The 57671-nt window shown below is 46.0% G+C and carries 53 protein-coding genes and 1 CRISPR repeat array (1 of these 54 running past the window's edge); of the genes, 30 read left to right on the top strand and 23 right to left on the bottom strand.

What is annotated here, in order from left to right; genetic code table 11:
• Both R3289_RS00900 and R3289_RS00895 read left to right on the top strand, forming a co-directional pair.
• Window positions 1-60: the final stretch of a response regulator transcription factor gene (locus tag R3289_RS00900; RefSeq protein ID WP_318923436.1), read on the top strand. 318 nt of this gene lie to the left of the window's left edge; the window shows 60 of its 378 coding nt (coding positions 319-378); the start codon falls outside the window, past its left edge; the stop codon is at window positions 58-60.
• A 222-nt stretch (window positions 61-282) separates the two neighbouring features.
• Window positions 283-588 carry a hypothetical protein gene (locus R3289_RS00895; RefSeq protein ID WP_318923435.1) on the top strand — a complete coding sequence of 102 codons (306 nt, stop codon included), beginning with the start codon at window positions 283-285 and terminating at the stop codon, window positions 586-588.
• A gap of 95 nt (window positions 589-683) precedes the next feature.
• Here R3289_RS00895 and R3289_RS00890 read toward each other — a convergent pair whose 3' ends face one another.
• From R3289_RS00890 to R3289_RS00875, 4 genes are all read right to left on the bottom strand, one after another.
• Complete coding sequence (locus R3289_RS00890; protein ID WP_318923433.1) at window positions 684-1334, bottom strand: lactate utilization protein C; 651 nt, start codon at window positions 1332-1334, stop codon at window positions 684-686.
• Complete coding sequence (locus R3289_RS00885) at window positions 1331-2776, bottom strand: LutB/LldF family L-lactate oxidation iron-sulfur protein (protein WP_318923431.1); 1446 nt, start codon at window positions 2774-2776, stop codon at window positions 1331-1333. Before R3289_RS00885 ends, R3289_RS00890 begins: the two co-directional genes overlap by 4 nt.
• A 1-nt stretch (window position 2777) precedes the next feature.
• Window positions 2778-3530 (bottom strand): (Fe-S)-binding protein, encoded by a 753-nt coding sequence (locus R3289_RS00880; RefSeq protein ID WP_318923430.1) that lies wholly within the window; start codon window positions 3528-3530, stop codon window positions 2778-2780.
• Window positions 3531-3646: 116 nt separating this feature from the next.
• Entirely contained in the window at window positions 3647-5344 is a 1698-nt protein-coding gene (locus R3289_RS00875; protein ID WP_318923429.1) for an L-lactate permease, read from the bottom strand.
• A 165-nt stretch (window positions 5345-5509) separates the two neighbouring features.
• On the opposite strand from R3289_RS00875, the gene R3289_RS00870 reads away from it, so the two are divergent.
• A complete protein-coding gene (locus R3289_RS00870) occupies window positions 5510-6412 on the top strand; it encodes a LysR family transcriptional regulator (protein WP_318923923.1) in 903 nt (300 codons plus the stop codon).
• A 17-nt stretch (window positions 6413-6429) separates the two neighbouring features.
• Here R3289_RS00870 and R3289_RS00865 read toward each other — a convergent pair whose 3' ends face one another.
• Window positions 6430-6783, bottom strand: a complete 354-nt coding sequence (locus R3289_RS00865; RefSeq protein WP_318923427.1) for a YcgJ family protein — start codon at window positions 6781-6783, stop codon at window positions 6430-6432.
• A gap of 321 nt (window positions 6784-7104) precedes the next feature.
• Between R3289_RS00865 and R3289_RS00860 the strand changes: the two genes are divergently transcribed.
• From R3289_RS00860 to R3289_RS00850, 3 genes are all read left to right on the top strand, one after another.
• Window positions 7105-7491 (top strand): DUF805 domain-containing protein, encoded by a 387-nt coding sequence (locus R3289_RS00860; RefSeq protein WP_318923425.1) that lies wholly within the window; start codon window positions 7105-7107, stop codon window positions 7489-7491.
• A gap of 199 nt (window positions 7492-7690) precedes the next feature.
• Window positions 7691-9079, top strand: a complete 1389-nt coding sequence (locus R3289_RS00855) for a HAMP domain-containing sensor histidine kinase (protein WP_318923424.1) — start codon at window positions 7691-7693, stop codon at window positions 9077-9079.
• Complete coding sequence (locus R3289_RS00850) at window positions 9079-9711, top strand: response regulator (protein ID WP_318923422.1); 633 nt, start codon at window positions 9079-9081, stop codon at window positions 9709-9711. Before R3289_RS00855 ends, R3289_RS00850 begins: the two co-directional genes overlap by 1 nt.
• 221 nt (window positions 9712-9932) lie before the next feature.
• Here R3289_RS00850 and R3289_RS00845 read toward each other — a convergent pair whose 3' ends face one another.
• The 7 genes from R3289_RS00845 to R3289_RS00815 form a co-directional block, all read right to left on the bottom strand.
• Complete coding sequence (locus R3289_RS00845; protein ID WP_318923421.1) at window positions 9933-10388, bottom strand: cytochrome c3 family protein; 456 nt, start codon at window positions 10386-10388, stop codon at window positions 9933-9935.
• A 45-nt stretch (window positions 10389-10433) separates the two neighbouring features.
• Complete coding sequence (gene nrfD / locus R3289_RS00840; RefSeq protein ID WP_318923419.1) at window positions 10434-11420, bottom strand: NrfD/PsrC family molybdoenzyme membrane anchor subunit; 987 nt, start codon at window positions 11418-11420, stop codon at window positions 10434-10436.
• Window positions 11417-12094 carry a 4Fe-4S dicluster domain-containing protein gene (locus R3289_RS00835; protein ID WP_318923417.1) on the bottom strand — a complete coding sequence of 226 codons (678 nt, stop codon included), beginning with the start codon at window positions 12092-12094 and terminating at the stop codon, window positions 11417-11419. Before R3289_RS00835 ends, nrfD begins: the two co-directional genes overlap by 4 nt.
• The gene (locus tag R3289_RS00830; RefSeq protein WP_318923415.1) at window positions 12094-12681 is read right to left on the bottom strand and encodes a cytochrome c3 family protein; all 588 of its coding nucleotides are present in this window, start codon (window positions 12679-12681) and stop codon (window positions 12094-12096) included. The genes R3289_RS00835 and R3289_RS00830 overlap by 1 nt, the downstream gene beginning before the upstream one ends.
• Window positions 12682-12779: 98 nt before the next feature.
• Entirely contained in the window at window positions 12780-13826 is a 1047-nt protein-coding gene (locus tag R3289_RS00825; protein ID WP_318923414.1) for an ethylbenzene dehydrogenase-related protein, read from the bottom strand.
• Between the two features lie 337 nt (window positions 13827-14163).
• Window positions 14164-15867: an FAD-dependent oxidoreductase gene (locus R3289_RS00820; RefSeq protein ID WP_318923412.1), complete on the bottom strand. Its 1704-nt coding sequence runs from the start codon at window positions 15865-15867 to the stop codon at window positions 14164-14166.
• Between the two features lie 43 nt (window positions 15868-15910).
• A complete protein-coding gene (locus R3289_RS00815; RefSeq protein WP_318923410.1) occupies window positions 15911-16096 on the bottom strand; it encodes a DUF2892 domain-containing protein in 186 nt (61 codons plus the stop codon).
• Window positions 16097-16249: 153 nt separating this feature from the next.
• Between R3289_RS00815 and R3289_RS00810 the strand changes: the two genes are divergently transcribed.
• From R3289_RS00810 to R3289_RS00790, 5 genes are all read left to right on the top strand, one after another.
• Entirely contained in the window at window positions 16250-16573 is a 324-nt protein-coding gene (locus R3289_RS00810) for a metalloregulator ArsR/SmtB family transcription factor (protein ID WP_318923409.1), read from the top strand.
• On the top strand, window positions 16570-16986 hold the full coding sequence (locus tag R3289_RS00805) for a YeeE/YedE family protein (RefSeq protein ID WP_318923407.1): 417 nt from the start codon (window positions 16570-16572) through the stop codon (window positions 16984-16986). The genes R3289_RS00810 and R3289_RS00805 overlap by 4 nt, the downstream gene beginning before the upstream one ends.
• Before the next feature lie 35 nt (window positions 16987-17021).
• Window positions 17022-17483 (top strand): YeeE/YedE family protein, encoded by a 462-nt coding sequence (locus tag R3289_RS00800; RefSeq protein WP_318923406.1) that lies wholly within the window; start codon window positions 17022-17024, stop codon window positions 17481-17483.
• Between the two features lie 141 nt (window positions 17484-17624).
• Window positions 17625-20996, top strand: a complete 3372-nt coding sequence (locus R3289_RS00795) for an efflux RND transporter permease subunit (protein WP_318923404.1) — start codon at window positions 17625-17627, stop codon at window positions 20994-20996.
• Complete coding sequence (locus R3289_RS00790) at window positions 20993-22045, top strand: efflux RND transporter periplasmic adaptor subunit (RefSeq protein ID WP_318923403.1); 1053 nt, start codon at window positions 20993-20995, stop codon at window positions 22043-22045. Before R3289_RS00795 ends, R3289_RS00790 begins: the two co-directional genes overlap by 4 nt.
• A 41-nt stretch (window positions 22046-22086) precedes the next feature.
• On the opposite strand, the gene R3289_RS00785 is transcribed toward R3289_RS00790, so the two are convergent.
• Window positions 22087-23700, bottom strand: a complete 1614-nt coding sequence (locus tag R3289_RS00785; protein WP_318923401.1) for an NAD(P)/FAD-dependent oxidoreductase — start codon at window positions 23698-23700, stop codon at window positions 22087-22089.
• Between the two features lie 406 nt (window positions 23701-24106).
• On the opposite strand from R3289_RS00785, the gene pnuC reads away from it, so the two are divergent.
• The 5 genes from pnuC to R3289_RS00760 all read left to right on the top strand — a co-directional run bounded on the left by pnuC (window position 24107) and on the right by R3289_RS00760 (window position 29391).
• Window positions 24107-24856 carry a nicotinamide riboside transporter PnuC gene (pnuC, locus tag R3289_RS00780; protein ID WP_318923400.1) on the top strand — a complete coding sequence of 250 codons (750 nt, stop codon included), beginning with the start codon at window positions 24107-24109 and terminating at the stop codon, window positions 24854-24856.
• A complete protein-coding gene (locus R3289_RS00775) occupies window positions 24853-25584 on the top strand; it encodes a nucleoside phosphorylase (protein WP_318923399.1) in 732 nt (243 codons plus the stop codon). Before pnuC ends, R3289_RS00775 begins: the two co-directional genes overlap by 4 nt.
• 172 nt (window positions 25585-25756) lie before the next feature.
• A complete protein-coding gene (locus R3289_RS00770; protein WP_318923398.1) occupies window positions 25757-26437 on the top strand; it encodes a Crp/Fnr family transcriptional regulator in 681 nt (226 codons plus the stop codon).
• A 476-nt stretch (window positions 26438-26913) separates the two neighbouring features.
• Window positions 26914-28092, top strand: coding sequence for an amino acid permease (locus R3289_RS00765; RefSeq protein WP_318923397.1), 1179 nt, complete (start codon window positions 26914-26916; stop codon window positions 28090-28092).
• 513 nt (window positions 28093-28605) lie between these two features.
• Window positions 28606-29391, top strand: a complete 786-nt coding sequence (locus tag R3289_RS00760) for a DUF4922 domain-containing protein (protein ID WP_318923395.1) — start codon at window positions 28606-28608, stop codon at window positions 29389-29391.
• Between the two features lie 16 nt (window positions 29392-29407).
• On the opposite strand, the gene R3289_RS00755 is transcribed toward R3289_RS00760, so the two are convergent.
• The 3 genes from R3289_RS00755 to R3289_RS00745 are packed head-to-tail and all read right to left on the bottom strand — an operon-like array spanning window position 29408 to window position 32423.
• A complete protein-coding gene (locus R3289_RS00755; protein WP_318923393.1) occupies window positions 29408-30928 on the bottom strand; it encodes an ABC transporter permease in 1521 nt (506 codons plus the stop codon).
• A complete protein-coding gene (locus tag R3289_RS00750; protein ID WP_318923392.1) occupies window positions 30925-31575 on the bottom strand; it encodes an ATP-binding cassette domain-containing protein in 651 nt (216 codons plus the stop codon). The genes R3289_RS00755 and R3289_RS00750 overlap by 4 nt, the downstream gene beginning before the upstream one ends.
• A complete protein-coding gene (locus tag R3289_RS00745) occupies window positions 31575-32423 on the bottom strand; it encodes a putative selenate ABC transporter substrate-binding protein (protein WP_318923921.1) in 849 nt (282 codons plus the stop codon). Before R3289_RS00745 ends, R3289_RS00750 begins: the two co-directional genes overlap by 1 nt.
• Before the next feature lie 458 nt (window positions 32424-32881).
• Here R3289_RS00745 and R3289_RS00740 point away from each other — a divergent pair, with 458 nt between their 5' ends.
• The 4 genes from R3289_RS00740 to R3289_RS00725 are packed head-to-tail and all read left to right on the top strand — an operon-like array spanning window position 32882 to window position 35036.
• Entirely contained in the window at window positions 32882-33325 is a 444-nt protein-coding gene (locus R3289_RS00740) for an Hsp20/alpha crystallin family protein (protein ID WP_318923391.1), read from the top strand.
• A 16-nt stretch (window positions 33326-33341) separates the two neighbouring features.
• Window positions 33342-33710 carry an Hsp20/alpha crystallin family protein gene (locus tag R3289_RS00735; RefSeq protein ID WP_318923389.1) on the top strand — a complete coding sequence of 123 codons (369 nt, stop codon included), beginning with the start codon at window positions 33342-33344 and terminating at the stop codon, window positions 33708-33710.
• Window positions 33711-33764: 54 nt separating this feature from the next.
• Window positions 33765-34715 carry a DnaJ C-terminal domain-containing protein gene (locus R3289_RS00730; RefSeq protein ID WP_318923388.1) on the top strand — a complete coding sequence of 317 codons (951 nt, stop codon included), beginning with the start codon at window positions 33765-33767 and terminating at the stop codon, window positions 34713-34715.
• A 3-nt stretch (window positions 34716-34718) separates the two neighbouring features.
• A complete protein-coding gene (locus R3289_RS00725; RefSeq protein ID WP_318923387.1) occupies window positions 34719-35036 on the top strand; it encodes a chaperone modulator CbpM in 318 nt (105 codons plus the stop codon).
• 76 nt (window positions 35037-35112) lie between these two features.
• Here R3289_RS00725 and R3289_RS00720 read toward each other — a convergent pair whose 3' ends face one another.
• The 4 genes from R3289_RS00720 to R3289_RS00705 form a co-directional block, all read right to left on the bottom strand.
• Window positions 35113-37119, bottom strand: coding sequence for a sodium:proton antiporter (locus tag R3289_RS00720; protein WP_318923386.1), 2007 nt, complete (start codon window positions 37117-37119; stop codon window positions 35113-35115).
• Between the two features lie 256 nt (window positions 37120-37375).
• Window positions 37376-37717: a phasin family protein gene (locus R3289_RS00715; protein ID WP_318923384.1), complete on the bottom strand. Its 342-nt coding sequence runs from the start codon at window positions 37715-37717 to the stop codon at window positions 37376-37378.
• A gap of 66 nt (window positions 37718-37783) precedes the next feature.
• Window positions 37784-38524, bottom strand: a complete 741-nt coding sequence (locus R3289_RS00710) for an SDR family oxidoreductase (protein WP_318923920.1) — start codon at window positions 38522-38524, stop codon at window positions 37784-37786.
• Window positions 38525-38999: 475 nt separating this feature from the next.
• Window positions 39000-39431 (bottom strand): Hsp20/alpha crystallin family protein, encoded by a 432-nt coding sequence (locus tag R3289_RS00705; RefSeq protein WP_318923383.1) that lies wholly within the window; start codon window positions 39429-39431, stop codon window positions 39000-39002.
• Window positions 39432-39658: 227 nt separating this feature from the next.
• Here R3289_RS00705 and R3289_RS00700 point away from each other — a divergent pair, with 227 nt between their 5' ends.
• On the top strand, window positions 39659-40858 hold the full coding sequence (locus tag R3289_RS00700; protein WP_318923382.1) for a patatin family protein: 1200 nt from the start codon (window positions 39659-39661) through the stop codon (window positions 40856-40858).
• A gap of 202 nt (window positions 40859-41060) precedes the next feature.
• On the opposite strand, the gene R3289_RS00695 is transcribed toward R3289_RS00700, so the two are convergent.
• A complete protein-coding gene (locus tag R3289_RS00695; protein ID WP_107282747.1) occupies window positions 41061-41525 on the bottom strand; it encodes an RNA methyltransferase in 465 nt (154 codons plus the stop codon).
• Window positions 41526-41858: 333 nt separating this feature from the next.
• Here R3289_RS00695 and cas3 point away from each other — a divergent pair, with 333 nt between their 5' ends.
• Genes cas3 through cas2e form a run of 8 tightly spaced genes read left to right on the top strand, consistent with a single transcriptional unit; the run spans window position 41859 to window position 50512 of the window.
• Window positions 41859-44543 (top strand): CRISPR-associated helicase Cas3', encoded by a 2685-nt coding sequence (cas3, locus tag R3289_RS00690; protein WP_318923379.1) that lies wholly within the window; start codon window positions 41859-41861, stop codon window positions 44541-44543.
• A 21-nt stretch (window positions 44544-44564) separates the two neighbouring features.
• Entirely contained in the window at window positions 44565-46169 is a 1605-nt protein-coding gene (gene casA, locus R3289_RS00685; protein WP_318923378.1) for a type I-E CRISPR-associated protein Cse1/CasA, read from the top strand.
• Window positions 46169-46750, top strand: coding sequence for a type I-E CRISPR-associated protein Cse2/CasB (gene casB / locus R3289_RS00680; protein ID WP_318923376.1), 582 nt, complete (start codon window positions 46169-46171; stop codon window positions 46748-46750). The genes casA and casB overlap by 1 nt, the downstream gene beginning before the upstream one ends.
• Before the next feature lie 12 nt (window positions 46751-46762).
• Complete coding sequence (gene cas7e, locus R3289_RS00675; protein WP_318923375.1) at window positions 46763-47800, top strand: type I-E CRISPR-associated protein Cas7/Cse4/CasC; 1038 nt, start codon at window positions 46763-46765, stop codon at window positions 47798-47800.
• A 14-nt stretch (window positions 47801-47814) separates the two neighbouring features.
• Entirely contained in the window at window positions 47815-48567 is a 753-nt protein-coding gene (gene cas5e, locus R3289_RS00670; RefSeq protein ID WP_318923373.1) for a type I-E CRISPR-associated protein Cas5/CasD, read from the top strand.
• Entirely contained in the window at window positions 48567-49265 is a 699-nt protein-coding gene (cas6e, locus tag R3289_RS00665; RefSeq protein WP_318923372.1) for a type I-E CRISPR-associated protein Cas6/Cse3/CasE, read from the top strand. Before cas5e ends, cas6e begins: the two co-directional genes overlap by 1 nt.
• Before the next feature lie 24 nt (window positions 49266-49289).
• Complete coding sequence (gene cas1e, locus R3289_RS00660; protein WP_318923371.1) at window positions 49290-50210, top strand: type I-E CRISPR-associated endonuclease Cas1e; 921 nt, start codon at window positions 49290-49292, stop codon at window positions 50208-50210.
• 2 nt (window positions 50211-50212) lie between these two features.
• Complete coding sequence (gene cas2e, locus R3289_RS00655; RefSeq protein WP_318923370.1) at window positions 50213-50512, top strand: type I-E CRISPR-associated endoribonuclease Cas2e; 300 nt, start codon at window positions 50213-50215, stop codon at window positions 50510-50512.
• Window positions 50513-50600: 88 nt separating this feature from the next.
• A CRISPR array of direct repeats spans window positions 50601-52948; the repeat unit is 29 nt; unit sequence GTGTTCCCTGTATCCACAGGGATGAACCG.
• A gap of 161 nt (window positions 52949-53109) precedes the next feature.
• Here the strand turns inward: cas2e and R3289_RS00650 are convergent.
• Window positions 53110-55944 carry an FAD-binding and (Fe-S)-binding domain-containing protein gene (locus R3289_RS00650; protein ID WP_318923369.1) on the bottom strand — a complete coding sequence of 945 codons (2835 nt, stop codon included), beginning with the start codon at window positions 55942-55944 and terminating at the stop codon, window positions 53110-53112.
• 283 nt (window positions 55945-56227) lie between these two features.
• Here R3289_RS00650 and R3289_RS00645 point away from each other — a divergent pair, with 283 nt between their 5' ends.
• Complete coding sequence (locus R3289_RS00645; protein ID WP_318923368.1) at window positions 56228-57130, top strand: LysR family transcriptional regulator; 903 nt, start codon at window positions 56228-56230, stop codon at window positions 57128-57130.
• Between the two features lie 137 nt (window positions 57131-57267).
• On the opposite strand, the gene R3289_RS00640 is transcribed toward R3289_RS00645, so the two are convergent.
• Window positions 57268-57489: a hypothetical protein gene (locus tag R3289_RS00640; protein ID WP_318923367.1), complete on the bottom strand. Its 222-nt coding sequence runs from the start codon at window positions 57487-57489 to the stop codon at window positions 57268-57270.
• Window positions 57490-57671: the final 182 nt, after the last annotated feature.

Here is a 57671-nt window from a genome sequence, read left to right as displayed (position 1 = left end):
ATCCTGGAAGCGCGGACTAAAGCCATGCTACGTCGTCGTAAGACGCTGTTGCAAGTTTAATCTCTGATCGTTTTAAACGATGGGTACATATAGATCTATCTGGCAGGCCGATCATTGCTATGTATACCCTATCGCCAAACAGTAAAATAACAGACTTTTACTTGTTGTTTTAAACGATGGCTAGTTAGATTGTCTGAATCAAATATTAACCGCCCTAAAAATCTCACAGTGATATCTATCATCTATACTTTAAGTGATTCTATAGTGATCAGGGTGAGAGACATGTACGCAAAATATCGATCTTATACCTTAGCCGGAAAAGAGCATCTTCATGTACATCTTGCGGTCAACCCTACCGGGTTTATTGATGTCGAGATTATGGAGAAGCACAAACAACTAAATGCTGAGTTCGAGGATTTATGCTTTGAAGATCATGGCAATACAACCGAATTAGATTGTGTTGAACACTGCAAGCGCAAGCATAAACTTTGGCATCTTTATCTTTCTTGTAAGGATGCCGAAGAACTCAACAAGTTAATTGATGAAGCCAAAGAGGAATACGAAATTCTAATGCGGGATCTTTGTTGATTGTTCACACAACCGACAATAACGTACCTTACACAAACGCCGATCCACACCACTCGTACTGATATTCATCATACATCTGTATGATGTTTTTTTTGCTACCTATCCTCAATGACAATCACTACCAGTTGGCTTGGACCATGGGCACCGTAGGCCAGGGTCTGCTGAATATCCGCTGTTTTTGACGGGCCGGAAATCAGTACGGCATTGGTCGGCATACCATTTTGCCATGCCTGCTCTGTCATCAGTGAGGTAAAATTATCTGCGATTGTCGATTGTTTAATTAACGCAATATGGCATGGCGGTACTAATGACAGAGTACGAGGCTCGTCATATCCGGGCCACAGTACCAGTGCGCCGGTATCGGCAATGCCTGCGAGGCTATGGGTTATCCCCCCATCCACATTATCAAAGAGATCTTTTTTCCAGTCACTGATATCACGATCAAATATCACGGTATCGACATGCTGGGTGGCTTTAAGGAGATCCTGATGAAATTCCCCCCCAGTTCCCAGTGCGATACGCTGAAGTGATTTGCTGGCAATCACATTTTCAACCACATCGACCAGATGACCGTTATTGGTGGAAATGATCTCAGCATGGCTGGCAGTTAAGCAGTCGATAAATCGCTGCTTCTTGACGGTGTCTGTTCCCGAGTGCCATGACTGATAGACGATTGTTTCTTGCGGTTTCGGTTGCGCCCCGGCAGCACGCAGGCGGGATAAAATCGCATTTCTGGCGTTGCTCATGATTTGCCACCTCGTTTCTGTGCTTTGATTAACTGGTGCAAGGTATTGTCTGCAGGCTTAGGTGCTGTTCGGCATTGGGTCCAGGCACCTAAGTTTTTCGGGATCAGGGCTTTCATCTTCGTTGCCGACCAGGTGCCTACGTGATAAATCGACGGATGTGATGCGGCAAAGGCAAAGCCCTTCATGGCGAGTGATTCGATAGTGCTTGCCGCCGATTGCTGTCCGATAATGGCTTCGGTTCCCGGATTGGGCGGGTTTTTGGCTTCGTGACGTAAGCGTTGCAGCAATTCAGGGATCGGAATACGCACCGGGCACACTTCACCGCAGGCACCACACAGGCTTGAAGCGGTAACTAAGTCTTTGGTTTTATCCAATCCCAGCATATGTGGCGAAATGATCTTCCCAATCGGGCCGGGGTAGACAGTACCATAGGCGTGACCGCCAATACGGGTATAAACCGGGCAATGGTTCATGCACGCACCGCAGCGAATACACTGCAAGGTTTTTCGCATTTCTTCATCGCGATAAGCTTGAGAACGGCCGTTGTCGAGCAGCACCAAGTGGACTTCTTCCGGGCCGTCTAGTTCACTTTCTCTGCGTGGCGAACTGATCATATTGAAATAGGTTGTAATCGCCTGTCCCGTTGCCGAGCGGGTCAGGGCGCTATAGAGCGGCGGAACGTCAGTAAGAAATTCCACTACTTTTTCGATCCCGGTAATGGCTATATGCACGTTAGGCACAGTGGTACACATGCGGCCATTGCCTTCATTTTCCACCAGACACAGGGTACCGGTTTCGGCGACAGCAAAGTTAACGCCGGATAAGCCGATATCGGCATCGCGAAATTTCTCTCTTAGTTTACGGCGACCGGTTTGGATCAGCTCGTCGACATCGAGGGTCGGGGTAAAGTCATCAAGGTTTTCTGCAAAGGTGTCGCAGACTTCCTGTTTGTTTTTATGGATTGCCGGCATGATGATATGGGATGGTTTGTCGCCATCAAGCTGGACAATATATTCACCCATATCACTTTCCAAACACTCGATGCCAAGCTTGGCCATTTCATGGTTGAGTTCTATTTCTTCGCTCACCATGGATTTGCCTTTAATAATTCTTTTCGCGTGGTGCTTCCGGGCAATTGCAGCAATGATGCTGTTGGCTTCAGTGTCATTTTGTGCCCAGTGCACTTGAATGCCATTGCGGGTACAGTTGGCTTCCAGTTGTTCCAGTAAGTCGGGCAGTTTGCTCAGGCACCGCTGGCGAATGGCTTCAGAGAGATCTCGAATATGCTTTTCTTCATCAGGATCGGAAAAGGCCGCCTTGCGTTTATCTTGCAGGTAATCCATCGCGCCACGAAAGTTCTGGCGCAATTGCTGATCGGCAAGTGCTGCTTTGGCTTGCGTATGGAATAATTGTGGTGTCGACTCTGGTTTATGCGCTGCCATGTTATTTTCCTCCCGTCCGTTCCAGCAAGAAACTGGCAAGGTGACGCCCGCGCATCGGTTTGCCCTGATATTCCAGCGCGCCGTTGATATTCAGCAGGCAACCCCAGTCGGCACTGACTAGCTGGCTGGCCTGGGTGTCAGAGAGATGTCGGGTTTTGTCTTCTACCATCGCTTGGCTGATGTTGGGATGGCGCACGGCAAATGTGCCGCCGAACCCGCAGCACTCACTTTCGTAGGCTTGTTCTCGCAGCTCTACGTTGTCGAGCTGATTGAGTAGTTGAGTCGCGGTAACGTGGACATTCATTTCCCGACGGGCCGCGCAGGATGTATGCATAACGACGGAAGTGGCTTTACCGTGATCGCTGAGCTTCACCCGGCAGACATTGACCAGAAATTCTGTCAGTTCAAATACGCGGTCGCAAAAAGCATCGACTTGAGCCTGGTTATCGTCAGCTTTAAACAGGCGGCGATAGTGGTGATGCATCATGCCGCCGCAAGAACCGGATAAGACAATGACGGGCCAGTTTTCTTCAAACAGGGCCATCTGGCTGATGGCCACTTGCTTCGCTTCGTGATCGTAACCTGAGCTATAGGCGGGCTGGCCGCAGCAGGTTTGTTTTTCAATAAAGATGACCTCGATCCCTTGTTGTTCCAATAGGGTGATGGCATCAAGACCGGCTTGTGGATCGAACATGTCGATCAGGCATGTGGCGTAAAAGTACACTTTTTCCGGCTTTGCAGGGTAGATACGCATTCTATTTCTCCTGATATCTTTGTTGCTGATATCTTTGCAACAGCGCGGCTCAAGACTATTTTTTCAATTGCTTGAGCCGCTCAGTAACCATTTTTTCTGAATTATTTTTTGTCTGGTTACTTGGGTAGCATCAATGCATCAGAGATATTAAAGCTGTAAATAATGGTTAAACCAATCAGTCCCGTCATTACAAGATAGTAGAATGTCGGGATCACGGTTTTACGTAATGTCGCCCCTTCGCGCCCGAGCAACCCGACAGTGGCTGATGCTGCAACAACATTGTGAATGGCGATCATGTTACCGGCTGCTGCGCCTACCGCCTGTAGTGCTACCATTGCCGCACTGGATACGCTTAAGGTTTGTGCTACTTCAAACTGAAACTGACTGAACATCATATTTGATACAGTATTGGAGCCGGCGATAAATGCACCCAATGCACCAATGGTGGGGCTTATCGCAGGGAAGAAACTACCCACCAGATCAGAGGCGAAGTCTGCTGTAGTAACCGGCATACTGGCCAGATCCGCGGCATTGATCCCGGAGTTAATGAAAATACGCACCATGGGGATGGTAAAAATCAGTACAAACCCCGCCCCGACCAGGGTCTTGCTCGATTCATGAAAGGCTTTGATCAAAGGTGAGGCTTTACGTGATTGGAGAAGTACTGCGAGAAGGGCAACAAATACTAAAATACCGCCAGGTAAATACAACGGCTGAATAGCCGCGCTGATCCCGGTTTCGCCCAGAATATTCTTGAATGATAAGCTGATGCCGACCAAGAAGGCTTTAAAGTCTGCATTGACACGGCTGGCAACCAGTACAACGGCTAACAGAACATACGGTGCCCAGGCCAGTACGATATTCATTGGCTTTTTTTCGCTCTCAGTCAGATCCATTTTCAGAGAACCAAGCCATTCTTGTGGCCACTTATCTTCGCTTTCGAAATCCCAGTGCTTTTTGGGAACCAGAAATTCTTTTTTGGCCGCCGTTACCACGATAGCCAGACCGACCAGGCCACCGATCAGGGACGGGAATTCAGGCCCGAGAAATACACCGGTCAATGCATAAGGAATGGTGAACGCCAGGCCGGCAAAAAGAGCAAAGGGCAGAATTTCCAGCCCTTCTTTCCAGCTCTTATTTTTACCAAAAAAGCGGGTCAGCATCATTGCCATGAGTACCGGAATTAGTGTTCCTACGGTTGCGTGAATCAGGGCAACATTGGTGGTGATTTGTTGGAGGTAAACATCCCAGCTGGAACCATTTTCGATCAGGGATTGTGTGATGTTATGGGTATCGAGTCCTTTGTTTACACCGACAATAATAGGTGTACCTACCGCGCCGAAAGAAACCGGGGTCGATTGAATCATCATACCCATTACAACTGCAGCCAGAGCCGGGAAACCGATAGCAACCAAAAGAGGAGCGGCAATAGCAGCAGGCGTACCGAAGCCAGAAGCACCTTCGATAAATGAACCAAAACACCATGCAATGATAATCGCTTGTACCCGGCGATCGGTTGAAATATCGGTAAAGCCGCTGCGGATCGTGGCAATCGCCCCGGTGTGTTTCAGCGTGTTAAGCAAGAATATGGCCCCGAAGACTATCCATAACACGGCGACGGTAATGAAGAGCCCCTGAATTGATGAGGCGATGACTCGCGTTGGAGACATATCCCATACAAAAAGGGCGATGACCGCCGTGAGTATAAAAGCCACAGGCATGGCTCGCTTGGCGGGCCAGTTTAATCCCACCAGGAGTATGGCGGCGACCAAAATGGGGGAAAATGCGATTAACGCAAGTAGGGTATCGTTCATGCGATTACTTCCTTTTATTCATACAGCGTTTTCGGCGTGAAATATCGGTCTAGTATTCGTTGTTACTAGTTTAAGTTAAATGTTGCTGAAATGTGACCTTACGCCTTTCATTTTTTTTAATATATGGAAATAATGAAAAAGATTAGTTCCAAAAGTTGATGAATGATGGCTAGAGCAGATGATTTAATTCTTTTTGTCCAGGTGGTAGAGAGCGGCTCTTTCAGTAAAGTGGCCGAGTTAAATTCACTTACAAATTCGGTGGTTAGTAAGCGTATCGCCCGGTTGGAGGAAGATTTAGGGGTGCAGCTCTTGTTCCGGACAACCCGGAAACTCACGCTTAGCGAGGCAGGGAAAGTGCTTTATCAGGGTGCAAAAAATGTGAAGCAGGCAACGATTGAAGCGATTGATGCCGTGTCTGGCTACGGTGAAAGCGTAACTGGCCATGTCAAAATGTCGGTACCAACAATTTCTGGTGATCTACTACTGGCTGATGCTGTGGCTGAGTTTTGTTCCCTGCACCCGGGCATGACCGTAGATATGTCGCTTGAAAATAGTTTTGTCGACTTGGTTGAAGAAGGCTATGACCTGGTTATTCGCACCGGTTACCTGGAAGACTCCAGCCTGATAGCACGCCATATTCTTGATTCGCAATGGGTAATTTGTGCAGCTCCGGCTTATATCCGACGTTTTGGACAACCTGTGGTGCCGGAAGAATTGGTGGGTCATAATTGTTTACAATACGCCTATCAGACGACAGGTGCCAGTGAATGGGAATTTAAAAAAGCTAATGGTACCTACATTGTGAAGGTATCCGGCAATTTCTCGACTGATAATGCCACCGCCTTAAGAAAAGCGGCTCTTGGCGGTTATGGTCTTGCTTATGTACCAAGATGCCTCGTGTATCACGATATTTTACAGGGTGATTTGATTGACGTCTTTCCTGATCTCGTCGGCAAAAAACTCGGTGTCTATGCCGTGTATCCGTTTACCCGTCAGCCGCCACAGAAAATTCGTTTGCTAATTGAGCATATCCGCGAGCGTTATTTGGCAATTAAGGAATATTTCTAGTATTTTTTTCTCATCAACTACTTGAAAAGTATGTTGGTAAAAGTGACGTGTTTTTCATCGGTAAAACGAGAGATAAAACAGGCCCGCTGGAATGAATCGCAATATACGCCATTACTGAATATATAACGGGTGGCATCGAAGTTTCTGCTACCTACTCGATTGATTTTTTTCATCATTGCCGCTTGGGCCTCATCACCGAGGTATTGTTGAGTAAATGCCATCGAGATACCGAAGGTATCAACGCAAAACCCGGCGCTCTTGTCACAGATGATCCCGCTTTCTGGTGAGTAGATATTTCTCGCCAACTCAGTGCTTGCCCAGGGTGCACTCAGGACAACTGACAATGCGAGACCTGACAGGAATGGGTACATGATTGCTCCTCCTTAATTGGCAATTGATTTATTCATTGTTAAGAATAGCAGTTCAATCATCGGACAAATGTCGAATTCAGATGTTTTTAAAAGATATCTGCGGCTTATCTTTTATGAATGCAGAGTAAAGTTTCACTGAGGGCTTTATGTGACTTGCAAATAAATGCTTTGATATGCGCCATTATTTTATGGGAGCGTTTTTTTGTTGGCGGGAAACCCGGTAAGAAAAATGCATTTTTTGTAATTAGTGGCGACTTTTTTTTCCGAACAGACTAGAGTTCATGTATACCATTGATCATACTGATATAAAAAGGTGAAAGAATGAATTGGTATTTGCATGTTTTAAAGAATTACGCGGTATTTAGCGGGAGGTCGCGCAGGCAAGAATATTGGTACTTCTTTCTGTTTAATATACTCATTAGCATCGCGTTGGGTTTTGTCGACACTCTGCTGGCGACTCCCGGCACTGAAGACGGTGCGGGTATTCTTGGCACAATTTATTCGTTAGCGGTTCTGATCCCGAGTATTGCCGTAGGTGTGCGCCGTCTTCACGATACCGGGCGTACAGGCTGGTGGATGCTAATTGGTCTGATCCCCTTGATTGGTGCGTTAGTACTGATTTACTTCTTCGTGCAAGACAGCCAGCCAGGCACAAATGAATATGGCGCTAACCCCAAAAATGATGAAGAAGGCCAATTTATCGTTTGATGTTAATAAAACCATTTTAGAAACGGTCACGCATAATTGAATGACAGTTCAACCAGTCACAAGACACGGAGACACCTAAAGCAATTTGCTTTAGGCTCTGTTTTTATAGATGCAATTACTGTTCAGAGACAAAGCTCAAATAAAAGATCTTTTTAAAATGCTATATTGCTCCACTCTGTCCAGAGATTAGAGTACTTTTATGCAAGAACTTTTCGTATTTAGTCTCTATATGCTTTATGGCTTAATTTTTGTTGCTATTGGCTTTACTATTTTTTTTCGTGATTTACGATTTAGCCACCTCTCTATTGCCTCTGCGCTGCCGACATTAGCTATTTTTGGTTTTATCCATGGACTTCATGAGTGGTCTGAATTGTATTTGCATGTGTATCAAGAAGAATTGATGATGCACCAGACAGTAAAGATATTAAAAGTAGTAAAACTTTGGATTTCATTTATTGCCTTGGGTTATTTCGCGCTACAAATGCTCGCGATGACAAAGTGGCGCTTTCGGCCCCAGCTTTCGTTGATTACTCAAGCTGTCACAGCGTTATTTTTTATTGGTGTCGTTTATCGTTATTTCTCCCATGAACTTCATGACTTTGTAAGAGAAACTACATTTCAAATACGATGGCTATTTGGTTCCGGCGCAGGTATGTTAGCCGGCGCAGCCCTGATCAATTACTCCAAGAAGCTGAAGCAAGAAGAACGGAAAGCAGCAGACGCGGTGGGGTTCTTAGGTATCTCTATTATTATTTATGGGTTGTTCGCGGGGCTGTTTTATATCGAACACATAATATTTGGCCCTATGACTCGTACATTGTTAGCCCTGGTAATGCTGATTTACTTAAGAAAAACACTTGAATTGTTTGATGCGGAAAGACAGCAGCAGATTGAATATTCACTGCATCAGATCCTGCACAATGACAAATTGAGAGATATTGGTGAATTGGCATCTGGTATTGCTCATGAGATAAAGACGCCGTTAAGTAGCGCGTTGATGCGATGTGATTTACTTGAAAAACAGATGGCTATTAGTGAATACGATCAGGTTAACGCACAAAGACAGTTAGAACACATTCGCAAAGGCCTATTAAAAGCGGCTCATATTAGTCAAGAATTACTCCAATTCTCGCACAAACGCATGCCTGTTAAGCAAAGACTTTCTGTTGCTGAATTTATTCAGGACTCTCTTGAGTTGATGGTTCACCGATTAAATGATTTTCAGGTCACACAAGATATCGCGCCAGATTTATTTTTTTATGCAGACAAGGAACAGCTCGAAGAAGTCGTGATCAATATTGTCAACAATGCCATCGATGCGTCGACTGATAAGAAAGTGATTTGTATCAGTGCCAGGCAGAAAGGATTACGTATTAAGTTATCTATTACCGACTTTGGAACAGGAATTGATAACAGTATTAAGGATAAAGTATTATTGCCATTCTTTACTACTAAGGATAAAAGTACGGGGACAGGACTTGGGTTAACACTTTGTCATAAAATTCTAGAACAGAATCAAGGTAAGCTAAGCTTTTATAATACAAGAAGTGGATTGTGTATGGAAATTGAATTACCAATGGAGAGCTAATGAGCCCTAAATTACTCCTGGCTGAAGATGATTTAGATTTACGGGAAGTTATCACTGAAGCTTTAACTCTTGATGGCTTTGAAGTCACTGCATGTGAGAGTGCTGAACAAGCAATCAGCTGTGCTATGCGACACCGTTATGATATTGCATTAATGGATTTCGTAATGGGCGGGTTAAGTGGTATTGATGCTATCGCTGTGCTAAAACAAACCGACCCTAATATTGGCATCGTGATCGTGACGGCTTTTGGGACGATTGACACTGCGGTAGATGCAATGAAAAAGGGGGCGGATGAATTTTTAACGAAGCCTTTTAACTTACAGACGCTCTCTGTTACATTGAAAAAAGTACATGCAGAAAAAACATTAAAGTCCCCCCCGATCGATAAAGACAGCGATGTAGTATTTAGTGCGTTATCGAACCCGATTCGACGCAATGTTATCTATCAATTGAAAATCCATCAAAGGCTCAAGTTTATGGATTTGTGTCGTTTGGTTGGTATTGACGATCATACTAAGTTTAACTTTCATCTTCGCCAGTTAACAAAAAGTGGTTTGGTTTCTAAAGATGATGCAAAAACCTACTTCTTGACCAGAATGGGAATTGATATTGAATCACGTATTTTAATGTAGCTATTGTGGGTGAATGAGCGGTAAATCACGCCATCAACCTTGGTTGTAATAGGGCACATTGCTTTAAACACACCTTCCAATTGAACGCTAAAGTGCAAGCGCTATATCATCGAGTCGCTTGCTGTTTAACGTCGTCAAAGACAAAGCCCGTTAACAATATTATACCTGAGGCTAGAATCAAAAATCACAGTATCATTTTTCCTTTTATCATCTTTGTTAACTTATTCGCTGTGGTTCTCGGTCTTGCTGAGAGGCCGATGGTCAAACTTAGCTGAGTCTGAATAGAGGTTTAGATAGCTTTCTAATCGCATTGAATAGAAGCCCTTTAGCTCCTCATCTTCCTCTTCATGGCAGTCGGTACAAATATCTTTCGGATCAAACTCTTCGTGGGGCAAATGGCATTCGACACATTCCATCTGCTCACTATCCTGATGTTTGATATTATGCTGGCGACCCTCAAGGTTAGCCAATGTATCGTGGCACTCTACACAGCTCTGATATTCAAACTCTAGGTCCTCTGATGGTTCTTCCCCCTCGTGGCACTGACCTGCACAAGTCTCATCCAGCAAGTGGAAATTCGCTAAGTTTTCTCCATCAGAATTAGGTAATTCTTCAGACCAACTTATTGAGCAACTGAAAGCGAGCAGGGCAAACAGCATATATTTAATGATATTCATAAACATGTTCCCTAATGCATTGTATTATTTTAATTCATTGGGCGGTTAAGCGACCACCATCTGTCCAGCGTATAAGATAAACATCCGAAGCGACATAACACCCATAAGCGTAAATAGCGGTAAGATCACCATGAATGCTTTTGTCTGTTGGATATTATCAGAGCATATAACGTTGAGTGATAGTGGTAATACGATACCGATACCAATAACGCCTATCCAAAAAACATATGCCCAGAAACTGCCAAATACCGCAAGATTTATGGCGTCTTGTTCAGCTTGCACCCCGAAGCTCATCCCAATGATCAACATTATTAATAAGACGACTTCTGCAATCACCACGGGCTTCTCAATACGATGGATCAAGGCGATACCAAATGTTTCTGTATTGGCAGAAAAGAGGGTATAAGCCATCACAACAGATGCCGCAATACCGGATGAAATACCTGATGCCAAGAACAGTAAAGGCAGTATTGGCTGATTTAACATAGGGTAAGAAACCAGTGCAGAAAGCAGGAAACCGGTATAGACGCCCAACAGTATTGATAAGATGACTAATGCAATATCAAGGTATTTGTCTTGTTTCTCTAGTTGAACAAATATTGAGAGCACCGCCTTGTTGCTGGCGATACGAGGGAAAAACTTACTGATAAAGCGAAGAATTTCCGCTTTAAAGATCACCATGATCCACGCAAACACGGCCATTTGGTAGAGTATAAAGAGCGTAACCCCGCGCCCCATGACCGAATGTGGATTAGAGAATTGATAAACAATGACTTTCCAAAAATCGAGCGGCTTGCTTAAGTCGACAATCAAAATGAGCAAACCTAAGATCACCATTGATGCAGCTAAAATAACCGCACTGATTACCAAAGGGTTTTTTGAAAGTGCTGATTTATCCGGTTCAAAATGTTTGATAGTTAACCCCAAGCACATCGCACCCGATGAAACCCCAAGAACAAAGAGGTAGATTGCGATAGGCCAGTGCCATACTAGCGTGTCGAAGTGGAAGGCGTTATTCAATGATTCCATCATGACTGGACCTCGTTGAATTTATCTGGAACACGGAACATTTTAGGCTTGGTCCCTAAATACTTTTTGTAGCGGTAGACGGCTTTATTTTTCAGCGCGATGTTAATGTCACTTTGCGGATCATTGAGATCACCAAAAATGAGCGCTTGTTGTGGGCAAACCTGAACGCAACTCGGAAGTTCACCATTTGCCAGTTTTGATTTTCTGCAGAAGTCGCACTTATCTGCAGATTTTGTTACAGGGTTAATATAGCGAACTTTATAAGGACAAGCCGCAATACAGTATTGACAGCCGACACAGCGATCTGGATTGACGTCGACAATTCCTGTTTTCTTATCAATATATGAAGCGCCGGTCGGGCAGACGTTGACACAAGGCGGGTTTTCGCAATGCTGACAAGATTTTCTAAAGAAGCGATAACGAATATCGGGAAAGTCACCGACAGGGCCACTTCTAATAATTTCCAGTCGAGCCACGTCATCAGGCACATTATTTGTTTCTTTACAGGCAGTAACGCAAGCTTCACAGCCAATACAGAGTGATTCATCGTGAATCATGGCATATCGTTTGCCATTAATTTCAATTGTTTGAATAACAGTGGTGCCTGCAACGCCTGTTGTTGCAATCATCGCGCCAGCACCTAAGCCGAACATCAGTTTGCGTCTAGAGTGATCCATTATTGATCTCCTTCTAGTGCTTGGCCTTCTGCGTGACAATCAACGCACAGTTGTATTCTGATTTTTTTCTCAATGGCTATTATTGGGTCTTCATCAGTGTGGAGACTATGACAAGACGCGCAGTTGATCTGTTTATAGTGCACATCATGCGTCCATTCCGCTTGTCGGAGATCTTTTGGTAAGTGACAAGCGAGGCATTGCTCGTTCTGGGATAGGGCGCTTATATTCGAATGCTCCGCGAAGCTAATAATGCTGGCGTTATCTTTTGGATGCGCCCCCTTGTTTCCGTGGCAAGCCGTGCAGTTGTTATAAAATTTTCGACTTGTGTGGGCACCGACACTTTTAATTGGTTCAATGTCTTTCAGTAAACGTTGTTTTTTATGACAGCGAATACAACGCTTATTTTCTTTGAGCAGCAGAGCCATTTCGTCGTCATTGTTGATCTGTGAGCTGAATATTTGATCGGTTTCTTCGTGATTTATAGACTTGTTACTCATTATGTTTTCTTGCGCGTAAGAAACAGAAGATAAACAGAGAACGAATAGGCATAAAATAATGAAATTGGAAAAACGGAGTAATTTAGCCATAGTAATTCTCGTTCTTATCTTTATTCTGTCATTTAGCAAGTGTTAATCAGGCCAACATAGCGTTGGCCTAAATATTAACGTTTCAAATTGTGCTCAAGCTATTTGAATTCTAAATTTATTACTCCACGATGGAAGATGTGGTTGATTTGAGAGTTGTCAAATACCGCGACACCAAATGGATAAGCTTTACTCATATCGTTAAACTGAACATCTTGAGTGTCCGCATTACTACCAGTCGTAACAAGCTTACGTTTCATTTCCAACGTCCAAACGCCATCTTTCCATACTGCACCAACGTCTATATCACCACGAGAGCCCGTGAATGGCGCGCCGGTTAAGCCCGGAATACGGTCTGACGCATTGTAGTCGGCAGTAAATGGTTGTTTTTCGGCTTCGTGAATAAGAAGCGTATCCGCTGTTAATTCTGGTGCAACGAATGCAGGTTGACCATCTTTAATATTATTGACATAACCGCCACCGGTCTTATCATCCCCTTTACGCCCCCATCCTTTGTTCGCTTTAGGATCGGTATTGCTGTCTATGTATTGGTCATCCAACTGATTATGTGCACCGGTACGGACGCCTTTCCAGTGCCACATATCAATGTATTGGCCTTCATTGGTAAATTTACGAGCCGGATTTTTGTCTTCTCTTCCGGCAATTTTACCGTCTTTAGAACGGTGACACGCTGAGTTACAGCCTTTTTCTGCAAAATCGTCTGTGTTGATATCCCAAAATACAGCGAATTTATCTTCGTAATAGGTATTATCATGGCCAGTACTGTCTTTATTGACCATTTGCTTCCAGCTACCGTCGTCCTGCTTGATCCAAGGGAAGCGGTCAATACTTTTAGTTGGATCATCATATTGTATTAAGAAATAAACAAATTCATCATCATAGAGTGACTTTATTTCCACGGTTGTTTTTTTGATACCTTCATAACCGTTACTTGGCTTGTAGGGCAGTTTATTTAACTTAATTTCAGTTGATTTAGCATCGTTCCAAACAGTGTCTATTTGGCCATCAATAGTAATTTCTGACGTTGTCTTAGTGCTTTCTAGTGTAGTGTTTTTTGCATGAGCAAAACTTATGGGAACTGCTGATAAAGCAATTGCAGTACTCATGGCAATAATAGAAGGTCTCATATTAAGCTCCTGATGGCTCATTAATATTATTTTCATAATCATAATAGGAAATGAAGGAACTTTTCGTTTGACCAATGTCAAAAAAGTAAAAATTAGGTTGATTGCTTGGGGCGGTTTGTGATCTTGTAGTTAAAAAAGGTTAGGTGGAGTTATAGTGAATACACAAGATTGATAAATATTATTATCATAATATGAAAGAGGGCGTTATTTGATATGGCCAGGGGATCCTGTAGCGACAGAGAATAAGCTATTATCAGATCTTTAGTGTGAAAACTGAAGAATCTTATAATCAAGGCTTCTTCAGTCGTCACATGTCAACATTACGAGGTGTTAGCTGTTATGCTTGAGCAAACTTGTACGTACGATAACCACCAATTAAGTTGCGCGCTTTAAAGCCATTGTTAACGAGTTGGCGATAAGCTACGTGCCCCCGTAATCCCACCTGGCAAATGACAATGATCTCTTTGTCTTTCGGTAACTCATGCATACGGTGACGCAGGCTATCGACCGGAATGTTAATTGAACCTTTGATGTAACCGACGTTTTCAAGTTCAGCAGGATTGCGTACATCTAATAGCAATTGGTTATCAGATAATTCATCAATCTCATCAAAGTGGATCGGGGTTGCATCGCCTTTTATAATGTTGCTAGCGACAAATGCAGCCTGGTTGATCACATCTTTAGCACTGCCATAAGGTGGCGCGTAAGTCAGTTCAAGGTGTTGAAGTTGCTCAACGGTCATACCTGCACGTTGGGCAACGGCCATGATATCAATACGCTTATCAACGCCATCTTTACCGACCGCCTGAGCACCAAGGATTTTCCCTGTTTCTGGATCGAACAGCATTTTGAACGATACGATTTCAGCGCCAGGGTAGTAGCTCGCGTGGCTCGCGGTATGGACATAAACCTTCTCAAAGTTGATGCCTTCACGCTTAAGCGATTTTTCATTTTTACCGGTCGATGCAACCGCTAAATCGAAGATCTTACAAATCGCGGTGCCTTGCGTACCTTGATATGTTTCGCCGCGTCCCAGCATGTTATCGGCAGCCATGCGGCCTTGGCGGTTTGCTGGCCCTGCTAGTGGGACTAGAGTAGGGTTGCCAGTAACGAAATCGGCTTCTTCTACGGCATCACCTACCGCGTAAATAGAAGAATCACTGGTTTGCATACTTGCGTTGGTATAGATGCCGCCAAGGTTACCAATCTGTAAGCCTGCTTCACGAGCCAGTGTCGTTTCCGGGCGAACGCCGATAGCCATAATCAAAATGTCCGTGATCAGGGATTCGCCGTTATTCAGGGTTAGCTTAAGCTCGCCTTCCAGGTGCTGGTGTTCGGTCGATTCCCCTGAATCTTTGCTGGCAACCGATATCGTCGGTATATATTCAATGGATTCGAGTGCGACACCAAGACGGAGATCGATACCTTTTTCACGTATTTCGGCATGTGCAAAACCTGCCATCTCTTTGTCAACAGGCGTCATTACCTGATCGGCCATTTCAACCAGCGTTGTTTTGATCCCTAACTGGTGGAAGGCTTCCATCATTTCCAGCCCGATAAAACCACCACCAACAACCGTTGCGTGTTCGGGCTTGTTCATCTCGAGCGTCTTGATGATCTTATCCATATCTGGAATGTTACGCAGAGAGTGGGTCAGCGGATTATCAATCCCCGGAATTGGCGGAACGATAGGTGCCGCCCCAGGACTTAGCAGCAGAAAGTCGTAAGCTTCGACATATTCGCTGTTGTCTAGCGTGTTGCGAACCGTAACCGTTTTTTCAGAGCGGTTAATACTGATCACTTCGTTCATCACACGAACATCAACGTTAAAGCGAGCCAGGAAGCTATCTGGCGTTTGCAGGAGTAGCTTATTGCGATTCTGAATGTCGCCACCAATATGATAAGGTAATCCACAGTTAGCGAACGATACGAACTCGCCACGTTCAAACATGATGATTTCAGCTTCTTCGCTCAATCGACGAGCACGAGCCGCAGCAGAAGCCCCACCGGCAACACCGCCGACAATCAGGATCTTGGTCATGTATTGTTCCTTTATGATTTTGTTGTAGCTGACGATAAGTCGTTTACTTAAAGCCAAATTTACTTAATAGAGTGGCTGCAGGACAAATACCAGTAAATGCACTCTGGATCAGATTGGCTCCGATAAACAAAGTAAACCAGTAAAAATACGGGTGCACCCATAGTGTCAATGCAACGGAAATAAAGATCATGATCCCGGCAAAAACCCGGACGGCGTTCTCTAGTGACATAACGTGTCTCCTTCAGTCGCTGTAATTAATAAAAACTATAACCCTATACTTTAGCTGAGTCTAATTTATTTTTAGCTAATTTAGGCTTGACTTAATCCTATTATTTAGTAATCTCTAATTTAGTTCTTTCTATGAAACACCGTAGAGGCAGACATGATTGATGTGAATAAAATGCGTTGCCATGCTGATGAAGTGACCGAATGGTTGAAATTACTCGCCCATCCTGAGCGGTTAATGGTGTTGTGTCAGCTAACCCAAGGTGAAGTGGCGCTGACGGAGTTGCAGCAAAATTCGAATCTTGGACAATCAGCGCTTTCTCAGCACTTAGCTATCCTGAAAGCCCATCAGCTGGTGACTTTCCGTAAGGAATCACAAAAGATGTTTTATTCACTGGCAGATCAAAAAGCACGGCTGTTACTTGAGACACTGCAGGATATTTGCGGTGTTCATAAACACAATCTGGAGAAAAATAAATGATGTTTGAAATCCCGTGGTTAGCACTGGCTGGGGGGATGTTGTTGGGCCTGTCTGCATCGCTATTATTGGTGGTCAACGGGCGCATTGCTGGTATCAGCGGTATTTTGGCTGGGTTGTTAAAATCAACTAAAAGTGAGTTTTCGTGGCGTTTGCTCTTTGTGAGCGGAATGTTGGTTGCCGGCCTGATTGCACCCTGGCTGGGGTTTACATTGCCTGAATCGTTACCTGTGACTTCAACGTTATGGGTAATTGTGGCCGGTCTTCTGGTTGGTGTGGGTACTAAGCTAGGTAACGGTTGTACCAGTGGGCATGGTATTTGCGGCATGGGGCGTCTGTCTAAGCGCTCGATTGTAGCGACGTGTATTTTTATGGCGACGGCGGTAGCGACTGTTTTTATTCGTCTCCATGTGTAATTGCGGTATTTAGTTCATTGGTATAAGAGGTAACAATGTTTTCGCGATTTGTATCTTTAATTGCAGGCTTACTGTTTGGCCTGGGCATGATGATTTCAGGAATGGTTGATCCAAATAAAGTGATTGGTTTCCTGGATGTTGCAGGAAGCTGGGATCCCAGCCTGGCTTTTGTGATGGGCGGTGCGCTATTAGTGTTTATGCCGTTCTATTTTCTGGTGATCAGAAAACTGGATAAACCGGTTTGTGAAACTGACTTTCACCTGAGTAAAAATAATCAGATAGATAACAAACTGATCACCGGAGCAGTGTTATTTGGCTTAGGTTGGGGCATTGCCGGTATTTGTCCCGGTCCGGCGGTGACGTCGCTATCGGGAGGTGATTACACCATCGTCTTATTCACGATAAGTATGTTGATTGGTATCTGGCTGGGATGTAAGCTGACCAATGTGAAGCCTGATGCGCATGAAACGTTGGCAAATGAAACCATCGGGAATTAATCTGGCGAAAAACGGCTTTTATTCTGACTGCGAGCAGGACGTTCGTAGTCAGAGCAAGATTCAAAAAACGAGAGTTAATATTAAGCACAACATGTTTAAGAGATACCGGCTAATAAAAGACTATTAGAATAAGGAATCGTCATGACAGTGAACGTCAATAAAAGCCTGATCCGTACCTTTCTTAACAGTTTCTTCCCGCCTATTCTGATTTTACTGGCACTTATCGCGGGTACGGCTGCCCTGTTTCTGACGCCTCGTGAAGAAGATCCGCAGATCAACGTGCCGATGGCCGATGTACTGATTCAGGCTCCCGGGCTGTCACCTTCGCAAGTTGAAAACCAGATCACTCAGCCACTTGAGAAGTTATTGATTCAGATAGATGGCGTTGAAGATGTCTACTCGGTCTCGCTTAAAGGGGCTGCGCAGGTGATTGTACGTTTTTATGTCGGAGAGAATCGCGAAGAAGCCTTGGTGAAGTTGTACAACAAGATCTATTCCAATCAGGATCTGGTGCCGTCGGCAGTGAGTCACTGGGCTATCAAACCGGTGGAAATTGATGACGTTCCCATTGTTGTTACCGCCCTTTACAGTACCAAACCAGAACTGACCGGTAATGCTGAACTACGACGCATTGCCGAGCAGGCTGTCAATCAAGTGCAGGCGTTAGATAACACTAACAAAGTGTCTGTGATTGGCGGTCAGCCGCGTACGATTCAGATAGCCTTAGATTCGACCGCAATGGCGAGCCGAATGACAACGGTTGATGATATAAAACAAGCATTTGCATTGACCAATCAGCATCAGCAGATGGGCAATATTCATCAGCAAGGGCAAGTCTATCAGCTTGAAAGTGGCCAGTTTTTCCTTGATAGCCAAGATGTTGTTAATGCGGTTGTCAATGTGGTCAATGGCATGCCGGTTTATTTGCGAGATATTGCAAAAGTGACGGATGGCGCGGATGAAGCCGACAACCAGACCTGGTTTAGCTGGGGACCGGCTGCAAACCAATTCGGCCAGCAAGCGCCGGAACCTTACCCCGCAGTATTCATTGCGGTCGCGAAGCAAAAAGGCAGCAATGCAGTATGGGTTGCGGACGATGTGACGGCCGAACTTGAAAACATGGCCAGTACGCAATTTCCGGATCATGTCAAACTGTCCGTTATTCGCAACTACGGTGATACCGCGAACGAAAAAGTCGGCAACCTGGTTTCCAGTTTAGGTATTTCGATCCTGACGGTGGTGGTGTTTGTCGGGGTCTTTTTAAACTGGCGTTCTGCACTGGTGGTGGGAATCGCAATTCCTATCAGCTACGGCGCTGCGCTGGCGATGGATTTGGCTTTTGGTTACACCATCAACCGGGTCACGCTGTTTGCCCTGATCCTGGCGTTAGGTTTGATTGTCGATGATCCGATTGCCAGTATCGATAATATTGAACGTTTTCTGAAACGCAAAGGGCTGAGTAAAACGGATGCCATTGTGCTGGCGATGGCTGAAATTCGCAGTGCATTGCTGATGTCGACGGTCGCGATAGTGATAGTCTTTACCCCGATGTTTTTCATTACGGGAATGATGGGCCCGTATATGGCACCGCTGGCCTTTAATGTTCCCGTGAGTGTGGTATTCAGCACCGTTGTGGCCTTTTTAATTACCCCCTGGCTGGCCAAAAAGATCCTCAAGGGCGCGCAGCAGAGCGGGCAGTATCAGGTAGAAAACACACTGTTATACCGGCTGTATGAAAAAATACTCACGCCGCTGCTAAGCCGTAAGCGTAACAGTGTCATTTTTCTGGGTGGCGTTGCGCTTGCCTTCGTTGCCGCCGCAATGCTTCCGGCACTGCGAGTCGTGCCGCTGAAATTGTTGCCTTATGACAATAAAAATGAGTTTCAGCTGGTATTGAATATGCCGGAGCAAAGTAGTGTAGATCAAACTTCCAATGCCCTGACTGATTTTTCTGATTATCTGCAAAGTGTGCCTGAGGTGGTTTCTGTTTCTGGTTTTGCAGGGATTGCATCGCCGATGGATTTCAATGGCATGGTGCGCCATTACTTTATGCGCAATCAGTCCAGCCAGGGCGAGCTTCGTATTGTGCTGGCTGAAAAAAATCAACGGCGGCAGCAATCACATGAAATCGTCACTCGTTTACGCCATGATTTGGAAGCCATAGCGATCAGGCATCGGGCTGATATTCAGCTGGTGGAGACACCTCCCGGCCCGCCGGTGATAGCAACACTTGTCGCCGAGGTTTATGGCCAGCCTCAAACGTCTTACGCTGAATTACAAGCCGCCGGACAAAAGGTCGCAGCACGGCTGAAACGTGAGCCGTTTGTTTCGGAGGTCGATACTTCCATTCAGGGAGATCTGGCAAGTTGGCAATTTATTATTGATCAGGAAAAAGCGGCCCTGTCCGGTGTTTCTGTACAGGATATTAATCTGACGCTTGCGGCAGCAAATCAAGGGCGCGTTGTCAGTTATCTTCAGCACCCCCATGAGATTAATCCGCTACCGATCGAAATTCGGTTACCACGTAACAAGCGTGACAATCTCAGTGAATTGGAAAACCTGTATGTGCGAGGTATGGCCGGTATTACCAAGCGGATCGAGCAAGGGCGTCTGGTCGATGCCGGGCAACCAATTGTCCAGTTATCTGAGTTGGGATATTTTGCAAAGAGTCCAGCACCGCAGCCGATTTATCGTAAAAACTTACAGCCGGTTGTGTATGTATATGCCGAAGCTCTCGGACGGGTACCAGCGGAAGTTGTTGCTGATGTGGCCGTCGATCTGACCAATACCGACCCAAATCCGCCCGGGGGCGGAGAAATTAATCCGTTAAGTGCGCGTACGTATCTCAATAATGGCGGTGGAGATAACTGGACGTTACCCTCAGATGTCTCAGTGAAATGGAATGGCGAAGGGGAGTGGAAAATCACCCTGGATGTTTTCCGCGATCTGGGTATTGCTTATGGCGCGGCCTTGTTGGGTGTCTTCATCGTGATGGTACTGCAGACGGGGTTACCCGCGGTATCCGGCATCATTATGCTGGCGATTCCATTAACCGTTATCGGCATTATGCCGGGGTTCTGGTTACTGAATATGCTGGGCACCACAGAGATCAACGGTATTCCTAATCCGGCGCTGTTCACGGCAACAGCAATGATCGGGATGATCGCCCTGGCGGGGATTGTCGTGCGTAACTCGCTGGTCTTGATCCAGTTTATTCATCAATCCTTGCAGGAAGGCGAGCGATTAAAACAGGCGTTGTTAAAGGCCGGAGCCGTCAGAATGCGGCCGATCCTGCTTACGGCAGGAACAACATTGCTCGGGAACGTTGTTATTACCCTCGACCCGATCTTTAACGGTCTGGCCTGGGCCATCATTTTTGGTATTACGGCATCGACGTTATTTACGTTATTGGTGATCCCCGTGGTTTATCATTTGGCTTATGCCAATCGACCGGGGCACGGTCTGCCACAGCAAGACATCCGAGCTGAACAACAAAAGGAGCTGCAATCATGAAAAAGCCGGTGTTAACGATAGCCGCGTTTATCGGCCTAGCGATTCTGTTTTTCGCGATGTCCGGTGGCTTTGTGGCAAAATTGGGTACAACAAATCAGGATTTACCGGGCGAGCCGCTGGCCGACAGAGCCACGGTGACCGTGATGAGCAAGACTCTTCCTGTCTGGCAATCTTATACCGGCACTATTGTTGCCGATCAGCGGGCAACCTTGTCGGCACGTTTGACCGCTCAGGTTGCCGAGGTTTTGGTCGATGTGGGTGATGAGGTCAAAGCGGGCGATGTTCTGATCCGCCTCGATAATCTGGATCTTGATGCGCGTGTTCGCCAGACCGAGCAAGCCCTGGCCAGCATGCAGGCACAGCTGAATGTGGCCCGCAAAGATTACATACGAACAAAAACACTGATCGCGAAAAAGTTAGTCGCACAATCGAAACTGGATGATGCATTAAGTGCTTTGCAATCGGCACAAGCCAATTTCAGGAAAACCCAAGCGTCATTAGAAGAGGCACAGACAACCTATGGCTACAGCATTATTGCAGCCCCCTTTGATGGTGTGATCACTCAGAAGCTGGTCAATAAAGGGGATATTGCCTCGCCCGGCGTGGCAATGCTGAGTTTATATAATCCGCTGACGCTGATGATGGAAAGCGATATTGCAGCCAGCAAGCGTTACTTACTGAAGCTGGGTCAGCAGTGGCCGGTAAGTTTACCGGAGCAAAATATTTTGCTCGCCGGTATCATTAGTGAAATTACCCCGGCATCAGATGCCGGATCGCGCAGTGTAGTGGTAAAACTGGCACTCGAAAACCAAGATCAGCCACTTTATCCCGGATTGTTTGCCAGGGTGAAGATCAAAACAGGTGAGCATCAGGCGCTGATCATCCCGCAGGCGAGCACTTATCGCATTGGTCAGCTCGAGTATGTCAAAGTCGTCGATGGCGATCGCGTGGTACCGCGTCTTATTGAAACCCGATCATACAATGATCAGCAGCTGATTGTCCGTAAGGGGGTGACAGCTGGTACTGTGCTATTGGCAGAGCCGGGATAGGCTCTGCCTTATTTCGCGGAGTTATATCAAAGTGTTGAGTATTATGAATTCGCCTTAAGCATATCCAGCGCCACCGCTTCGGCGACTTTAATACCATCAATGCCGGCAGATAAAATACCACCGGCATAACCAGCACCTTCACCACCAGGGTAGAGGCCTTTAGTGCTGATACTCTGAAAATCTTTGCCACGTTTTATTTGCACTGGTGAAGAGGTGCGAGTTTCTACCCCTGTCAGCATTGCGTCAGCTTGGGCAAATCCACGGATTTTCTTATTGAATGCAGGCAAAGCTTCGCGTATTGCTTCAATGGCAAAATCAGGCAAGCTGGTACTTAAGTCAGTCATTGTTACTTCTGGCTTGTATGACGGCTCAACGTCACCATACGGCTTAGCTTCTGCACCCGATAAGAAATCACCAACACGTTGCGCAGGTGCTTGGTAAGTGCTGCCACCTAAGATATAAGCATTACGCTCTAACTTACGCTGTAATGCGATACCTTGCAGCGGATCATTATTAAAATCACTGGGTGCAATCCCAACCACAATCGCACTATTGGCATTGCGCTCACTACGCGAATATTGGCTCATGCCGTTAGTGACAACGGCTTCGGTTTCAGAGGTCGCGGCAACGACTACACCGCCAGGACACATACAGAAACTGTATACTGAACGACCATTCTTACAATGGTGTACCAGTTTGTAGTCGGCTGCGCCTAAAATCGGGTGGCCTGCATTCGTGCCGAAACGCGCTTGGTCAATCAGTTCTTGTTTATGCTCAATACGGAAGCCGACAGAAAAAGACTGTGCTTCGAGATACACGCCTTTATCATGCAACATCTGTACAGTATCGCGGGCACTGTGGCCAATTGCTAACGTTACATGCTTGGAATCAATGACATCGCCACTGCTAAGCGTTACACCTGTGACCTGGTTATCTTCGATATTGATTTCATCAACGCGTGTTTCAAAACGAATTTCACCGCCAAGCTCCAGGATTTTACTGCGCATGCGCTCAACCATAGTCACCAGCTTGAACGTACCGATGTGTGGTTTGCTCACATAGATAATTTCAGCCGGTGCACCAGCAGCCACGAACTCTTGCTTTACTTTTAGGCCCAGGAAATTTGGATCTTTCACTTGGCTGTATAGTTTACCGTCAGAGAATGTCCCCGCACCACCTTCACCAAACTGTACGTTTGACTCAGTATTCAGTTCACCTTTGCGCCAAAAACGGAAGGTATCTTTTGAGCGTTCATGTACCGATTTTCCGCGCTCTAAAATAATGGGTTTGAAACCCATTTGCGCAAGAATCAAGCCAGTAAACAGACCACACGGACCCATACCAATGACGATTGGACGCTCCTGCAAATCAGCAGGTGCTTGTGCCACATACTTATACGTTGTATCTGGCGACGGCTTAACTTGCTGATCACGCTCAAAGTGACTTAAGAGTGCATCTTCATCCACATCGGTCAGGGTTACATCCAGGGTGTAAATTAAGGTGATCACATTACGTTTACGAGCATCATAACCACGTTTAAATATATGAATGTCGACAAGCTGCTCTGCCGTAATCGACAGTTTATTTAAAACAAAATTGCGCAATGCATCTTCATCATGATCTAACGGCAACTTAACTTCGTTCAGACGTATCATTGTGTGTTTCACCTAACAGGATATGGTTATGGTTCATAATCTAGGCGCGCAGTTTACGTGATTTAGATCCAAATTGAAATTGGCAAGGCATCCATACAACATGCTAAAGAGCTTGGTATTTCATTCATAAAAAACGGGTTTAAAAGCCGATGTTGAGGCGAAGACAAGAATGAACGTGGAGAATGAACCTATCGTGGGTGTTAGTTGCTATTTATTCAATACCCTATGGTAACTGAATATAGATACCGCGGGTGAACAGCAAAAATGATTTTTTTATCAAAATTAATGCTCTTTATGTTGTCAAACTATGAACCAGGCCAACCCTGACAGGACAAAAGTCCTCATTACTAAATCGGTCAATTCATTACAATAGCACCATTATGAATAAGTTCAAAAAGGAACGAAAATGGACATATTGACCTGGTTTGATATCAACAATACTTTAGTAAATATCCCCATTGGTGGCGGTTACGCCATGTCGTGGATTGAAGCGATAGGGACAATCTTTGGGCTACTCTGTATCTGGAATGCCAGCCAAGAGAAAACCATAAATTACTTGTTTGGCCTGATTAATGTCGTTCTTTTTGCCATTATTTTTTATCAGATCCAGCTTTATGGGATTTTACTGTTACAGCTGTTTTTCTTCTGTGCCAATGTCTATGGGTGGTACGCGTGGACGAGACCAACTTCTGAAACCGGAGATATGCTCGAAATTCGTTGGTTAAGCAAGCAAAAAATGGCATTTACCGCCGCTGTCACTGTATTGGCAATTGCTGTAATGACTGTCTATATTGATCCTATTTTCTTTGCGTTGGCAAATGTCACTGTTGATATTATGAATCTATTGGGTGCCGATATTTCTCGTCCGGAGTTATCTCCTGATGCTTTCCCATTCTGGGACTCAGTAATGACGATACTGTCGGTTGTTGCTCAAATTTTGATGACCAGGAAGTATGTTGAAAACTGGATCTTATGGGTTGTGATTAACGTTATCAGTGTTTGTATTTATGCCGCTCAAGGTGTGTACGCCCTGTCAATCGAATACGCTATTTTGCTCTTCATTGCAGCCAATGGTACTCGTCACTGGATGAACCAGGCAAAGAAAAATCAAAGAAAAACGAATGGAATGAAAGAAGACAAAGTGAGCGCTGTATGAGTAAGCAACCGCATATAAATACTACGGCAGGGCAAATCGCAAAGCATGTTATTGTTTGTGGTGAGCCAGATCGTGTTAATCGCATTGCCGCATTTCTTGATAATGCAGAGCTTATTGCTGATAACCGTGAGTACCGTGTAATCAATGGCTTTTATCACAACCAAATGGTTACGGTTTGCAGTACAGGCATTGGTGCACCTTCTGCCATTATTGCTTTAGAAGAGCTGAATAATTGCGGTGCTAAGTTCATTGTACGAGTGGGTTCTGCTGGTGCTTTACAAGCAGATATAGGGTTAGGCGATCTGATTATAGCTGAAGCGGCCGTTCGTGACGAAGGTGGCTCTAAAGCTTATGTCGATGCTCAGTTTCCAGCTTATGCCAGCCATCGCTTGGTCGCAGGCCTGGAGGCTTCAATCGTGCAGCAAGCTTATCCGGCTCATTCTGGAATGGTTCGCTCACACGATAGTTTTTATACTGATGATGAAGATAAGATCTGCCAGTACTGGAGCGAAAAAGGTGTACTTGGCGCAGATATGGAAACATCAGCACTGTTTACTGTCGGTAAGCTTCGCGGCCTACAGGTCGCAGCCGTTTTGAATAACGTTGTACTTTATCAACAAGATGTTAAAGACGGTGTTAATCAGTATATAAGTGCTGATGAAGTTATGCTGAAAGGTGAGCGCGCGGGCATTAAAGCGGCGTTGCATGCTTTGTCATTACAGATTTAGTTCAGTAGTTCATAGCAGTGGAGTAAGCAAGGAATCCTGAGGGAAATTATTATGAACCTGATTTGCTGGTCAGCCAATGTGTGACCAGCAAAGATCCATGTATAAATTGTTGTCACATTACCCTGCATTCATTACGCTTATGCAACCATAATAAATTGGCCAGCCCATCAATATGCAATTAAAACCTCATCATACTGGACGCTTTGCTAATCATCTTTGTCATCTGTATGAAGAATTTAGAGCAGCTTTTTATCAATGCCAAAGTCATAGTCAGTATTTTCAGGAAGGTGAAGACATTCTGCGGCAGGGGCAAGCTGTTGAGAATATATACCTTGTATCGGTCGGTCGAGTATCAATGAATATCGCTGCGGTGAATGGCCGACGTTTTCAGTTAGGAGAGGTTGACTGCGATTACCATATTTATGGTGAGATGGAATTTTTTACTGGGACAGTGTGTCAGTGGAGTGTTATCGCCGAAGATGACATGGAAGTTGAGGTCATCTGTATACATGCATTAACACAGTTACTAACAGAACGGCCTGAATTTAACTTGTTCTTTTCTTGTGCGTTAGCCAGTGATTATCAGGATTCCCTTGATATCTATACTAATCGTTTATTGCACCCTATTACTTACAATATAGCCTATGACTTATGGCATCGTTCTCAAACAAATGTAGTATTAGGACGTTTTGATAAAGCTGGGATGGAGGCGGAGCGCTTTGGCACCACAAGCCGGGTGTATCGACGGGCGGTAAAAGAATTAGTGGATAAAGGGTTAGTTGATAAAGACGGTGCAGAAGTTCGAATAGTCGATGCGGCAGGGTTGAAAGCGTTCATTGACCATTTTGAATAGCGTATTCTCTCAAAGATCACCGTTAAAGCTTGCAAAAATAAAGCTTGCGCTTTAACACGTAACTTATTACTTTGCCCTAATGACCGAATATACTGTTCAGACCGGAACAGTAAAGGTGACAGAGGGATTGTCATCTGAAGAAACATGGACAACATCGTTTTTGGAGTACGATAAATGAACCATAATCCTCTCGTGCCGTTGCTGACCCCAACGTCGCTGCAGACTTCGACACAGAATAGATCACACGCTCATCTCAATTCTGCTTTTACTGCCTCTAGCCAATTTTTTGGCTTCTTTACTTTTTCAAGCTTTAGCACGTTTAGCTATTAATCGTCGCGCTTTACGCCGTCTCGGGTAATTGTCTGTCTGTTTTATCGCATCAAGCTGATTGATCTCAGTTTAAATAAGCATATTGCGTATGCAGATAACGACGATCTCTCCAGACAAAGAATCAAAAGAATTTAGAGGTAAACGTTGTGAATATGAAGTTAATGGGCAGTGCGTTAATTGTCGCAGGCACGGCACTGGGTGCCGGTATGCTCGCGATCCCTATGGTGCTGGCGCAGTTCGGCTTGTTATGGGGTACATTGCTGATGCTGGTGATCTGGCTCGGCACGACTTATGCGGCCTTGCTGTTACTTGAAGTCAGTATCAAGTCAGGCGGCGGGTTGGGTATGAATACCATCGCCAGAAAAACCCTGGGCAAAGGCGGCCAGGTGGTGACCAATGGACTGCTTTATGCGCTACTGGTCTGCTTGCTCATGGCCTACATCATCGGTGCGGGTGATTTGGTTAAGAAAATGACCGCAGGGTTAGGCCTTGAACTGAGCATGCTACAAAGCCAGATCATCTTTACACTTATTGCTGGCGCAGTCGTGGCTGCAGGTACTGCCGTTGTTGATAAGCTGAACCGTGTACTCTTTGCGACCATGGTGGTAGTGCTTGCACTTACCCTGATGTCGCTGATGCCGAGCATGTCATTCGACCACCTTTTTGAAGCGACCAATAATAGCAAAGTCGACCTGATTAAAACCAGCTCAGTATTGTTTACCAGTTTTGGCTTTATGGTCGTGATCCCATCTCTTGTGACATACAACGGTGATGCGACACACAAACAGCTGCGTAATATGGTTGTTGCCGGCTCTGTTATCCCGCTTGCCTGCTACCTGTTGTGGCTTTACGCTGTTGTGGGCAACCTAACGCCTGAGCAGTTAGTGAAATTCTCGAATGTCTCTGAACTGATCGCGGCATTAGGCGAACGCTTTACCAGCATTCAGGTTATTTTGTCGGGCTTTACCGGGTTGGCGCTATTAACATCATTTTTGGGTGTGGCGATGGCGCTGTTTGATCAAAATGCCGATACATTTAAGCAAAATCGGGTGGTAACTTACGTTCTGACCTTCATTCTGCCGCTGGCTGGCGCATTATGGGCTGCTGATCAATTCTTGTCAGTGCTGGGTTATGCCGGTTTTATCTTAGTGTTCCTGGCTATTTTTGTTCCAATGGCGATGACGATTAAAGTACGTAGCCCTGAAAGGCTGACACTTGTTGAACAGGATACTGTCGCAGAGTGCTATCAGGCTGGAGGTGGGCAGTTTGCCTTAGGGCTGAGTTTTATGTTCGGTTGTTTTTTATTGGCAGCGCAGCTTATCTAGTCCCCAGTGAGCAATGTTTAAGTAAGGCAAAATAGTCTTATAATTGATAGCAGGCGTTTATCGAAAGGTGAGCGCCTGTTTTGCTATTTCCACTACGGTAATCGCGCATGAACGGGTGGGGATATTGTTAAACAGATGGGAGTAACAGGGGCACTCAGTTTGACCGAACTAAGTACACCCCATTAGTGGTAAAGCTTTAAATGACCGAAAAATAAAGGCTTACCTTTAAGTGATACCGTTTTCCATTGGAGTACGAACAGGAATTCGGTGGAAAACAGCACCTCTTAACTTGCAGCGAATCATACAAACTTTCATTATTGGCTGCCACAAAACAGGGTGTTTAAGTCGCGGGACATTGCACCAAAAGTGTAAAGTAAATAATACAGCCACATTTCTCTACTATGATTCTATCAATGAAAACGTCAGTTAGGTGATGGAACCAGTGACAGGGGGGAGGTATATCCATTATCGTATTGATAAAGTAGGTTGGAGATGTCACCACAAGGAAAAATCATGTTCTGGACTAAAGCTGAACAGGTCGTCGAGCGAGCTTTGGAAAATGGAAGCCTGCTGCCAATTGCAACGGAGGCGACAACCATTGTTGAAAACGGTATCGAGTTTTTAGGCCATGTCGTTACAAACAATGCGGCCAAGAAGTTTACTTCAGCCAATAAACAGGACAATCCCTTTCTTCCCTATGAAGAAGAAATGTATGTTGCCGATGCCGGCAAGGGGCATGTCTGCCTGCTCAATAAATATCCGGTGCTGAACCCGCATTTGCTTATCTGTTCTCGTGAATTTATTTCGCAAGCGGCCCCGCTGGAATTACAGGATTTTGTCGCCTGGATAATGGGATTTGATCATGACCAAGTACTGGGATTTTATAATGGTGGCACCCTGGCGGGGGCAAGTCAGACACATCGACATATGCAGTTGGTGAAAACACCTATTCCTTTGGAAGGTGCTATTCTCAGCGACTCTCTTCCATTTAGGCACCGTTTATACCGCTTTGACTCACTGAACAGTGAACACCTGTATTTGTGTTACCTCGCCGGTTTGAAAGAACTCGGTTTATCAGACATACAGAGCCTGAACGTGGACCAGGAATGCAAACCCTATAATCTGATACTGACTAAAAAATGGATGCTGTTAGTGCCACGGGTAACCAATAATATCCATGGCGTGTTTGCCAACGGTATAAACTACAGCGGTCGCTTTCTGGTAAAACAGCCTGAACAGCTAGCGTGGCTACAGCAATATGGCATTATGCGTTTTCTGGGGGAGTGCAGTCAGGGCTGAAGCGATTAGCTTTAACTCAAACCCGGATATTCAGTTGCTGGCGAATATGACGTGACAAAGTATCAATGCCGATGCAGAGCAAGGCGGAAATAACAATATAAGAGATAGCACGGTCAAAGCGCATATCTTCAAATGCGGAGTCGATATAAAAGCCCAGCGTCGTGACACCGAGTACCCCTAGTATGGCGGTTTCACGCATGATGACTTCCCAGCGATAGAAGATAAAGGCAAGGAAGCTACTGTATATTCTGGGTAAGACTTCATACAGATAAAGGGAAATTGCCTGCCCACGATTTACCTTTCCTCTGTGAACTCCATGATGTTGTAGCGGCGCATCGGGACGCAGTTGTAAGGTATTGGCTAATTCGGCAATTAAGAAGGCAATTAACCCGCCATTGTGGATAGCGAGCGCTAACACTGCGGGCAGCATTGAAGGCCCCAATAGCAGCAGGAAAATAAACGCCAGGATCATCTCGGGGGTTGAACGCAATACCACCAGTATTCCCTGACCAACCATTCGCCCGGCGAACCCGACAAAGAGTTTGACCGCCAGCGGAAATGCGATGAGGGTGATCACCCCGGTGGCGACGAGCGCCAGATGAGAGAGGATCAGCGTATTGATCAACCCTTCATAGAAGTCACCGGTTAATAACGACCAGTACCAATGCAGTGTTTCCGTTGCGACCTGAAGGTCGATTTCTGTTGCGTGCCGCAAGGGACCCGGCCAAATATCCGAGCCGAAGAAGCGGGCAACGTTATCCCAGTTAATGTGTCCGAACTCAGGGAGATAGAGCCACGCGGCAGCAATATAGGCCGGTAAGAATCTTATTTTGAGCCAGACATTGATTGAGACGATCAACAGGTAGAATAACAACAGTAAAGCACCGGCCTGGGAGTAGTTACCCTGGCTAAAAGCGCTTTCTAAGTGGAATCCGAGCGTCGGCAGGCCAACAAATCCAAGTATGGTGCTGGAGCGCAGAGCACATTCAAAACGATAACGGGTATAGCTGAACAGCTGATCCCGGACCAGAGCCAGCTTGGTATAAATAAAGACACTGAGTACATCGGCTGTGCGAGAAACCGTCAGTGCCGGTGTGTTGTCTGCCTGCTCAAATATTTCGGCATAAACCTTGGCAAAAGTACATGTGTAGGGAATGGAAATGGCGCATAAGGCAGTCAGAGGGGTTAACCCAAAAATCTGCAGAAAGATCAACGCCCAGAACAACTCGTGGATCGATCGAAAGAACGCACAGAGTATTCGTACCGGTCGGTGCGTAAACACCAAGGCAAGAAAAAAGCCAAAGAACGCCCCGAAAGTGATCCCCAGCAAAGCAATGCTCAGGGTAAAGAGCAGGGCGTCGAACAGGTATTCGGTCGCGAAGAAGTCCGGTGTTACCAGACCTGTGAACATTCTTCCCATTTCGGTCCACGGGTCGAGTGTCGAAATCTCCAGGTCGGCCGTCAGGGTCAACGCCAGCGCGATAAGGATAAAAATAAAACTCAGCTTTCCCCGAGCATGACCAGAGCTTTGCATCATGGCTGGTAAAGCTGATTTAGCGCGATGATATCGAGCTGGCTGGTGGGTTTGTCGAAAGCAATCTTGCCATGTTTAAGGCCAATGATACGATCAAAACAGCTCAGTGCCAGCTGTCTGTCGTGAATGGCAACGATAAGCGTGCGGTGTGACTCGCAGATATGCATAAGAAGACGTTGTGCCTGTAGCGGATCGAGGCTTGAAACAGGCTCATCTCCCATAAAAACAGGCTTATTGCGGTACAGGGCACGCCCAATCGCAACCCGTTGTCGTTGTCCGCCAGAAAGCTTATCTACCGATGTCTTCATTTTATCAAGCAGGCCCAGCTTGCTGGCGATTGCGGCAACGTCATTCCACCGCTGTGGCCTGATTAGGTTCCATAAGTTGCCGAAGGCACTGAATTGTTCCAGCCGGGCCATATAAATATTGTTATACAGGCTCAGCGGCCCGACTAAGCCGTGGCTTTGCGGGCAGAACGCGGTCTGATCATGAATAAGCGCGTGGAGCCTGTTGAGTAAGGTCGATTTTCCGGCGCCACTTGGCCCGATCAATGCGACTTTTTCTCCGGCTTCAATTGTCAGGGAGATATGATGCAGAACTGGGCTATTGTCATAGCCTAGTTCTGCATCATTAAGTTCTAATAACACCATTAATCAATCAGGCCGATCGAACGCGCAACATCTTCAACCGGCTCAAAATCTTTGTTGCTGGCTGGCACGAAGCTCTGACGCGGGAAGCTGGCTAATAGCGCAGGATCTTTCATCTCAAGCAATGCCCGAGTCAGCTTTTGCTTTACGTTCTTACCGAATTGAGCATCGACATCGCCACGTATTGTCCACTGATAATCAGGGTAGGCTGGTGTTTCCCAAATAACCGAAACTTTGCTGTTATCTATCTTTCCTGCTTTTAGCTCGTTTTCCCATACTTTATAGTTAACGGCACCAATCAGGTAGGCGCCGGATTGTACCTGCGCGATGGTGCGGCTGTGATCGCCAGAAAAACCGACACGTTTAAATATTTGCTTTGGTGATTTGTCGAAAAAATCACGTAGGTAAAATTCAGGCATCAGGCGGCCTGATGTTGAACCTTTAGAGCCGAAGGTGAAGGTTTTATTTTCGATCTCGGCAGGAAAAGTATCGGACTGTTGTAGCCTGGTAGAAGCATGGGCGATGAAGTAGCTTTTGAAAAACTGATCTTCATAGCCTTGTGCAATGGCTTCTGCCCCCGGGACTAGCTGGCGAGCACGGACACCAGAAAGCCCGCCAAACCAGGCAAGCTGAACCTGGTTATTGCGAAATGCAGTGACTGCTGCAGCGTAAGATTTGACGGGTATATATTTTACTTCAACCCCTGTCTGTTCAGTTAAATAAGTGGCGACTTTATCAAACCGTTCACGTAACCGGTTTTCATTTTCATCAGGAATTGCCGTAAAAGTGAATGTCTGGGCATAGCTTAAGCAACTCATCGTGAATAAAAAAACAGCAAAGATGGCTTTCATCACTATTGGTCCTTCTGATTTAAAATGTTGATGATGATACACAAGGTTTTACCCAACACATAATCAAAGAGATAGATTTATGAGAGGGCATCATGCTGTAGAACAGTGGCCTTGACTGAAAGCCATTGAATTTAAGCTGAACTCCACACCCTGGTTGGTTTGGTTGCGCGTTACCCGGAATAGGGGGTTGGGATAACCTCATAATATCGTCATCGCCATTGTTACCATTCTATTCATTAAATAGGGCCCGCCACGATAGTATTCTTTTTGCCGTGTTTCTTCACAGGTTGACTATAATGGTTATCATACCGTTCCAGGTTTTTGATGCGCATAGCTTTTTCTGCTAGCGTAGCATATCAGGTAAGAGCAAAATTATGTAATAAAGGCAGAAGTGCGGCAGAGGGAACTAAATAAGCCATTCGTTATAGCGGTTAGACGAAAAAACAGAGGAGAAAATTATGTCCCGTTCGCTTATTGATATTGATGACAGCTTTTATGAGCCATTGCACCGTATGCAGGAAGAGCTGACAAGCAATTTCCGGGATTGGCCATTTACCAGTATTCGCGCAACCGGTCATCGGAGTTATCCACCGGCAAACCTCGGGCATACCAACGACAAGGTTATTGTCTACCTGTTTGTGCCCGGACTTGATCTGGCAAGTATCGAATTGAACGCCCGCCATGGTTTGCTGACTATTTCTGGTCAACGTCCAATACCGAAATCTGAAACAGGCAAGTATTACGCCAATGAACGCTTTTCCGGAGAATTTCACCGTTCAATTAGCCTTCCTGACTATGCCGATCCGGATCAGGCCGATGCCAATTACCGTGATGGAATATTGACCGTTAGCTTTCGCCGAAACGAAGATGCGTTGTTACCGAAAAAAATAGAAATCAAATGACAGAACGGAGGTTGCTATGAGTAACGAACAATACACTTCAGAGCAGAAGAATCGGCATTATATCAGCCCTCGCGTCGATATCAGCGAAGATCCGGATGGTATTAGTCTGTATGCAGATATGCCCGGAGTGACACGTGACGGACTTTTTATCGAGGCGCTTGAGAATAAGCTATCCATCAAAGGTGAAATCAACCTTGAGCCTGAGGTAAACTATACCCCAATTATGAATGAAGTACATTATAACGGCTACTCACGTGAGTTTACATTGAGCAAAGAGTTTGACAGTGCAAATATTTCTGCCAGTTTCAACGATGGTGTGCTTTATCTGCATATACCTAAGCGTGAAGAGCTAAAACCGACACGAATCAAAATCAGTGTCGACTGATTGGGGTAAATATCGGCTTAAAAAGTCTGACGTTCATCACTGAAGAAAGGTGCTATGGAATATCGTGATTATTACGCGACCCTTGATGTTCCCCGCAACGCATCTCAGGCGGATATTAAGCGTGCTTATAAAAAATTGGCGCGCAAATACCATCCGGATGTCTGTAAAGAAGCGGATGCCGATAAAAAATTCATGCAGGTTCGTGAAGCTTATGAAGCGCTAAAAGATCCTAAAAAGCGTGCGGCCTATGATCAGCTTGGGGACAGTTGGCGCTCCGGGCAGGAATTTACATCGCCGCCTAACTGGGAGCGGAACTTTCATTTTTCGGGTGACAATTTTACCCAGGGAAATGGGGCTGCGTTTTCCGACTTTTTTGAATCCCTGTTCGGCAATCCGTTTCGACAGGCATCTGCCAACTCTCACCAGGCGTTCCGCGGGCATCATCGCTTCACGACCAAAGGGGAAGATCAGCATGCCAGAATTCAGATCGATATTGAAGATAGTTTCCATGGCACGACACGAACACTGACGCTGCAAGATCCCTCATCTGGCGGGCAACAGGTTCAAACAATTAGCTTGCGCATTCCTAAAGGGATCCGGGAGGGGCAACAAATACGCCTGAAAGGTAAGGGGTTACCGGGACAATCGGGTGGAGCCAACGGGGATCTATATCTTGAAGTCACTTTCCGGCCCCATCCATTCTACAAAATGGAGCAAAAAAACCTCTGCCTGCAGCTCCCCATTGCCCCATGGGAGGCGGCATTGGGTGCTAAAGTAAAGCTGCCGACCCCAACCGGCCCGCTTGAGGTTACCATTCCGGCCAACTCCGCATCCGGACAGACATTACGGCTTAGTGGGCGTGGCCTGCCCGGAAATCCTGCCGGCGATATGCTGGTCAAGCTGAATATAGTGTTACCCAAGGTGGACGATGAGCAGTCTAAGGCGTTGTTCCGAAAGATGAAAGACATGATGCCCTTTAATCCACGCAGTAAACTGGGAGTCTAGCCAATGACTGAGCGACGTACTCCAAACCAGCTGACCATTACCATAATAGCAGAACATGAGCCGACACTGACTCTGGTCGAGTTATGCCGAGCCTGTGGCACGCACCCCGAGTGGGTGATTGCTTTGGTTGAGGAAGGAATACTCGATCCTCAAGGTGATCGGCCAATACACTGGCGGTTTGAAACGACTTGCCTGAGGCGCGCCCGCAGTGCCCAGAGAATGGAACGTGATTTAGGGTTGAACCTGCCGGGTATAGCCGTCGCATTGGATTTGCTGGATGAGGTGGAGCGCTTGCAGCGTAAACTTGACAGTCAAATGTAAAGTTTATTGCCAGGAGAAAAGCAATCCCGGAGCAAACAATAAATAAAGGGACTGAAGATGTTCGCTCTTATCGTCGCTAGGTTTCCATTGTTCTTAATAATTCTTTGATCTGCTCTGCATCAGCTTCAGATATGAGGTACTGCTGGATGTATTGCTGTAAATGCTCAGATTGTGCTGTTCGCAAATAGTTTCTTATCAATCGCCGCTGAACCCGCGCGGAAATAAGAGGTTGTTGGCGCTCAATGGTTTCGATTTTTGTTTCGCTGCTATCTAGCCAGCCTTGCCATATCTTCGCGACACTTTCGGCGACGGCTGCTGGAATTTCTTCATCTTCGGTCCATACCTTTAACTCGTCGAGTACATTATTGCAGCTGAGAAATCTAGCCCAGGCCATCTCGTATTCTTGCTCTATAAATTTTTGCGAGGAGCTTTTAATATGTGTTTTTACGCGATGAAGCCAGCCAGATAACTCTTTAGGCAGTAGAGAGAATTTCGGCCTTTGGTATTGGTGGCGGATCGCTTCCATTTGTTCATCAAGCGAGTTTTTCAGCTCTTCAAAGATAACACCTCTAATCAATCCTTGGTCAAATAGCCGATATAAGTAACCTATCTCAATACTCGCGCAACGTAGCATGAGACGATTCCATAAGCCGATCGGGCCCACTTCAACGCTAAACCAGTGCTGCAACTGTTTCTCCTGAGCGTCAATCATAGGGAGCAGCTTGAGGGAAAGTTCTTGCGGAGCGCCTGTTTTGGCGAATGCCGAATTGAGCAAGGGCTGCAATGCTTTCCGGCTATGATGAAGTGTTGACAGGGTGAGTTCCGCACAGGCAATACTGTCATTAATGTCTCGTTCTTTTAGGCCTAAATGAGAAGTAAGCGGGCCAATAAGTAGTCCTTGGAGCAGTGTGGTGAAAAAGACCACGTTGATAGCGACAGACAATATGGTTTCATTTCCGAACAGAGTCACCAGTCCCATAGCCAGGGCCATGGTCACAGCCCCACGCAGTCCGCCGACAAATATAAGGTGGCGGAACTCAATGGGGATTGCTTTAGCCTGGCGCTGCAGGTGACCGATTTTGGGGATCAGGCCGTAGGCGATAAATGCGCGTGACAGCCACAGCGCAACAAGTACAATCAGCGATATGGCGGCATTTTCCCAAATCAGGGCTAAATCCATCCAGAGCCCCACAATCAGGAAAATGCTGGCCGTTGTAATAAAAGAGAGGTAAGACCAAAAGTGATTGAGATACTGCTGGGATTTACGCGAAATGGGGAGCGGTGCCTTGCTTGCTAGGGTAATGCCGGCGGTGGTTGTTGCTACTATGCCACTGGCATTCAGAATTTCTTCAGCGAAGAGATAGCTACCGAAAGCTAAAAGCAGGCTGAGGCTGATTTCCAAAAAGGGATCATCCGGCATCTTCTTTAACAGCTGAAGCAAGAATAGGGCAAGTAGCCAGCCACAAATAATACCGCCGCCGAGTGTCAATAGGAAAAGACCGCTACCGTTCCATAGGGTCGGCCAGAATCCTTCTGCGAAAGCAAAACTCACCACCAGTATTTTAGTCAGAGTAATGGCGGTGGCATCGTTGAACAGGCTTTCGCCCTCAATCAGCATGATCAAATCTTTGGGTGCCCCGAGCTGGCGAAAGGCAGTAATGACTGCGCTGGGATCAGTGGCACTTAAGATTGCCCCGAGCAGCAAGGCTACGTGCCAGTCAAGGGTGGTAAATCCGCTAATAAATGCTGCAACCACTAACGTGGAAATGAGTACTCCAGGTAGAGCCAGCACAAAAATGGCCAGCCTGTTTGCGGCTAATTTACTGATATCCAGATTGTAGGCTGTTTCGAATACGAGGGTGGGCAAGAGTACAAAAAGGATAATGTCGTGTGCAATCTCTTTTGTTGCCAGCGCCTCCAGTGGCAGGGCGAGTAAATCCTGCGTTTCATGGAGAAAAAGCCCGGCCAGCACTAGCAACACGGAGTAGGGAATCCTGGTCAGCTTAGCCAGCGGTTTAGTAATGGCCGACGCGAACAGCAAGATGAACATGGCCATTAAGAATTCTGAGATAGAATAAACCACTAAAGATGACCTCCTGAAGGGAACATGTCACGACATTTAAAGCACGTATTAGTGAGGTAACCTTACACATACCAAGGAGAATGGAATGGATACTATTGACAATAGCTCATTTTAGGTCGGAAGTGATCTGACAGAGTTTTTGCTGTTCAATCATTTATGATGGGGAAGCAATAAAATAACCCTAAGAGCCTCGTTGAAACGAGCATCTTAAGGTTACTTAAGTAGAATGTAACTTGGTTGATAGTCAGAAGAGCCGCTAAAGCGATGCTTTTGCGTTTTCAGCAATTAAGTGATCGACGTCCTTTATGAATTTCTGTGTCATGGCTGTCAGCTTATGGCTGTCATCATTCATTTGCTGAGAGAGTTTAGTCAGGTTTTCTAACTGTTGGTTATTGCAAGCGGCTAAAGACTGAACATCCTTGACTTCACCAGTCGCCTTTAGCTGAGATAAGCCAATATCTCTATATTTTTCCATTGCGGTTAATTGAAGTTCTACAATATCTGCAATATTTTTAGTGATGAGTTGATTGAACTTCACATATGGGGCAAATGCTTTTTCAGTTTTTTCGATATATGTTTCAAACATTTCCGGGTACATATTGTGACTCCTCATTGGGGATTATTAGCCCGCTCATACGGCCAAATTGGTCAAAAAGACGAAGGCTTATTGCATGTATAAACCACCGTTTATCGACAATGTTTCTCCGGTGATATAGGTGGCGGCGTCGCTTGCAAGGTAGGCAACTGCACCTGCGACTTCATCTGGTGTCGCCAGGCGTTTCAGCGGTATTTGTGCTTTGATACGTTCCAGTGCGGCGGGCTGAATTTCTTCTACCATCGGTGTACCAGTATAACCAGGTGCAATCACGTTAACAGTTACCCCAAAACGTGCGCCTTCTGCAGCAAGGGCTTTAGTAAAGCCGATCATGCCAGCTTTAGCCGCTGAATAGTTTGTCTGACCGAACTGACCTTTTAAGCCATTGACCGATGAGATATTGATGATGCGGGCATTTCCGCGCTCACACATGGAAGAAAAAAGAGGTTGGGTGACATTAAACAGACTATTGAGATTAGTATTAATCACCTCATGCCACTGCTCTACGGACATACGTGTAAAGGTTGAATCGCGCGTTATCCCTGCGTTATTCACCAGAACATCAATATGACCTTCATCCTGAAGCAAAGACTCAAGAGATTCTCGGCAAGATTGAGTGTTGGTAATATCAAGGGGGAGTAAGCGTACCTGATTGTCTGAATAGTTATTTTTTTTAAACCATTCAATAGCATATTCTTTATTACCTGGAGAGTAACCGGCAATAACACGATAACCTGCATCAAGAAGAACATTTGTAATTGAAGACCCAATTCCGCCCTTTGCACCCGTTACTAATACTTTCTTTTTCATTGAAGTTAATTCCCTGTCGTTATCTCGTGAAATACCAATATGAACATTAATTATTAAGACAGTTCTCATTAATAAGATTACTGCCATAATTAAAGAATCATACTTCCAGTATTATTTTTGTTGATAAATACAGTCAGGCTACCCCTGACTCAGCTATCTGAAGCCTTAGTTATTCCTTTCTGGTTAATGTTTTAGTAACAAGTCGGATGACTGACCACACTATTACTGTTGATATATTGGATTATAGAACAGATAAAATGAAATGCATTGCAGATGCGTCAAAATTCACCGAATCTTAATTGGTGTCGGCAATGGCGGGGGACGCCGAGAGTCGATTATGCCTGACACAAGAGAGAGAGGTCGGTGGGTAAAATGTGAGGCGCAATATTACAAAGGTAAAAAAAAGTACTCCTTAAATGTGAAAAAAGGCTGAAAACAGCATCAGCCTTTTTCTTTATCTTCATGATATTAATGTTTATTTCACTTCTATTTGAATTGGTTTAGGTTTGCTCGATTCAAGTTTTGGGACTTGAATTTTCAGCAAACCATTGTGAAACTCAGCGTGAATATCTTCTTGCTTGGTATCTTGACCCACATAAAAACTGCGCATGAATTTACCGGTATGGCGCTCCTGACGAATTATTTTACCGCCCTCCTTTTCTTCGACTTCTTGTTGCGTGCTCGCTTTAATTATCAGTGAACCGTTCTCTATCTGTAAAGATACATCTTCTTTATTTACACCTGGTAGTTCTGCTGATATTTCAAAGTTATCTTCATTTTCAACAATATCGACTCTTGGTGTCATTGTTTCTGCACTCAGTGTTTGCTTCAGCATAGGGAATGCACTGTCAATATCGTCAAACATATGAAAAAGGTCACGCCATGGATTGCGAGGTACTATGTTCATAATATTCTCCGTCAAATTTCATCATCGCATCATCGCATCATTGCATTTATATGTTAGTCCAACTTTGTTGGAATGTAATATAGGATGTAAGAATGAGATTTAAATTTTATATTAGGTAAAGTGGTTTGGGTATACAATGAATTACAGGCTTAGTCCGAAATGTTAATAAAATCATCATTTAGTACGCCGATTTGAGATACAACCTAAATTTTTAATGCGAGTAAACTATGGCGAGTCACTTACTGTTAAATACAGGTATGATTGAGCGACAAGTTGCAATGCAATTCTTGTCTCAAATCGATCAGGCTCAGAAAAAAAAGTTAGCGCTAGTGGTTCAAGGTGGCGGGCAGAGGGGCATATTCACCGCTGGTGTATTCGATACTTTTCTTGAGGCTGGTTTTGACCCCTTTGAGCTATATATCGGTACCTCTGCCGGTGCGCTCAATCTATCATCTTTCATCAGCCGTCAGTGTAGATTTGGTTATAATTTTATTGTTAATTACACCACCGATGATCAATTCTTCAGTCTCTATAAATACCTGAGCCAACAAAAACCGCTTAACTTAGATTGGGCGTTAGATGCCGTCTCAGCAAAGGGGCCGATGCCACTAGATATCACGACTGCCCGGAAAATTTTACGGTATCGTCAGGCCTTTGCCTGCGCAACTCGTAAAGATACTCTGCAAGATATTTATCTGCCGTTGTATCAGAAAAACTGGAAAGAGGTTCTTCGGGCAAGCTGCGCAATTCCTGTTTTGTACAATCAAAAAGTCAATTTTAACGACCTGGAATGGGTCGACGGCGGGGTGAGTGCAGCGATTCCCGTGAAGGAAGCATGGAAACGCGGTGCCGATCTGGTTATTGTTGTGCGAACCGAACCGGTTGAAAGTGGAAATAACGGGGTAGGTGTATTAGATGACTGGCGGGGAAAAATTGAATCGAGATTGCCGCAATATATTGAAAAACTTAGCCTGAACCAGTCGTTAGATAAAATTAAAGCGATTCACGATGATCTTACTCAGCGTTTTGACTTATGGAAGGGAAATAGGAGTAATAATAAAGCTCCAATGAATCAAACTCAGGACGACGATCTAATGAAGAGCGATAATGGTAGTTGGAAATGGTTTACTGCCGATAACTTCGACCGTTTTATTGCTATTACCAGCAAGGGTAAAAATAATGAGGTGGTCGAAATGCTAACGAACTATTATCAGTCACATCGTAAGTTAAATGACTTTCTGACTCACCCTCCAGAAGGATTGATGGTCATTCAAATTGCACCAGAAAAAAGCTTGCGCAGCAGGGCATTGCTGAGTGACAAGGATGACCTGGAAGTTGATTATCGGGAAGGGAAAGAGATCGCACATCATTTTATCAAACACTTTGCAGAGATCCTTAATGAAAAAACAACATTGAGGCAGCGCTGATCTGTTTAACGAGTCTAGCCATTGAAAAATATTGTTTTTTTCATGCACGCTCTACTAAAAAGCGTGCATGATCTCTGCTAGTGTTTTGAACAACCTCAAAAGAATCCACGCCCGTAATTTTGTGTGCCAGTAACCGAACACAGCGTTATAAGGTGCGCACGACTGACTGTTGTGGCTATCTTCTATTTGTCAGTGATTGTTTCTAGTGATTTGAGAACTCTACACCATTTTCGATTTTTGCCATGCGATCATACAGAATCACGTTTACGGCGGCCGCAAGGTTCATGCAACCTTTGGTGGGGACGTAAATGGTGTCGCGACAAAATGCAGTAATTTCTTTTTTCAGCGTGCCGTCTTCAGGGCCGAAGATGTAAAACGCACGCTCTGGGTGTTTGTACTCAGGAAGAGGTTTAGCCCCTTCAATAAGATCAACGGCAACAGGGGTACAACCCATCGGGATGATGTCTTTAAGTTCTTCGACACCAATTAGCGGAATGCTGCGGTGAACATCTTTTGTATCGGTACAGAACTGCTTGGCCATATCATAGCGTGTCCCGGTATAGAATACAGTGTTGACACCGTAGCAGCCCGCAGCTCGCATTACCGAACCGACGTTTTCAGGAGTTTTAGGGTTAAACAGCCCCACACAAGAGTAGCCTTTGCTCATTACTGTACTTCTTCGATAAAAAATTGAAGCGGGATTATATACCCAAACCCCATCAAGATGCGAGGTTCAGAGAGTCTCACGAAGGGCGAGGTTCATTGGCTTTTATTCTGTGTTAGCCATTCTCTAAATAGAACCACTATTCATTCAGATGACTGTCTTGCCTAAAAGCCAATGAATTCTCGCTGAATTCTTCATCTTGAGGGGGGATACGTGTTTTTATAAAAAATCAGGTAGGAGTGATTCTGATAATAAACAAAAAGGTGATCACAGGCTCAGCCTATAAGGCCGTGATGAAGGCATAATATGAGAATGGTTGACTATGGCATAATCACAGTGAAAAATTATTTTTGTTATTGGGGTAAAGCAGACAAATCAGATGACAGTGACATTTTCCATTTGTTGCCATATCACAGCTTAGATGTTGCAGCGATTGGCTGGGAACTATTTGATGAAAATAGTCACTGGTGTAAAGAGCTGGCTGAGTTTTTGTCTGTTAATCCAGTGCAGCTGCGTCACCTAATCACATTTACGCTGGCATTGCATGATTTGGGTAAGTTCTCTGGCGCTTTTCAATCGCTCAAAACATTTGAATCCCATCAGTGTGAAGCATTAAAAACAACACTTGATTATAACAGCGGCAGTGGCCGCCACGATAAGTTAGGGCACTATTTTTGGCACTGTTTTGAACAGCAAGAAGCCTTTCAGTCTGTTTTAAATACTAACGGCGTTGAAGTATCTCAGAAGAATTTTGCGCGGACCTTAAAAATTATCATCGGCGTATCACTGGGGCATCATGGCAAGCCCGTAAATATCGGCAGTAATGAAATTCTGGCATTACAAAAATATTGCCATAACCAGAATACGCTTGATGCATGGGATTTTGTTTCTGACGCTGCAGCCTTATTTCAACCCTGCTGGCCTGCGCATTGGTTTACAGATAAACAACGACAACAGAACTTGAAACAGATCAGTTGGCATTTGGCTGGTATCGCAGTGATTGCCGACTGGCTCGGTTCAAACTCGAAATTATTCACCTATCGTTCAGATGTGATGCCGCTATCAGAGTACTGGCTGCAAGCAAAGAAACAGGCGAAGAAAGCCATTGCACAAACCGACTTATTCAAATCGTATATGCCACGTCCTTTTCATTCGATTAAAGATCAGTTTGGTTTCGACTCCACGCCGCTCCAACGATGGTCAGAGTCGGTTGATTTAGGGCAAGGCCCGCAACTGTTCATTTTAGAAGATGTGACAGGTTCGGGGAAAACTGAAGCCGCCTTAGCACTGACTCACCGTTTAATGGCTAATGGCCAGGCAGACGGCTTTTATTTTGGGCTGCCTTCTATGGCGACATCCAATGCCATGTATCAACGTATTGCCGACCATTATCATTCTATGTATCAGGATGAACAGAGACCGCCGAGCCTTGTTTTAGCCCACAGTGCGCGAGAAATGAATGATGGATTTCGCCAGTCTGTTATGACCGAAAATTCCGATTCTGACTATAGCAAAGGCGACGCATCAACCTCTGCAACCTGTAATCAGTGGCTGGCTGATTCACGTAAAAAAGCCTTATTAGCCCCCGTGGGTGTCGGCACATTAGATCAAGCACTGTTAGCAGTGTTACCGCAAAAGCATCAGGCATTGCGTATGGTGGGGTTGCATCGCAAGATTTTGATCTTTGACGAAGTGCATGCCGCCGATGAATTTATGCTGGTACTGCTAAAAGATTTGATGGCATTGCATGTCAGGCAAGGGGGAAGCGTAATTTTACTGACGGCCACCTTGTCGAACGTTCAGAGGCAAGCATTGGTCAACACCTGGCAGCAAGCCCTGCAAGTGGAAGAAAGCTCACTCAATGATCAGTCATTCCCATTGGCAACCCAAGTCAATATTAATGGTGCTTCTGCAACGCCGCTGACTTCCCGTAAAGAGGTGAGTCGAGAAGTGGGCGTTTCATTTGTTCACACCTTTGACGATTGCGTAACAAAAGTGCTCGATGAAGCAAAAGCGGGCCGTAGCGTGGTCTGGGTGCGCAACTCTGTTGATGATGCAAGGGCCGCTTATCAGGCTATTTCTGACCATGTGGGCGATCACGAACGTTGCCTGTTATTCCATAGCCGTTTTGTATTAGCAGACAGAAAACGGATTGAGGATCGCGTTCTCAAACATTTGGGTAAACGCTCAACCCATCAAGATCGTAACGGTTTCATTGTTATTAGTACCCAGGTATTTCAGGAAAGTCTCGATGCAGATGCCGATGTGATGCTCACGGATATCTGCCCGATTGATGATCTGATCCAGCGCGCGGGACGTTTGCACCGTCATACCCGAAATCAGCAGGGTGTGGTGGAACAAGGCATTAAAGATGGGCGGGCGAAACCTGAATTGACCATTTATGCGCCAGAATGGTCAGCCGAGCCCGGTATCAATTGGCTGAAACAGGATTTCCCCAATACCGAGGCGGTATATCGCTCACCAGCAAAATTGTGGCTCGGAATGAGAATCTTAAAACAACTTGGGGCGATCCGGATGCCGGAGCAAGCAAGGGATTTGATTGAAGCGGTATATGGCAATGGGGCGAATAACCACATTCCTGATGCATTGTTTGGGGCAGATGCCATCGCAAAAAGTGAAGGACGGCATAAACATACTCAGGCCAACCAGCAGACCATTAACTGGGGAAAAGGCTACTGCACAGGCAGTGCTAAACAGTGGCTGGATGATGAAGTGGAAATAAGTACCCGATACAGCGAATACGAAACCGTAGAAGTTGTTGTGCTGAGCCGTGATGAAAACCAGCAGCTAGTACCGTTGGTGCAAGATAACCAATTTGCCATTCAGCTCAGTACCCTCAAATTAGCCAAAATAAAATTTGCCGACAAGTTACACCAGCTCAGTGAAGACGACGAGCAGCAATTTAAAGCCCGCCATCCGCAAAGTCGCTATAAGCAACTTTGGCTCGCAGAAGATGATGAAAGTTATCGCTATTCTGCTACGAAAGGATTTCAAAGCTAATCACATAAAGGTAAAGGATTTATGAACTTACTCAACGATCCATTCCTTACCGTCAGGTATCGAAATGGCGATCAACAACGCATTGTGCTGGCTGATATTATTGACCCTGATATTGTCGACTTTGCTTTTCCTCGCGCCGATTTTACCGGGGCCGCCTATCAGTTTGTGATCAGCGTATTGCAAACCGCCTTTGCCCCACAAACGCTTGATGACTGGGAAGAGTTGTATTCTGAGCCACCAGAGAAAGACGAATTGCAGCATGCGTTCAACCAGATTCAGCATGCGTGTAATCTTTGCGGCGATGGTCCGCTGTTTATGCAGGATTTTGAATCGCTCCAGGATGTGAAAAAGCCGTCGCCGGTTTCTGGCCTGCTCATTGAAGCGCCGGGTGGAAATACCCTGAAACTCAATACCGATCACTTTATAAAACGGGGTGGGTGTGAGCATTTATCGTTGCCTATGGCTGCAATGGCACTGTTTACCTTGCAGGTTAATGCGCCATCCGGTGGGCAAGGGCACCGAACGGGAATTCGTGGTGGTGGGCCATTAACCACCCTGCTGATGCCAAATAATAAAGAAGCGTCTTTATGGCAAAAATTTTGGCTGAATACATTAAGCCGAGAGGAGTGGGAATATGACGATCCCGATTTTCATTCCGAGCGGCTGTTCCCCTGGCTAGGCGCAACGAAGCAAAGTAAAAATAATGGAACAGAGGTCTATGCATCCGACGTTCATCCGTTGCACCAGTATTGGGCTATGCCACGCCGTATCCGTTTGCTAGTCGATGAACAGCCAGAAATATGCGCATTAACCGGAGAGCTAAGCTCAGTTTCTGTGAGTGAGTACCTGACCCAAAACTATGGCTATAACTACAGCGGTAGCTGGTGGCATCCCTTAACGCATTACCGCACTAATCCCAAAAAGCCAAATGAAGATAACCTCTCAACTAAAGGTCAGCCCGGCGGAATAAGCTATAAGCAATGGCAGCCACTGACATTAATGGATCAAGAGAATGGCAGCCACCCCGCTATGGTTGTTCAGGCCTATACCCAAGATCGGTTTGATTATCTTGCTGGTGAAGAAGGTTTCACCCCAAGGCTATGGGCATTTGGCTACGACATGGACAACATGAAAGCCCGAGGCTGGTATTCGGCTGAATTACCGTTGTTTCATTGCCCTAAGGCATTAAGAGATCAACAGCTGACCCATGTGAAGCAAATCCAAAATATTGCCCTTGAAATGGTATGGCACTGTCGAACCCAGGTTAAAGCCGCCTGGTTTGAAAAACCAGCTGATGCCAAAGGGGATATGAGCTATATCGATCAGATGTTTTTCCAGCAGACTGAAACAGCTTTTTATCAACTGATCCAGGCTTCAATCAGTCATAGCACCAGCACCGAATTCATTGTTCCAGCCAAAGATGCCAAAAGATGGCTTTCCTGCCTGAGGCAGACCGCTCTTGAGTTGTTTGATGAACTGGTCTTATCCGGCTTAGAAAACGGTGAAAGCAAAAACATGAAGCGCATCGCCAAAAAGCGCCGGGAATTAAGCGGCTGGTTGTATACAGGGAAAACAGTGAAAGCCTTCGAAAAAGAATATTTATCTCGCGATAGGGAGACCGTGTAATGACAACGCAAGAGAGAAAAAGTCGCCGTGATGAAGTGATTGAACAGTGGTGGAAAAAACTGCATCTGTCGCCAAAACAACTGCAGGCCGAAAAGTTAACGCCATGGCCAACTAAATACAAAGCCGAACTGAAACGTTGCGGGTCGCCCGATGCGGCCATGCTCACCGAAGGGTTTCGCAGTTTATGGCTGGCGTTACCGGAATCCATTCGGGAAAGAAAAGATCACACCATTATCGCCTGGGCAACTATTGCCTGCGCATTGGCCAATGTCAAAGATAAAACGGCGAAATCCTTTGCATCATCTCTGGGGGAAATCGCTCCCGCGACGGATAAGCCCGTCGTGAGTGAATTGCGGTTCCAGCAGCTGCAAAATGCCAAAAGTGTCGATGAATTTTTTACCCGCCTGCTGCGCATTATTAAACAGATCAAAGGCGTTGCCGAACCGGTCAGTTTATCAAAAGACATTCTTGCATGGTTCGATGAACATCATAGCCGGCAACCGAGAAAAGCCGACAAGCGCATTGCGGTGAAATGGGCGATGGATTACTACGTGCCGAATAAATCAAATAAAAAAGCTTAATTGGAGAAAAAAATGATGAGTAAATTTATCCAGTTACACCTGCTAACCTCGTATGCGCCATCCAACCTGAACCGTGATGACTTAGGCCGTCCTAAAACCGCCCGTATGGGGGGCAGTGAGCGTTTACGTGTCAGCTCTCAAAGCTTAAAACGCAATTGGCGTGTATCCGATCTTTTTCAAGAAGCGTTAGCCGATCAGATGGGAACGCGCACCAAGCGTTACGGAATCGAAGTCTTTGACCGCCTTGTGCAAGGTGGCATAGATGATAAAAAAGCAGCCAAGTGGGGCGGCATGATCGCTGCGGAATTTGGCAAATTAAAGAAAGACTCACTCGAAATAGAACAGCTCGCGCATCTCAGCCCGGCAGAAAAGAAAGCGGTTATGGCACTGGTTGAGTTACTTATTCAAGAACAGCGCGAACCCGTTCAAGACGAACTTAACTTGCTGCGTAAAGACACAACAGGTGTCGATATTGCCTTATTCGGCCGCATGTTAGCGTCAAGCCCAGAATTTAACGTCGAAGCGGCCTGTCAGGTAGCGCATGCGATCAGTGTCCATAGCGTAGCGGTTGAAGATGATTACTTTACCGCAGTCGATGATCTTAACAATGGTGCCGATGATATGGGCGCGTCTCATATTGGTGAGTCCGGCTATGCGGCGGCACTTTTCTATAGCTACATTTGTATCGATAAAGAGTTGCTGGTGAGTAATTTAGGCGGCGATTTGGAATTGGCGAATACAGCCATTGCCGCATTAACCGAAGCGGCGGTGAAAGTGTCCCCGAAAGGGAAGCAGAACTCGTTTGCATCAAGGGCGTATGCGTCTTATGTCTTGGCTGAAAAAGGCGATCAGCAGCCGCGTTCACTCTCTGTTGCTTTTTTGAAACCAATTTGGGGCGACGATCAGGCCTATGAGGCGATCACCGCACTGGAAAAGCAAGTGAAAAACTTCGATAAGGTCTACGGGGCCTGTGCCGATGCAAGGCAACATCTTAATGCCATCACCGGTGAAGGACGTTTTGAAGATTTCATCGCCTTTGTGGCTGACTAAGCAAGGGGAACATCATGGACTTCCTCGTATTTAGATTGTACGGCCCCTTAGCCAGCTGGGGGGAAGCTGCGGTGGGCGGAGATCGGCCTTCCGCCTGCTATCCTTCCCGTTCTGCCATTTTGGGATTGTTAGGCGCAGGGCTGGGGATCCGCAGAGCGGATCACCAACGTTTGGAGCAACTACGCCAAGCGGTGATGATAGGTGTGAAGCAGTACACCAGTGGTACTTTGCTGCGTGACTATCACACCACTCAAGTACCCTCGCAAGATAAAAAGCGTGTACTGCGAACCCGTAAAGATGAGCTGTCAGACGCTTTAAAACTTAATACGGTGCTTTCTACGCGAGACTACCGAAGTGATGGCATGTGGGTTGTTGCTATTTGGCTCAATGACGGGTCTGAATTGGATCTGCAGACATTGCAGCAGCATTTGATCAAACCGAAATTCGTTTTATCGATGGGGCGTAAGAGTTGTCCTTTAGCCGCGCCTTTAGTGCCGGTTATTGTCGAGCGCAGCGATCTGAAAAGTGCATTAGAGACTAAATTCCCACCACTTTTAGAGACCATCAGCGAGGATGTAATGTGGTTGAATGTTCCCGATACCATGACCTACTTCTGGCAAGGGGATAGCAGCTTACTGAAGCTGTCATCAGAAGATGCCCAAAAAGTGCAATCCCATACCCGCTGGGATGAGCCTGTTCATCGGGAACGCTGGCAATTTGCTAACCGCTTAGAGCATCAGGTCGTGTTATCGCAGGAGGACAACTAATGTATTTATCCCGCGTGAGATACCGTGAAAATGGTACTGCGAGAAAACAGCTACAGCATGTATTGAGAAATGGCAGCTATGCCAGCCATCAGTTGCTCTGGCAGTTATTTGGCGAACATGACGAGCGTAATTTCCTATTCAGGGAAGAACAAAGCCGTGGTTTTGAATCGTTAAAAGGCACGCCGGAATATATGGTGTTATCTGCCTGCAAGCCCGCGAGTTGTTCAGACATATTGCAAGTGGAAACCAAGCCATTTCAGCCTCATTTACATGAAGGTCAGAGGCTGGCATTTCGATTACGCGCCAATCCAACTGTTGATATTGCCAACCCTGAGCGCACCAGGCGGAGTAAACGGCATGATGTGATGATGCATACCAAAAAGCAATTAGCCGCAGAGGGACAAACCGATCCAATTATTGTGAAATCTGCAATGGATCAGGCGGCCATTGACTGGCTATGCAATACAAGGCGTACAGAGAATCTCGGCATTCGGTTTGATGTCGCCCCGACAGTGTTGGCTTCAGTTCAGCAGAAGACGATCCAGAAGAAGAACGATCGTATGATCAGTTTTACCGCGGTTGATTATGAAGGAATTCTCACCGTGGTAGAGCCAGAAAAATTGATTAATTCTTTGCACAAGGGCATAGGCCGTTCAAAAGCATTCGGGTGCGGCATGATGTTAATTCGGCGGGTTTGAACCGCCATTTTTTCTGGGGGCAAAATGGCTTTTATTCCGCTCAAACCCATTCCGTTGAAAGATCGAAATTCCATGATCTTTATTGGAAAGGGGCGTATTGATGTACGCGACGGGGCATTTGTCGTCATAGATGAAGTTAATGGCGAGCGCATGCATATTCCAGTGGGCTCTGTGGCTTGCTTGATGCTCGAACCCGGCACAAGGATCTCCCACGCCGCCATCAAACTGGCATCTGAAGTCGGAACCTTGATCACCTGGGTAGGGGAAGGCGGTGTCAGGTTTTATGCCTCCGGCCAACCTGGCGGCGCACGATCCGACAAACTGTTATATCAGGCGAAACTGGCACTTGATGAGCAGCTTCGTTTAAAAGTGGTACGCAAAATGTTTGAGCTGCGTTTTGGTGAAGAGGCTCCGAAAAGACGCAGTGTGGATCAACTCCGGGGCATTGAGGGCGCACGGGTTCGGAAACTGTATACCACCTTCGCAAAGCAACATGGCGTGAAGTGGAATGGTCGAAACTATGATCGGGAAAACTGGCAAGGTAGCGATGTGGCAAATCAATGCATCAGTGCAGCAACGTCCTGTCTTTATGGCATCACCGAAGCCGCAATTCTGGCCGCAGGTTATGCGCCTGCAATTGGTTATTTGCATACCGGCAAGCCGTTAAGCTTTGTTTATGACATCGCTGATGTGATCAAGTTTGAAACTGTGGTTCCCCTGGCCTTTAAAGTGGCAGCCAAGTCACCGTTACGACCAGACAGAGACGTGCGCCTTGCTTGTCGGGAGTTATTTCGAACAGACAAGACTTTGAAGCGGCTGATCCCCCTGATTGAAGACATACTCGCGGCAGGTGAAGTTGAACCACCCAAACCTTATGAAGACGCGCAACCACCCGCGATACCAGAGCCGTCTTCCATTGGTGATATAGGCCACAGGAGTCACTAAGCATGGCAATGTGCATGGTTGTAACAGAAGCGGTTCCGCCAAGGTTAAGGGGTCGGTTGGCGGTATGGTTGCTTGAAATCAGGGCTGGCGTCTATGTCGGCAATGTCAGTCGGCCGATTCGCGAAATGATCTGGGAACAGGTCGAGGTGTTGGCGGAAGGCGGCAATGTGGTGCTGGCGTGGGCAACCAATACTGAATCGGGGTTTGATTTTATCACCTATGGTGAGAACCGCCGCCAGCCTATTGATTTAGATGGCCTCAGATTGGTGACGTTTTTACCTGAAAAAGAGCGTGAAAAATAGGTGATTTGCTCTTTAAAAAACAGAGGAAATATTTGGTAGAAAAACAGAGGGTCTTTTTTCTATTTAAAATCAGTTATATAATTTTAGAGTGTTCCCTGTATCCACAGGGATGAACCGTTGGCCACACTTACGTTGACGGAAGCATCATCGTGTTCCCTGTATCCACAGGGATGAACCGCGTAAAGCTAAAGAGTTGGCTGAAATTGAAGACGTGTTCCCTGTATCCACAGGGATGAACCGGTATTGTAGAACGCGAACTAGCTTGGGGTATCGTGTTCCCTGTATCCACAGGGATGAACCGAAACTCGTAAATGCTCTGTAACTTGTGAATTGGTGTTCCCTGTATCCACAGGGATGAACCAGAAGGATGGTGGCTTAACCGTCTTAAAAAAGCGTGTTCCCTGTATCCACAGGGATGAACCGGTATCATTGTAATATGGGTTAACACTTGTCGGGTGTTCCCTGTATCCACAGGGATGAACCGCGCCATGTAGGTTCTATGTTCGTTTGATGTGAGTGTTCCCTGTATCCACAGGGATGAACCGGGACGCTAACGTCGGGGATACCGGATTAACTAGTGTTCCCTGTATCCACAGGGATGAACCGAACCAACCTTTAGGTTATGCTTATGCGTAAAAGTGTTCCCTGTATCCACAGGGATGAACCGCCTGATTTTATATTTTGGGGTAATAACAGGAAGTGTTCCCTGTATCCACAGGGATGAACCGCAAGAAGCCGAAAGAACAGATAGTGAAGGTGTGTGTTCCCTGTATCCACAGGGATGAACCGTAACAATGATAACGGCATTAGACTCTGGCAACGTGTTCCCTGTATCCACAGGGATGAACCGCAGTCGCTATTGTTTTTAGCGATGTTAGTTAAGTGTTCCCTGTATCCACAGGGATGAACCGGTGTTTCAATTAATATTGATAGCTTAGGTACTGTGTTCCCTGTATCCACAGGGATGAACCGCACTGTGTGACTATATGCATGTGCTTGAGATGGTGTTCCCTGTATCCACAGGGATGAACCGTCGAAACGGTCCGTCCAGATGGTATTGATACAGTGTTCCCTGTATCCACAGGGATGAACCGCGGAAATACAGGTAATCCCATTGTTGCCCTGCGTGTTCCCTGTATCCACAGGGATGAACCGGTTAGCTGGCCATGGGGTTGCCGCCGCCGCAGGTGTTCCCTGTATCCACAGGGATGAACCGAAATTAAAAATTAAGGGTAATCAATGAAATTCGTGTTCCCTGTATCCACAGGGATGAACCGGGTAACGTGTGCGCCCATAACCGATCGTCTGCGTGTTCCCTGTATCCACAGGGATGAACCGTGGGTTTCCTTTGTGGTATTGCTGATTTTAGAGTGTTCCCTGTATCCACAGGGATGAACCGCTGAATATTTCTGCTGAGCTAGCACAGCGCTTGTGTTCCCTGTATCCACAGGGATGAACCGCGTTTGTCTACTTTGCGGGTGAATATTCAGTAGTGTTCCCTGTATCCACAGGGATGAACCGGTGTCATCGTCGTGTGGCGGTACACCTGTGGAGTGTTCCCTGTATCCACAGGGATGAACCGGAGAAAGTGACCCAGTTTGAAGCAGGTGAACGGTGTTCCCTGTATCCACAGGGATGAACCGTATTGTAATTGCCTTTAACAAACCAAACGCTTGTGTTCCCTGTATCCACAGGGATGAACCGAATGTCTTGCGCGGTAATGTTCTTGATTCGCTGTGTTCCCTGTATCCACAGGGATGAACCGAGAAGTCGCCAGAGCAAATCATTGATGTAGACGTGTTCCCTGTATCCACAGGGATGAACCGTTTACATTCCGCGGTGTGACAACTTCCGTTAAGTGTTCCCTGTATCCACAGGGATGAACCGAAACATTGAATAACGATGATATTAAAAATCTGGTGTTCCCTGTATCCACAGGGATGAACCGGCATTAGCAGCACTAATAGTTGTATCACCTTCGTGTTCCCTGTATCCACAGGGATGAACCGTCGTCCTTGGTCCAATGGTATTTATCTTAATGGTGTTCCCTGTATCCACAGGGATGAACCGTTCACTAACACGTAACTCTGGTTTATCCATAAGTGTTCCCTGTATCCACAGGGATGAACCGCAAGGGCGGTCTGTCTTGATTTATATCCTGACGTGTTCCCTGTATCCACAGGGATGAACCGAGTGATGGCCCGTTGTGATCGTTCGAATGTAGGTGTTCCCTGTATCCACAGGGATGAACCGAAACATAGTAATCAAACAATGAACACGCATCAGTGTTCCCTGTACCCACAGGGATGAACCGAGTGGCTATCGTGCCAATCCGACCCACTCAAGGTGTTCCCTGTACCCACAGGGATGAACCGTAATACTTATCTCCGTTAGCTAATGCTTGCTGGTGTTCCCTGTACCCACAGGGATGAACCGCTTCAGGAAGAACTTAAGGGGATTGATTGTCTGTGTTCCCTGTACCCACAGGGATAAGTGATTGTGAAGATTATAACGTTGTATTAATAAGCAACAAACCCACCGTACTGAAATGCCGGTGGGTTTATCGTGATTAGCCTGTTTGTCTTGATCTGTAATAATTAAGCCTGTGGACGGCTTACTTTATCAACCAAATACAGTATTGAGCGGTATTCAATACCACTGTGTTCAGAAAGGCCAATTTCACACGTACGGCTGTTGGAGTAGCCTTCTTTGCAGTTGGCTGGAACCTGCTCTTTAAGCGGGGAAAGAGCCGAGGCGTTAAGCTCTGGTGTGGTAAAGCCTTTATCACCGGCAAAACCGCAGCACTGAATATCTTCCGGAATGATCACCTGTTTGGCGCACGTCTCTGTCACTTTCTGCATTACATCGGCCAGCCCTTTGCGGCGCGAGGTACAGGTAATGTGCAGCATTACCGGTTCATCTTGCGCCTCAATATTAATCCGTGGCATCACAAAATCGGCGATAAACTGAAAGGGTTCATAGATAGTGATATCGTTACGCATCACATCTTTGCTTAAGCTTGCGCAGGGGCTGGTATCCATCAAGATGGGTAGCTTGCCTTGCTCAGAAGCCTGCCACAGGGTCTCTTCCAGTTGCTTAGCCTTGCTGTTTGCCGCATCGACAAAGCCTTTGCTCTTATAGGGCATACCACAGCATTGGTTATCAAGCTCGCCGGGCATCACCACTTCAAAACCGGCTTTCTCAAGTAAAGAAATTGTCACTTCTGCCAGCGGTCGGGAATCCATTGCCCTTTGCTCGGTGCCCATATTACGGGATGCACAACTGGGGAAGTAGACGATTTTTTCCCGGGCAATATTGAATATTTGCGGCGCTTTCATTTTACCTGCCGGGCGCGGCATGTGCTCTGTCCAGAGCGGAAGCTTTTGACCGCTCAGTTTATAAGCCGCCTTACTCAGCTTTTTCATATTATTGCTGCCAAGCAGTGAATGCATGCCATCAGCGGCACCTAGCCCCAGCTTTGTTGCAGTGGTGATTGTCGAAAAATTATCTGCTGTCCAGCGAGCGATAGATTTAGCCAGCGGAGAGTGTTCTTCACGTAATTTGCGCATCAGATCGCCAGTATTAATCCCAACCGGACACCGGTCTGCACACAGCCCTGTTGCCGCGCAGGTATCGATACCCTGATAGCGGAAGGTTTTTTCCATCTCGGCAAGACGTGCCGGATCTTCATCAGTACGGCGCAGGCGGCTGATTTCGCGATATACCGTATTACGCTGGCGCGGGGTCAGTGACAGCTTGCGTGACGGACAGACCGGTTCACAGAAACCACATTCAATACATTTATCGATCAGGGTATCAGCCGCCGGCATTGCCTTGAGATTTTTAACATGGGCATGGTGATCGTCATTGAGGATCACCCCCGGGTTCAGAATGCCGGTGCGGTCGAAAATCTGTTTGATTTGTTGCATCAGGGCAAAGCCGTCCTTGCCCCATTCAAGCTCGACGTACGGAGCCATATTTCGTCCGGTACCGTGCTCAGCTTTTAATGAGCCCTGGTAATCGACTGCGACCAACTGGGCAACAGCGTCCATGAAAGCACTGTATCGATTGATCTCTTCTTCGGTATCGAAAGCCTGGGTAAAAACAAAGTGGAGGTTACCCGCCAGGGCATGGCCGAAGATAATGGCCTCGTGGTAATGATACCGGGTAAAGAGCTGTTGTAATTCGCGAACGGCAGGGGCCAGTTGCTCGATAGGGAAGGCGACATCTTCAATAATGACGGTTGTGCCTGTTTCGCGAACAGCGCCGACGGCAGGGAATAAGCCTTTACGGATAGCCCAGAGTTGCGCGCAGACTTTGGTATCAGTACTGAATGAGACCTGATGGATGGGGGTGAAGCTGTCGATGATGGCTGAAATAGCGTTACTTTGTTCGAGTAAGCCGGCAGCATTATCGGCGTGAATTTCAATCAATAGTGCGGCGGCTTCGCTATTGCCTTCTTTCCCGAGCCGGGCAATGAAGTCAGGCATACCAGCTTCATTGGCAACGGAGGCCAGCGAGCGGCTATCCATCAGCTCTACCGCAGCGGCACTGGTCTTACCCAGTTCACTTACCGCCAGGCACGTTCTTTCAATATCACCAAACACAAAGAGACCTGATGCCTTATGGGCATGGTCAACGACGGTGTTATAGGTAATATCAGCAATAAAGCCTAACGTGCCTTCAGAACCAATAAAGAGGTGTTGCAGAATGTCGATGGGATCAGTGAAGTCAGTCAGGGAGTTAAGGCTGTAGCCGGTGGTATTTTTCAGGCGGTATTTATGGCGGATCTTGTCCGCAAGCTCGGTGTTGTCTCTGCACGCCTGAGCCAGTGTTGTCAGATCAAAGAGCATTTCGCGATGGGTTTGTTTAAACAGGCTGACGCTATCCGGATTTAGGGTATCAAGCACCGTGCCGTCAGCCAGTACGACGGTCATGCCTGCCAGGGTTTTATAACTGTTTTGGGCGGTGCCGCAACACATCCCTGAGGCGTTGTTGGCGGCAATACCACCAATTTTACAGGTATTGATAGAGGCGGGATCCGGGCCAATTTTACGGCCATATGGGGTCAGTAATTTATTGGCTTCGGCTCCAATAATGCCAGGCTGCAGCCAGATCTGTTCGGCATTATTAAGAATTTTGTGATTACGCCATTTATCGGTCAGGGTGATCAGTACTGAATCTGACAGAGCCTGCCCGGAAAGGCTGGTACCAGCAGCGCGAAACGTAACAGGAATGTGTAAGTCGTAACAGGTTTTCACTGAAGTGACGACTTCATCTAAAGAGTCCAGCTGAAGAATGACTTTAGGGACAAGGCGGTAGAAACTGGCGTCTGTTCCGTAAGCCAGTGTCAGCGTTGGATCGGTAATGATGCGTTTTGTATTGATATTTTTTTTAAGCTGTTCAATCAGCATGGTGTAGGGATGTTCCATTGCTCAGTGCTCCATGATGATGCCTGTGCTGAGAGTAAGCAGCGACAGGAATATGCTGAATAAACGCTTTTATTGTTATGGCTTATTTTCATCATCATTACTGTTAGGGTTGCCGGTTTTGAAGTAATACATCTGATGTTATAGGTATTATGGATCACTTCACTCAATTTAATATTTTAATAACATTTCTTTGGTTGATATACTGCCATCAATACATAAGTTTGTTGCAAAAAGTGTACTAATACCAAATCATTAATGATCTGTTCAATTCAGCGAGAGTAAAATGCGAAGTACTGATGACTTTCTGGTTTTTTACCATCTGATAGAGCAGGGCTCTTTCAGTAAAGCCGCCGACCAGGTTGGGCTTACCAAGTCGGTTGTAAGCAAACGCATCACGCGACTGGAAGAAGATCTCGGCGTGCAGCTTATCTACCGCACCACCCGCAAGCTGACGTTAACCGAAGCGGGAGAGGTGTTTTTTGGCCATGCCCGAGAAGTGCATCACTCTGTTCAGAACGCAGAGGATGCGATGGGTGGGCTTGGTGAAAGACTTTCAGGGGCGATTCGTTTAACGGTGCCAACCATTTCCGGCGAGTTAATTCTGCCTCAGGCAATTGCTGAATTCAGTGCCAAATACCCGGATATTCATATTGATATGGAGCTGGATAATCGGTTTGTTGATATCGTCGAAGAAGGTTTTGATCTTGCTATTCGAACAGGGGCATTGCCGGATTCGAGCTTTATAGCAAGGCGACTGACAGATGCGCATTGGGTGATTTGTGGCGCACCGGAATATTTTGCCAGGCATAAAGCGCCAGCGAATTCAGCGGATTTGGTCGATCACAATTGTCTTGCTTATAGTTATCAGGAGACAGGGGCAACTGAGTGGTTGTTCAAAGGAAAATCAGGGCCTTGCACCGTGAAAGTCAAAGGCAACTTCAGTACCAACAATGCCTCAGCCTTAAGAAAAGCGGCGCTATTCGGCCAGGGGCTGGTGTATGTGCCGAAAGTGCTGGTGGCAGAAGATTTACAGGCGGGAACGCTGGTAGAGGTACTGCAACATCAGGTGGCAAAGTGCTTGGGGATTTATGCGGTTTACCCGTACACCCGCCATCAACCGGCGAAGGTAAAACTCTTTATCGAGCACCTGTATCAGTGCTATCAAGGCCATAAAGATAAGTTCTGATGAGTCGTTAACGACCATGTTTTCAATATGGTTCAGCAGAGATCTGATGCTGAATAACGGTGGGATATAGTCCTCCCAAACGCTAAGTTAACTGAGTGGGAGGCTGATCAGGTAAGTCGACATGGGAGTGGTCTAGCTCAAAATGTTGAACTATGTAGAAACAAATTCAGTGCCTTGAGTTCGCAGCTCAAGTTGTGGATCCGTGAAATAATTTCACTTTCTAAATGGGCTAAATGTTTTGGCGGATCAAGTTCTGCCAATTCAGGGTGAGCATCCCTGATCCTTTGTAAATCAAAGTAATTTTCATTGATTTCATTCAGCAGTACTTGCCGGTTGGTTAATGAGCTTTGTTCTTCCATAAACACCTCACTAAGCATTATAAATGACTTATTGGGATAAAATATTGAACGTATCTTACAGTACTAACGGTTATCTGGAATGTAAAGTCCGACCACTGAATAATTTACAATTTTTCGCAAATTCATTAACAATGGCGCATTAAAAAGCGAGATGATGTTTTAACCATCATCTCGCTTTTTTT

Source organism: Photobacterium sp. (assembly GCF_033720175.1).
Classification (GTDB): domain Bacteria; phylum Pseudomonadota; class Gammaproteobacteria; order Enterobacterales; family Vibrionaceae; genus Photobacterium.
This window is presented reverse-complemented; position numbering and strand designations above follow the sequence as displayed.

What these genes read in the sequence shown, in the direction of transcription:
- cas2e (WP_318923370.1), top strand. Translation starts at nt 50,213, where the DNA reads ATGGCAATGTGCATGGTTGTAACAGAAGCGGTTCCGCCAAGGTTAAGG.
- R3289_RS00860 (WP_318923425.1), top strand. Translation starts at nt 7,105, where the DNA reads ATGAATTGGTATTTGCATGTTTTAAAGAATTACGCGGTATTTAGCGGG.
- pnuC (WP_318923400.1), top strand. Translation starts at nt 24,107, where the DNA reads ATGGACATATTGACCTGGTTTGATATCAACAATACTTTAGTAAATATC.
- R3289_RS00865 (WP_318923427.1), bottom strand. Translation starts at nt 6,783, where the DNA reads ATGTACCCATTCCTGTCAGGTCTCGCATTGTCAGTTGTCCTGAGTGCA.
- R3289_RS00695 (WP_107282747.1), bottom strand. Translation starts at nt 41,525, where the DNA reads ATGAGCAAAGGCTACTCTTGTGTGGGGCTGTTTAACCCTAAAACTCCT.
- casA (WP_318923378.1), top strand. Translation starts at nt 44,565, where the DNA reads ATGAACTTACTCAACGATCCATTCCTTACCGTCAGGTATCGAAATGGC.
- R3289_RS00795 (WP_318923404.1), top strand. Translation starts at nt 17,625, where the DNA reads ATGACAGTGAACGTCAATAAAAGCCTGATCCGTACCTTTCTTAACAGT.
- R3289_RS00735 (WP_318923389.1), top strand. Translation starts at nt 33,342, where the DNA reads ATGAGTAACGAACAATACACTTCAGAGCAGAAGAATCGGCATTATATC.
- R3289_RS00710 (WP_318923920.1), bottom strand. Translation starts at nt 38,524, where the DNA reads ATGAAAAAGAAAGTATTAGTAACGGGTGCAAAGGGCGGAATTGGGTCT.
- R3289_RS00650 (WP_318923369.1), bottom strand. Translation starts at nt 55,944, where the DNA reads ATGGAACATCCCTACACCATGCTGATTGAACAGCTTAAAAAAAATATC.
- R3289_RS00750 (WP_318923392.1), bottom strand. Translation starts at nt 31,575, where the DNA reads ATGGTGTTATTAGAACTTAATGATGCAGAACTAGGCTATGACAATAGC.
- R3289_RS00830 (WP_318923415.1), bottom strand. Translation starts at nt 12,681, where the DNA reads ATGGCTAAATTACTCCGTTTTTCCAATTTCATTATTTTATGCCTATTC.
- cas6e (WP_318923372.1), top strand. Translation starts at nt 48,567, where the DNA reads ATGTATTTATCCCGCGTGAGATACCGTGAAAATGGTACTGCGAGAAAA.
- R3289_RS00730 (WP_318923388.1), top strand. Translation starts at nt 33,765, where the DNA reads ATGGAATATCGTGATTATTACGCGACCCTTGATGTTCCCCGCAACGCA.
- R3289_RS00770 (WP_318923398.1), top strand. Translation starts at nt 25,757, where the DNA reads ATGCAATTAAAACCTCATCATACTGGACGCTTTGCTAATCATCTTTGT.
- cas1e (WP_318923371.1), top strand. Translation starts at nt 49,290, where the DNA reads ATGGCTTTTATTCCGCTCAAACCCATTCCGTTGAAAGATCGAAATTCC.
- R3289_RS00810 (WP_318923409.1), top strand. Translation starts at nt 16,250, where the DNA reads ATGATTGATGTGAATAAAATGCGTTGCCATGCTGATGAAGTGACCGAA.
- R3289_RS00760 (WP_318923395.1), top strand. Translation starts at nt 28,606, where the DNA reads ATGTTCTGGACTAAAGCTGAACAGGTCGTCGAGCGAGCTTTGGAAAAT.
- R3289_RS00645 (WP_318923368.1), top strand. Translation starts at nt 56,228, where the DNA reads ATGCGAAGTACTGATGACTTTCTGGTTTTTTACCATCTGATAGAGCAG.
- cas5e (WP_318923373.1), top strand. Translation starts at nt 47,815, where the DNA reads ATGGACTTCCTCGTATTTAGATTGTACGGCCCCTTAGCCAGCTGGGGG.
- R3289_RS00805 (WP_318923407.1), top strand. Translation starts at nt 16,570, where the DNA reads ATGATGTTTGAAATCCCGTGGTTAGCACTGGCTGGGGGGATGTTGTTG.
- R3289_RS00825 (WP_318923414.1), bottom strand. Translation starts at nt 13,826, where the DNA reads ATGAGACCTTCTATTATTGCCATGAGTACTGCAATTGCTTTATCAGCA.
- R3289_RS00800 (WP_318923406.1), top strand. Translation starts at nt 17,022, where the DNA reads ATGTTTTCGCGATTTGTATCTTTAATTGCAGGCTTACTGTTTGGCCTG.
- R3289_RS00855 (WP_318923424.1), top strand. Translation starts at nt 7,691, where the DNA reads ATGCAAGAACTTTTCGTATTTAGTCTCTATATGCTTTATGGCTTAATT.
- R3289_RS00745 (WP_318923921.1), bottom strand. Translation starts at nt 32,423, where the DNA reads ATGAAAGCCATCTTTGCTGTTTTTTTATTCACGATGAGTTGCTTAAGC.
- R3289_RS00755 (WP_318923393.1), bottom strand. Translation starts at nt 30,928, where the DNA reads ATGATGCAAAGCTCTGGTCATGCTCGGGGAAAGCTGAGTTTTATTTTT.
- R3289_RS00870 (WP_318923923.1), top strand. Translation starts at nt 5,510, where the DNA reads ATGGCTAGAGCAGATGATTTAATTCTTTTTGTCCAGGTGGTAGAGAGC.
- R3289_RS00700 (WP_318923382.1), top strand. Translation starts at nt 39,659, where the DNA reads ATGGCGAGTCACTTACTGTTAAATACAGGTATGATTGAGCGACAAGTT.
- R3289_RS00715 (WP_318923384.1), bottom strand. Translation starts at nt 37,717, where the DNA reads ATGTACCCGGAAATGTTTGAAACATATATCGAAAAAACTGAAAAAGCA.
- nrfD (WP_318923419.1), bottom strand. Translation starts at nt 11,420, where the DNA reads ATGATGGAATCATTGAATAACGCCTTCCACTTCGACACGCTAGTATGG.
- R3289_RS00705 (WP_318923383.1), bottom strand. Translation starts at nt 39,431, where the DNA reads ATGAACATAGTACCTCGCAATCCATGGCGTGACCTTTTTCATATGTTT.
- R3289_RS00890 (WP_318923433.1), bottom strand. Translation starts at nt 1,334, where the DNA reads ATGAGCAACGCCAGAAATGCGATTTTATCCCGCCTGCGTGCTGCCGGG.
- R3289_RS00725 (WP_318923387.1), top strand. Translation starts at nt 34,719, where the DNA reads ATGACTGAGCGACGTACTCCAAACCAGCTGACCATTACCATAATAGCA.
- R3289_RS00880 (WP_318923430.1), bottom strand. Translation starts at nt 3,530, where the DNA reads ATGCGTATCTACCCTGCAAAGCCGGAAAAAGTGTACTTTTACGCCACA.
- cas7e (WP_318923375.1), top strand. Translation starts at nt 46,763, where the DNA reads ATGATGAGTAAATTTATCCAGTTACACCTGCTAACCTCGTATGCGCCA.
- R3289_RS00815 (WP_318923410.1), bottom strand. Translation starts at nt 16,096, where the DNA reads ATGTCACTAGAGAACGCCGTCCGGGTTTTTGCCGGGATCATGATCTTT.
- R3289_RS00835 (WP_318923417.1), bottom strand. Translation starts at nt 12,094, where the DNA reads ATGGATCACTCTAGACGCAAACTGATGTTCGGCTTAGGTGCTGGCGCG.
- R3289_RS00785 (WP_318923401.1), bottom strand. Translation starts at nt 23,700, where the DNA reads ATGATACGTCTGAACGAAGTTAAGTTGCCGTTAGATCATGATGAAGAT.
- R3289_RS00820 (WP_318923412.1), bottom strand. Translation starts at nt 15,867, where the DNA reads ATGACCAAGATCCTGATTGTCGGCGGTGTTGCCGGTGGGGCTTCTGCT.
- R3289_RS00845 (WP_318923421.1), bottom strand. Translation starts at nt 10,388, where the DNA reads ATGAATATCATTAAATATATGCTGTTTGCCCTGCTCGCTTTCAGTTGC.
- casB (WP_318923376.1), top strand. Translation starts at nt 46,169, where the DNA reads ATGACAACGCAAGAGAGAAAAAGTCGCCGTGATGAAGTGATTGAACAG.
- R3289_RS00895 (WP_318923435.1), top strand. Translation starts at nt 283, where the DNA reads ATGTACGCAAAATATCGATCTTATACCTTAGCCGGAAAAGAGCATCTT.
- R3289_RS00740 (WP_318923391.1), top strand. Translation starts at nt 32,882, where the DNA reads ATGTCCCGTTCGCTTATTGATATTGATGACAGCTTTTATGAGCCATTG.
- R3289_RS00790 (WP_318923403.1), top strand. Translation starts at nt 20,993, where the DNA reads ATGAAAAAGCCGGTGTTAACGATAGCCGCGTTTATCGGCCTAGCGATT.
- R3289_RS00775 (WP_318923399.1), top strand. Translation starts at nt 24,853, where the DNA reads ATGAGTAAGCAACCGCATATAAATACTACGGCAGGGCAAATCGCAAAG.
- R3289_RS00640 (WP_318923367.1), bottom strand. Translation starts at nt 57,489, where the DNA reads ATGGAAGAACAAAGCTCATTAACCAACCGGCAAGTACTGCTGAATGAA.
- R3289_RS00850 (WP_318923422.1), top strand. Translation starts at nt 9,079, where the DNA reads ATGAGCCCTAAATTACTCCTGGCTGAAGATGATTTAGATTTACGGGAA.
- R3289_RS00875 (WP_318923429.1), bottom strand. Translation starts at nt 5,344, where the DNA reads ATGAACGATACCCTACTTGCGTTAATCGCATTTTCCCCCATTTTGGTC.
- R3289_RS00885 (WP_318923431.1), bottom strand. Translation starts at nt 2,776, where the DNA reads ATGGCAGCGCATAAACCAGAGTCGACACCACAATTATTCCATACGCAA.